This window comes from candidate division WOR-3 bacterium (genome assembly GCA_016926475.1).
Classification (GTDB): domain Bacteria; phylum SDB-A; class SDB-A; order SDB-A; family SDB-A; genus JAFGIG01.
In genome coordinates, this window is record JAFGON010000071.1 from 1 (window position 1) to 57671 (window position 57671).

Annotated in this window: 54 protein-coding genes and 3 tRNA genes (1 of these 57 running past the window's edge); 26 read left to right on the forward strand and 31 right to left on the reverse strand. The window is 42.4% G+C overall.

The window, feature by feature from the left end; translation table 11 throughout:
• Positions 1-106 precede the first annotated feature (106 nt).
• A complete protein-coding gene (locus tag JXA84_06840) occupies positions 107-502 on the forward strand; it encodes a hypothetical protein (protein MBN1150917.1) in 396 nt (131 codons plus the stop codon).
• On the opposite strand, the gene JXA84_06845 is transcribed toward JXA84_06840, so the two are convergent.
• The 13 genes from JXA84_06845 to JXA84_06905 form a co-directional block, all read right to left on the reverse strand.
• Positions 477-1418, reverse strand: a complete 942-nt coding sequence (locus JXA84_06845; protein ID MBN1150918.1) for a hypothetical protein — start codon at positions 1416-1418, stop codon at positions 477-479. The two genes, JXA84_06840 and JXA84_06845, sit on opposite strands and share 26 nt — an antisense overlap.
• A gap of 44 nt (positions 1419-1462) precedes the next feature.
• Positions 1463-3313: a TonB family protein gene (locus tag JXA84_06850; protein ID MBN1150919.1), complete on the reverse strand. Its 1851-nt coding sequence runs from the start codon at positions 3311-3313 to the stop codon at positions 1463-1465.
• A 19-nt stretch (positions 3314-3332) separates the two neighbouring features.
• Positions 3333-3944: a biopolymer transporter ExbD gene (locus tag JXA84_06855; GenBank protein ID MBN1150920.1), complete on the reverse strand. Its 612-nt coding sequence runs from the start codon at positions 3942-3944 to the stop codon at positions 3333-3335.
• Positions 3945-3957: 13 nt separating this feature from the next.
• Positions 3958-4635, reverse strand: coding sequence for a hypothetical protein (locus JXA84_06860; GenBank protein ID MBN1150921.1), 678 nt, complete (start codon positions 4633-4635; stop codon positions 3958-3960).
• A 3-nt stretch (positions 4636-4638) separates the two neighbouring features.
• Positions 4639-5259: a MotA/TolQ/ExbB proton channel family protein gene (locus JXA84_06865; GenBank protein ID MBN1150922.1), complete on the reverse strand. Its 621-nt coding sequence runs from the start codon at positions 5257-5259 to the stop codon at positions 4639-4641.
• A gap of 24 nt (positions 5260-5283) precedes the next feature.
• Positions 5284-5700 carry a hypothetical protein gene (locus JXA84_06870; GenBank protein MBN1150923.1) on the reverse strand — a complete coding sequence of 139 codons (417 nt, stop codon included), beginning with the start codon at positions 5698-5700 and terminating at the stop codon, positions 5284-5286.
• Positions 5701-5722: 22 nt separating this feature from the next.
• The gene (locus JXA84_06875) at positions 5723-8602 is read right to left on the reverse strand and encodes a tetratricopeptide repeat protein (GenBank protein ID MBN1150924.1); all 2880 of its coding nucleotides are present in this window, start codon (positions 8600-8602) and stop codon (positions 5723-5725) included.
• Between the two features lie 12 nt (positions 8603-8614).
• On the reverse strand, positions 8615-10147 hold the full coding sequence (locus tag JXA84_06880) for a hypothetical protein (protein ID MBN1150925.1): 1533 nt from the start codon (positions 10145-10147) through the stop codon (positions 8615-8617).
• A 12-nt stretch (positions 10148-10159) separates the two neighbouring features.
• Positions 10160-11089 carry a hypothetical protein gene (locus JXA84_06885; GenBank protein ID MBN1150926.1) on the reverse strand — a complete coding sequence of 310 codons (930 nt, stop codon included), beginning with the start codon at positions 11087-11089 and terminating at the stop codon, positions 10160-10162.
• 137 nt (positions 11090-11226) lie between these two features.
• A complete protein-coding gene (locus tag JXA84_06890) occupies positions 11227-12168 on the reverse strand; it encodes a LysM peptidoglycan-binding domain-containing protein (GenBank protein ID MBN1150927.1) in 942 nt (313 codons plus the stop codon).
• Complete coding sequence (locus JXA84_06895; GenBank protein MBN1150928.1) at positions 12152-13114, reverse strand: asparaginase; 963 nt, start codon at positions 13112-13114, stop codon at positions 12152-12154. Before JXA84_06895 ends, JXA84_06890 begins: the two co-directional genes overlap by 17 nt.
• The gene (locus JXA84_06900) at positions 13111-14448 is read right to left on the reverse strand and encodes a response regulator (GenBank protein ID MBN1150929.1); all 1338 of its coding nucleotides are present in this window, start codon (positions 14446-14448) and stop codon (positions 13111-13113) included. Before JXA84_06900 ends, JXA84_06895 begins: the two co-directional genes overlap by 4 nt.
• A 70-nt stretch (positions 14449-14518) precedes the next feature.
• Positions 14519-15424: a DUF58 domain-containing protein gene (locus tag JXA84_06905; GenBank protein MBN1150930.1), complete on the reverse strand. Its 906-nt coding sequence runs from the start codon at positions 15422-15424 to the stop codon at positions 14519-14521.
• Positions 15425-15476: 52 nt separating this feature from the next.
• Between JXA84_06905 and JXA84_06910 the strand changes: the two genes are divergently transcribed.
• From JXA84_06910 to JXA84_06920, 3 genes are read left to right on the forward strand one after another with little or no spacing between them, the layout of a single operon-like run.
• On the forward strand, positions 15477-16196 hold the full coding sequence (locus tag JXA84_06910) for an ABC transporter ATP-binding protein (GenBank protein MBN1150931.1): 720 nt from the start codon (positions 15477-15479) through the stop codon (positions 16194-16196).
• Positions 16193-17851, forward strand: coding sequence for a hypothetical protein (locus tag JXA84_06915; GenBank protein MBN1150932.1), 1659 nt, complete (start codon positions 16193-16195; stop codon positions 17849-17851). The genes JXA84_06910 and JXA84_06915 overlap by 4 nt, the downstream gene beginning before the upstream one ends.
• A complete protein-coding gene (locus JXA84_06920; GenBank protein ID MBN1150933.1) occupies positions 17848-18489 on the forward strand; it encodes a YigZ family protein in 642 nt (213 codons plus the stop codon). The genes JXA84_06915 and JXA84_06920 overlap by 4 nt, the downstream gene beginning before the upstream one ends.
• On the opposite strand, the gene JXA84_06925 is transcribed toward JXA84_06920, so the two are convergent.
• Complete coding sequence (locus tag JXA84_06925; GenBank protein ID MBN1150934.1) at positions 18482-18964, reverse strand: PaaI family thioesterase; 483 nt, start codon at positions 18962-18964, stop codon at positions 18482-18484. The genes JXA84_06920 and JXA84_06925 overlap by 8 nt on opposite strands.
• 23 nt (positions 18965-18987) lie before the next feature.
• On the opposite strand from JXA84_06925, the gene JXA84_06930 reads away from it, so the two are divergent.
• The 7 genes from JXA84_06930 (at position 18988) to JXA84_06960 (ending at position 25516) form a co-directional block, all read left to right on the forward strand.
• Positions 18988-19479 carry an LptE family protein gene (locus JXA84_06930; GenBank protein MBN1150935.1) on the forward strand — a complete coding sequence of 164 codons (492 nt, stop codon included), beginning with the start codon at positions 18988-18990 and terminating at the stop codon, positions 19477-19479.
• Positions 19480-19513: 34 nt separating this feature from the next.
• A complete protein-coding gene (locus JXA84_06935; GenBank protein MBN1150936.1) occupies positions 19514-19810 on the forward strand; it encodes an HU family DNA-binding protein in 297 nt (98 codons plus the stop codon).
• Between the two features lie 123 nt (positions 19811-19933).
• Positions 19934-20007, forward strand: a tRNA-Arg gene (locus JXA84_06940).
• Positions 20008-20014: 7 nt separating this feature from the next.
• Positions 20015-20845, forward strand: a complete 831-nt coding sequence (locus tag JXA84_06945; protein MBN1150937.1) for a polysaccharide deacetylase family protein — start codon at positions 20015-20017, stop codon at positions 20843-20845.
• Positions 20842-22209 (forward strand): B12-binding domain-containing radical SAM protein, encoded by a 1368-nt coding sequence (locus JXA84_06950; protein MBN1150938.1) that lies wholly within the window; start codon positions 20842-20844, stop codon positions 22207-22209. Before JXA84_06945 ends, JXA84_06950 begins: the two co-directional genes overlap by 4 nt.
• The gene (locus tag JXA84_06955) at positions 22210-24141 is read left to right on the forward strand and encodes a DUF2723 domain-containing protein (protein ID MBN1150939.1); all 1932 of its coding nucleotides are present in this window, start codon (positions 22210-22212) and stop codon (positions 24139-24141) included. It begins immediately after the preceding gene.
• A 67-nt stretch (positions 24142-24208) separates the two neighbouring features.
• A complete protein-coding gene (locus tag JXA84_06960; GenBank protein ID MBN1150940.1) occupies positions 24209-25516 on the forward strand; it encodes a HAMP domain-containing histidine kinase in 1308 nt (435 codons plus the stop codon).
• Here the strand turns inward: JXA84_06960 and JXA84_06965 are convergent.
• Complete coding sequence (locus JXA84_06965; GenBank protein MBN1150941.1) at positions 25511-27220, reverse strand: lamin tail domain-containing protein; 1710 nt, start codon at positions 27218-27220, stop codon at positions 25511-25513. The two genes, JXA84_06960 and JXA84_06965, sit on opposite strands and share 6 nt — an antisense overlap.
• Before the next feature lie 21 nt (positions 27221-27241).
• Between JXA84_06965 and JXA84_06970 the strand changes: the two genes are divergently transcribed.
• Positions 27242-27535 (forward strand): hypothetical protein, encoded by a 294-nt coding sequence (locus tag JXA84_06970; GenBank protein MBN1150942.1) that lies wholly within the window; start codon positions 27242-27244, stop codon positions 27533-27535.
• A gap of 13 nt (positions 27536-27548) precedes the next feature.
• Here JXA84_06970 and lpdA read toward each other — a convergent pair whose 3' ends face one another.
• The 3 genes from lpdA to JXA84_06985 all read right to left on the reverse strand — a co-directional run bounded on the left by lpdA (position 27549) and on the right by JXA84_06985 (position 31187).
• Positions 27549-28907 carry a dihydrolipoyl dehydrogenase gene (gene lpdA, locus JXA84_06975; GenBank protein ID MBN1150943.1) on the reverse strand — a complete coding sequence of 453 codons (1359 nt, stop codon included), beginning with the start codon at positions 28905-28907 and terminating at the stop codon, positions 27549-27551.
• Complete coding sequence (gene lnt, locus JXA84_06980; protein MBN1150944.1) at positions 28900-30360, reverse strand: apolipoprotein N-acyltransferase; 1461 nt, start codon at positions 30358-30360, stop codon at positions 28900-28902. Before lnt ends, lpdA begins: the two co-directional genes overlap by 8 nt.
• Before the next feature lie 92 nt (positions 30361-30452).
• Positions 30453-31187, reverse strand: a complete 735-nt coding sequence (locus tag JXA84_06985) for a L,D-transpeptidase (GenBank protein MBN1150945.1) — start codon at positions 31185-31187, stop codon at positions 30453-30455.
• Positions 31188-31368: 181 nt separating this feature from the next.
• Between JXA84_06985 and alr the strand changes: the two genes are divergently transcribed.
• From alr to JXA84_07000, 3 genes are read left to right on the forward strand one after another with little or no spacing between them, the layout of a single operon-like run.
• Positions 31369-32511, forward strand: coding sequence for an alanine racemase (gene alr / locus JXA84_06990; protein MBN1150946.1), 1143 nt, complete (start codon positions 31369-31371; stop codon positions 32509-32511).
• Positions 32508-33224 carry a hypothetical protein gene (locus JXA84_06995; GenBank protein MBN1150947.1) on the forward strand — a complete coding sequence of 239 codons (717 nt, stop codon included), beginning with the start codon at positions 32508-32510 and terminating at the stop codon, positions 33222-33224. Before alr ends, JXA84_06995 begins: the two co-directional genes overlap by 4 nt.
• Positions 33225-33228: 4 nt before the next feature.
• Positions 33229-35496, forward strand: coding sequence for a sodium-translocating pyrophosphatase (locus JXA84_07000; protein MBN1150948.1), 2268 nt, complete (start codon positions 33229-33231; stop codon positions 35494-35496).
• A gap of 46 nt (positions 35497-35542) precedes the next feature.
• Here JXA84_07000 and JXA84_07005 read toward each other — a convergent pair whose 3' ends face one another.
• Entirely contained in the window at positions 35543-36241 is a 699-nt protein-coding gene (locus tag JXA84_07005) for a hypothetical protein (protein ID MBN1150949.1), read from the reverse strand.
• Positions 36242-36375: 134 nt separating this feature from the next.
• Here JXA84_07005 and yajC point away from each other — a divergent pair, with 134 nt between their 5' ends.
• From yajC to purF, 3 genes are read left to right on the forward strand one after another with little or no spacing between them, the layout of a single operon-like run.
• The gene (yajC, locus tag JXA84_07010) at positions 36376-36741 is read left to right on the forward strand and encodes a preprotein translocase subunit YajC (protein ID MBN1150950.1); all 366 of its coding nucleotides are present in this window, start codon (positions 36376-36378) and stop codon (positions 36739-36741) included.
• Positions 36738-37655 (forward strand): methionyl-tRNA formyltransferase, encoded by a 918-nt coding sequence (gene fmt, locus JXA84_07015; GenBank protein MBN1150951.1) that lies wholly within the window; start codon positions 36738-36740, stop codon positions 37653-37655. Before yajC ends, fmt begins: the two co-directional genes overlap by 4 nt.
• Position 37656: 1 nt before the next feature.
• Complete coding sequence (gene purF, locus JXA84_07020; protein MBN1150952.1) at positions 37657-39141, forward strand: amidophosphoribosyltransferase; 1485 nt, start codon at positions 37657-37659, stop codon at positions 39139-39141.
• Here purF and JXA84_07025 read toward each other — a convergent pair.
• The 5 genes from JXA84_07025 to JXA84_07045 form a co-directional block, all read right to left on the reverse strand.
• Positions 39097-39909: a sugar phosphate isomerase/epimerase gene (locus JXA84_07025; protein ID MBN1150953.1), complete on the reverse strand. Its 813-nt coding sequence runs from the start codon at positions 39907-39909 to the stop codon at positions 39097-39099. The two genes, purF and JXA84_07025, sit on opposite strands and share 45 nt — an antisense overlap.
• Positions 39887-40744 carry a lipoyl synthase gene (lipA, locus tag JXA84_07030; protein ID MBN1150954.1) on the reverse strand — a complete coding sequence of 286 codons (858 nt, stop codon included), beginning with the start codon at positions 40742-40744 and terminating at the stop codon, positions 39887-39889. The genes JXA84_07025 and lipA overlap by 23 nt, the downstream gene beginning before the upstream one ends.
• Entirely contained in the window at positions 40744-42300 is a 1557-nt protein-coding gene (locus JXA84_07035) for a hypothetical protein (GenBank protein ID MBN1150955.1), read from the reverse strand. Before JXA84_07035 ends, lipA begins: the two co-directional genes overlap by 1 nt.
• 14 nt (positions 42301-42314) lie before the next feature.
• Positions 42315-42387, reverse strand: a tRNA-Thr gene (locus JXA84_07040).
• Positions 42388-42442: 55 nt separating this feature from the next.
• Positions 42443-43120, reverse strand: a complete 678-nt coding sequence (locus tag JXA84_07045; GenBank protein ID MBN1150956.1) for a DUF882 domain-containing protein — start codon at positions 43118-43120, stop codon at positions 42443-42445.
• Between the two features lie 88 nt (positions 43121-43208).
• Here JXA84_07045 and JXA84_07050 point away from each other — a divergent pair, with 88 nt between their 5' ends.
• From JXA84_07050 to JXA84_07065, 4 genes are read left to right on the forward strand one after another with little or no spacing between them, the layout of a single operon-like run.
• Positions 43209-44927, forward strand: coding sequence for a proline--tRNA ligase (locus JXA84_07050; GenBank protein ID MBN1150957.1), 1719 nt, complete (start codon positions 43209-43211; stop codon positions 44925-44927).
• Between the two features lie 11 nt (positions 44928-44938).
• A complete protein-coding gene (locus JXA84_07055; protein MBN1150958.1) occupies positions 44939-46465 on the forward strand; it encodes a phenylalanine--tRNA ligase subunit alpha in 1527 nt (508 codons plus the stop codon).
• Positions 46465-48156, forward strand: a complete 1692-nt coding sequence (gene pheT, locus JXA84_07060; GenBank protein MBN1150959.1) for a phenylalanine--tRNA ligase subunit beta — start codon at positions 46465-46467, stop codon at positions 48154-48156. Before JXA84_07055 ends, pheT begins: the two co-directional genes overlap by 1 nt.
• Positions 48157-48182: 26 nt before the next feature.
• A complete protein-coding gene (locus tag JXA84_07065; GenBank protein ID MBN1150960.1) occupies positions 48183-48566 on the forward strand; it encodes an OsmC family protein in 384 nt (127 codons plus the stop codon).
• Positions 48567-48599: 33 nt separating this feature from the next.
• On the opposite strand, the gene JXA84_07070 is transcribed toward JXA84_07065, so the two are convergent.
• Both JXA84_07070 and JXA84_07075 read right to left on the reverse strand, forming a co-directional pair.
• Positions 48600-49250 carry an MBL fold metallo-hydrolase gene (locus JXA84_07070; protein MBN1150961.1) on the reverse strand — a complete coding sequence of 217 codons (651 nt, stop codon included), beginning with the start codon at positions 49248-49250 and terminating at the stop codon, positions 48600-48602.
• Positions 49251-49268: 18 nt separating this feature from the next.
• Complete coding sequence (locus JXA84_07075) at positions 49269-49919, reverse strand: MBL fold metallo-hydrolase (GenBank protein MBN1150962.1); 651 nt, start codon at positions 49917-49919, stop codon at positions 49269-49271.
• Positions 49920-49943: 24 nt separating this feature from the next.
• On the opposite strand from JXA84_07075, the gene JXA84_07080 reads away from it, so the two are divergent.
• The 4 genes from JXA84_07080 to feoB all read left to right on the forward strand — a co-directional run bounded on the left by JXA84_07080 (position 49944) and on the right by feoB (position 54127).
• Positions 49944-51026, forward strand: coding sequence for an adenylate/guanylate cyclase domain-containing protein (locus tag JXA84_07080; protein MBN1150963.1), 1083 nt, complete (start codon positions 49944-49946; stop codon positions 51024-51026).
• A 75-nt stretch (positions 51027-51101) separates the two neighbouring features.
• Entirely contained in the window at positions 51102-51512 is a 411-nt protein-coding gene (locus JXA84_07085; protein ID MBN1150964.1) for a metal-dependent transcriptional regulator, read from the forward strand.
• 47 nt (positions 51513-51559) lie between these two features.
• On the forward strand, positions 51560-51805 hold the full coding sequence (locus JXA84_07090) for a ferrous iron transport protein A (GenBank protein MBN1150965.1): 246 nt from the start codon (positions 51560-51562) through the stop codon (positions 51803-51805).
• An 18-nt stretch (positions 51806-51823) separates the two neighbouring features.
• Positions 51824-54127, forward strand: a complete 2304-nt coding sequence (gene feoB / locus JXA84_07095) for a Fe(2+) transporter permease subunit FeoB (protein MBN1150966.1) — start codon at positions 51824-51826, stop codon at positions 54125-54127.
• Positions 54128-54324: 197 nt separating this feature from the next.
• Here feoB and JXA84_07100 read toward each other — a convergent pair.
• From JXA84_07100 to JXA84_07120, 5 genes are all read right to left on the reverse strand, one after another.
• Positions 54325-54398: transfer RNA gene (locus JXA84_07100), tRNA-Ala, on the reverse strand.
• Between the two features lie 54 nt (positions 54399-54452).
• Complete coding sequence (locus JXA84_07105; GenBank protein MBN1150967.1) at positions 54453-55235, reverse strand: ABC transporter permease subunit; 783 nt, start codon at positions 55233-55235, stop codon at positions 54453-54455.
• A complete protein-coding gene (locus JXA84_07110) occupies positions 55235-56152 on the reverse strand; it encodes an ABC transporter ATP-binding protein (protein ID MBN1150968.1) in 918 nt (305 codons plus the stop codon). The genes JXA84_07105 and JXA84_07110 overlap by 1 nt, the downstream gene beginning before the upstream one ends.
• On the reverse strand, positions 56153-57004 hold the full coding sequence (locus tag JXA84_07115) for a hypothetical protein (GenBank protein MBN1150969.1): 852 nt from the start codon (positions 57002-57004) through the stop codon (positions 56153-56155).
• Positions 57001-57671, reverse strand: partial view of an ABC transporter ATP-binding protein gene (locus JXA84_07120; protein MBN1150970.1) — the 3' portion only. It continues 226 nt past the right edge of the window; the window shows 671 of its 897 coding nt (coding positions 227-897); its start codon lies off the right edge, out of view — the gene reads right to left on this strand; its stop codon occupies positions 57001-57003. Before JXA84_07120 ends, JXA84_07115 begins: the two co-directional genes overlap by 4 nt.

Sequence of the window (57671 nt, forward strand, 5' to 3'; positions counted from 1 at the left end):
ATTCTCGGAGAACTCGCCAAATTTTTCAAGACAGTCAAAACTAAAAAAATAGTCAAAAAATCAAAATCTATCGAAGACTTCATAAATTTTGTGAATGATTATAAAAATGTCGATGAACGAACAACTTGACATACTTCTCGCCCTTGACAACGCGGACACTTACATCAGGGAGTTGTCAAACGAAAAGTGCATGGCAAAGCTCAAGGAAATCGGGATGAACCTCGACGTAAGAACCATAAGCAACTTCGAAAAAGTCAAAGACAAATTATTTAAAAAACTGCCCTCTGAACTGATGAGAGAATACCAAAGGCTGATGAAAAAATACAGAGATGATTTCATACCGAGGGCGATAGTTCCCGTAAGAGAGGAAAGAGGAGAAGGTTATTGCGTAGCTTGTTCGAGCAGAGTTCCCGCCGAAGTCTTCCAAAGACTTAAAAACCATGGTTCAATCGAACGATGCGAAAATTGCGCGAGGTTTATCTTCTGGCCCCCTCTTCCCTGAGTCGTTCCATACCAATTTTGATCATTTCTTTGTAACCCAGTATAGACAATATGTCTCTTGCATCGTCCAGAACTAAAAATTCCGCGCTTCCCCTCGCTTGTATAACATCGGAAAGATTCTTCGGAGTGTGGCCTTTTACGGTTATCCAATTAGAATCCGCGATTATCATGTCGAAGTTATGGAGTTGGGGTAAAGATTGGGAGAAGACTCCGTATTCTGATCTAAGAACCAGGTACCCTTGAAAATCCGCGGTAGCAGTTAACCTGACCAAAAACTTTTCCGCTTCGCTTTCGAGAAAAGAATTCCACTCTTCTTCCGCTTCATTTGGCAGTTGATCCTTCCGGGGATCCAGATAATACTCCCTGCAGAACTCTGTCAAAGTGTATGCGTCGTAGGACTTGACGCCGAAAGGGTAAGCGAAGCCTGATAATACGATACCAGAGTAATAGTAATTCGCCGAAACAACATTCATCAACATATACAAAAGGTCGTTGTATTCTTGAATTGAAGGCGAAACATAATAGGCATCTACGTTAAAATTTTCTATCAATTCTTCTTTCGAAAATTCAGGCATTGCTTGGCCACGACTGTTTGTCAAAAATAGGCCCGGCCTTGAATTTATCAAATGAGACGGCGAGGTCGGTTTGTCCGATTTTGTCCAAATCCTGAAAAGGTCGAAATTGAAAAACACTAAAAGGTTTTTGAGCTTAGCGCAATAAACAACCTCTTCGAGAACATCGTAAGAAAAAGGGAAATCGAAGTAATCCGAAGGAAACAGGGTCTGTCCGTCTTTTAAAACTTCAACCACGATCCCGTCAACACCGAGATCAGCTATTGAATCGACGAAAAATTGTACCGATTGGATTGGAATCTCTTCCTGACACACGAGCACAAAAACCGCACTTTGGGACGACACGCTGAAAAAAAAGAGCCCCGCGAGAAATAGTAAAGTGGAAATTCTCACTGACTGTAGAAATTGAAAGGTACTGTGAAAGTAAACGAACCTCCTCCAGGGTCGATCGCTCCAAAGCTCCATCCGCTTATAGCAGATATTATCTGCTGCTCAAGCGATGGCGAACCGAGGGTACTGCTGACCAGGGAAACGTTTGACACGAATCCTTCCTCGGAAATCGTTATTCTGACAACTATTTTCCCCTGAAGAGATGGATTTACCTCAAGTTCTTTTTCGTAAAAGTATTTTAACCTTCCCTGGTACCTCACGATAGTTCTTCTTACGTCGGCCGCATCCCTCGCGCCCGATGTAGCTGCTGATCCGGTTAAATCCGCGATCGAACCGCCTCTGACTCCCGCGACCCTTTGGTGCTGCAGGTCTCCTCCAGTCGCAGTTCCGGTTGAAATCTCAGTCCCTCCAGTGACGCCAACTGTTCCCGTCACCCCACCACCAAGACCTCCCGCGCCTCCGGCGGCTGAAGCGGCTCCACCAGAAACTCCGGAAAGAGAAGCTCCTCCTGCGAGAAGATCCTGTATGCTAGCGTCCCCTCCTCCCAGGCCCATGGGCCCCGTAGATGGTCCGGATCCTACTCCCAAAACCCTCAATCCTCTCGCCACTCTCGAGGTCTGCCCTCCTTGTCCGACAGATCCTCCCGCGCCGCTGCCGCTGCCCGAGCCGCTTCCTGACCCAGAGCCAGAACCTGAGCCGTCGCCCTCACCAGTGCCCTCCCCTCCGGTTGTAACTCCCAGAGTGCCCCTTCTGAGGCTCTCGATGTCTTCGGACATGGAGACGTCGAGCAAGTCGCTTTCTTCGAGCCTTTTTAGAGTCTCTTCGGCTGTGGCAATATCAATATTCATGGCTTGAACTTTGACAGTGTAGGCGTAAACCATCCATAGCAACCAAAATAAAACTACCGTGAAATCAAATATCACGAATTGCCGTCTGTCCTTTTCATCCTCTCCAACTGTAACCCTGTCATGCGGCCTGTTGTTAAACCTTCCCCACTTAGGTTTACCCGGCTCTTTTTCTATTTGTTGTTGTTTTTCTTCAGGCGGCGGAGGTGCCGCAAGTTCTTTTTGAACTTCTTTCGGGATTATTTCTTCTCTGACTCCGAGTCGGACAATGAAACTGTTTTTGTATTTAAGGTCCGCCCTGTCTCCCTGTGCGATGCTGAATTTTTTCTCTATTGTCCCGTCTTTGGCGAAAGTGTCTTCGTCGATTCTTATTCTTTCTCCGTTTTTATTTAAAACACCGATGAAACCCGGAGTTAAAGTTAGAAAGAATCCGCTCCCTGAATTTGAAAAAAGCCTTAATTCCCTTTCAAATGAAGCATCTTTTATCGCGGAGCGCGCTGTATTTCCGACGAGAAACACTTGATTTCTTTTGACTATATACTTTTTTAGACTCCCGCTCTTTATTACTTCTACCCAACCTAAGGAGGGAGCGGGGATATTCTCGGAAGTTTTTTTCTCGGAAGGTTTTGAGAAAGATTGAAATCCGTAACCTATTACCGTGGTTCCGACCTGAATTCTACCTCTGCTCGTCGGCTGCAGAGGAAGAATAACTTGATCGCCTTCTTTTCGGACTTTGGTTCTGAGAGCCAAATCTTTCACTGAAATTTCTTCTTCACCGATTTTCACCCAACCCCTGAAAACCTCCGGTTTGATGCACAACTCGTAAGAGTTGCTCAAACTGTTATAGGAAAAAAGAGTGTGCTTTTTTTCAAGGCCTTGTATGTCTTCTTGAAAAACTATCTCACAATCATCGCTCTTGCCTATGGTCACGAGATCTTTCTCGACGACGAAATGTCTCCGCTTGCCTTGCTGCTGAACAACTATTGCAAGTCTGATCTCTTCCATACCGCCCCCTTTTTAACCTTCAGAATTTAGGCGCTAAAACCATGACAGAAACTTTTTTGTAGCCTGCCATTGTGCACGTATTGACAATTTGAGTGATTAAATTATAACTGACAAGGCTGTCCGCCTGAATTATGACCCTAACGGAATCAGGGTCAATCTGGTTTATTTCAGCGGTCTGAATTGCTATTTCGTAAGTCTCTCTCAATTTGTCCAGTAGTAAAGGGATAAAAGTATCTGTTTTTACCGGCATCCCTTGGGCTGACTGTATTATTGAAGTCTGGTCTAGAGTTATCGAATAGCTGTTTGCCGTCACGACGTTGATTCCGACCATGGGTTTTTCGTCGAGCTCCTCTTCTGTGATAATGGACGGAAGGTTGACATCCATAGGCGGAGGGCTTTGATTCGGATCGGTGGAGAAATTCAGAAGAAGAAAGATCAGGATAATCGTGAACATATCTATAAGCGATGTCAATTGAAGAACAGGAGTTTCTCTTTGAGCTTTAGGTCCTTTTGAAGCGTTTGATGATTTCAAATTCGATATTGATTTTCTGAACATCATCTTTCTTTTTGTCGGGGGTTTCGGGAACCATTTAAAAGTTTTCTCTTTGTTGTCTTGACCGTCTTGATTCATGCTTTTCTCCATTTTAAGAACCCGAAGGCCACCAAGGCGGAGGTTGAAGGTAGTTGTTTTGAAATCCTCTTTTCTGGGATATCTTCATAAAACTCACCAAATCGTTTAAATTGACTCTTTCCCCGCTCACTGCGTCTCCTATGCTGTCAACCGAAATCAGGATAAAAAGATTCAGTCTGCTCACGACACTGTCCATGATCGCCTGATCTCCGGGGTTGTTTTTCAAAACAGTTTTAATCTCTCTCCAGTTAGGAGCTATGAACTGTTCCGGGGTAGTGTCGAGAAAAACTTTTACTTCCTTCTTTGCCTCGATGAAAAGGGAATCCAATTTCATACCTACAGCGCTTTCAGCTTGTGTCCACCCTTCAAAAAAATGGGTCTTTTCAATTAGAGTGTCAACGGCGATCGATTCTCCTCCGACGTATCTGTAACGGGACACTTCGCAAACAATTCTGTTGTCTTTGGTCCTCGCGAGAATGGTAGTCATAAAATAGGTTGGAGGAGGAAGATAGTTCTCGCCTGTGACGGCTCCAAGCCCAGCGAGTTCGAGATTGAGAATCGACGTTTGGACAATCTGAAAACTAGTCAGAAGAGCAGGTATGAGAATCATGAAAAGGTTTAAAATCGTCGTGACATCAACACCTCTTTGATGACGAGTTTTGCGGCTCGCCCTGGAAACTGCGAAAGACATCTATCAGTCCTTTTTTATATCCTGCAACATATTCATTATTCTCACGGAGTATTCATCAATGTCGTCGACTATTCCATCCGCTTTTGACTGTAAAAAAGAATGGATCAGCATCAATGGAATGGCGACTGTCAAGCCGAAAAACGTGGTGTTCAGAGCGACGGAAATACCTTGAATAAGTTCGAGAGTTCTCGTAGAAGCACTTGCCGTCAACAACGCGCCGAATGATTTTAAAAGTCCGGCTATCGTTCCCAAAAGCCCCAAAAGGGTCGCCACTTGAGCGAGAACAGGAAGGTAGTTCAGCCTTCTGTTGATCCTGGGGATTTCCGCGAGACCGACTTCATCGACCGCGTTTTGCATTTCTCTGATATCGCCTTTGTAATTTCTCAATCCGGCTCCGATAATTTTTGAAAGAGGTTTGCCCATTGAATCGCAGTACCTTATCGCTCCGTTGTAATCTCCGTCCCTGAGTTTCTTTGTCACGTTACGTAAAAAATTATCGGCGTTAATACTCGATTTGAAAAGAAATATTATTCTTTCGACTATCAGTCCGAGCGCGACTAATGCCACAAGAGAAATAAAGTGCATAGCCCATCCGCCATTCTTATAAAATTGGATGAAAGCCATTAAACCGACCTCCTTTAAATTAAATTACCTGCCAGACAAATAAAATATTCCGGAAGTTATAAGAAAAGTTCCTCCGGCGATTAAGAAATAGGTGCTCGATTGCTCTTTCGAACTAAGAAGATAAACACCTGCTGCTGTCCCAGCCCCTCCCAGCAAAAGAAATGTTTTTGAATATGGTCTCGACACTCGGTGCCTGCCAAGCATTCCGAGTTCTGTCCTCGCCAAGAACACCTGGTCAAGAATCTCTCGGGAAAAACTCTGAGATATAATGAAATTCGAAAAGTCAATTTTTGCCGTCGCGGCTATATTTATTACAAGAGGTTCCCTAGCCGTACCCTTTATCTCAATTTCTTCGATCTGAAGAATGCTCGATGGTAGCTCCTGAGAAAAAATTGTGGCTGAGAACAAAAAAACAAGAGAAATAAACGACATCGCTTTCATGCTTTAACTCTAAATTTCATCCTCATTGAGGTGTTGAATCCTGCAGAACATTCTCATGTTCGACTTCGTTAATATTATCATACAGTTCTTCGGGAAACAAATCCGGTCTGAAATTTTTCAGATTTTCCAGTGCTTCCAAAGTCTGCCTATACCAGACATTGTCTATCAGACCATTGCCCTCAGCCGTGACTTTAGCGGCATTGTAAAATTGAGCGGAAGCGTCTTCATAGGGCAGAGCCTGCTGTTCGAGTTGTTCTTGAAAATAAATCTGTTCTTCTTCTGTCCAAGCAGGATCGTACTCCGCCTCTCTGAATGCTCTCGCGTAGTCCTCGTTGCACTGACCGAGAAGGTATAGCGAAGCAATAGTTGATAGTCCGACTTTAAGGCTGGCTATCCTCGTCAGATAATCGGCGATTATTTTCATATCGGTATCGTATGGAGGAAAAGAGTTATCTATAGGCCAGTAAAGCTGGGTTCCTTTAACTTTTTCGAAATCGTATTGGACGACATCTACCATATCCATCTCTATCTCGTAAGGAGTAATTCCTGCGGCAGCTCCTCCTTCAAGATAATCCTTTAATACCCTTCTCCTCACATTGTCCGCGTCCGATTGGAGTCCGAGGCTGTCCAAAGACATCGCCTGCCTGTGTAGTGCTTGATAGTGGATCTCTTCGGAAAAAGAAGTTCCCTCGGCAATTCTTCCGAATGCGATTTGGGCATCAGCAAAATTTTTAGCTCCGAAAAATGCCTTGCCTGTCCAAAAAACTGCTTCTCTTGTCCCTTCCGAAGCCGGATACTTCGCGATAAATGATTCCAAAGCCATCGCCGCTTCATTCCAGAGGCTTCTGCTTTCGGTGCCCGAGCTGTCGGCTCTCTCCGCGCGGGATATCGCTATGTTCGATACATTCATGTAAGCAGAATACAGAAGGCTGTCTTCGAGATAATCATAATTTCTTATGTAGGAATTGAAAACCTGGACAGCTCTCGTTTCGTTTCCGGCGTTGAAAAATATAACGCCGGCGTTGAATAGAGCTTTTCTGCCTTCTTCACGGTCGGAGTATTTTGAGTGGACTTCTAAAAAAGACACGGCTTTCATAGTGTCTGTTTCGGTGGTGTTTGATGCCGATTGAAAAGCTATTATTGCCGCCTGCCTCATCAGAGTGGTATCGCTTGATTGGGAAGCGGCTTTCAAAAACCAGGTTTCAGATGAAGACAAATCTCCAAGGTTGTAATAGGTCTGAGCGACCATAGCCGAAGCTGAAGCCGAGGCTTCAGACGTCGGAAAATCTTCTACGACTTTTTTGTACCAATACATCGCTTCTTCGTATCTTTGGGCTTCGTATAAAATTTTCCCTATCGACATCGAAATGTTGACAGGGTCAGAAACTTCTGTCCCTGGCTTATTGTCCCATATTTCCATGTATCTTGTCGCGGCGGCGATCATGCTGTCCTGCCTCTCCGATGAAGCGCTGTCCTGCGAATACCACTGGTTAATAGAGGTCACCGCTTCGTAAGCCGCCGTCAAAGCCAAAGTGTCGTTTGTCTCATCCAGGGCTACCATAGAGTAACTTTTAGCAGCTTCGAGAAATTTTCCCATTTCATAATTTGCTTCGGCATAGGCAAATCGAAGCCCGTAAACCTCGGGATCTTCAGGATACTGTTCCATGAAATTAGCGTACCTCTGCGCCGCCGTAGCCCATTCTTCGTACGTACCCTCCTGAAGGGCTTTTCTGTGGTGTATACCCGCAGTGTACAACATAGCTTCTCTTATCAGGGAATCGGTTGAAGAGATTTGAGACGAGTCTCCGCTGCTGGACAGATTAGTCTGCCAATCAGCACCGTAGTTTTCAACGAGCCTGTCCATTGTTGCGTCCGCAAGAGTCATATCGCCGACTTCCGCGTAGAGAGAAGCGAGGTCCCTTAGAACAAATGGAGCTTTAGGGCTTCTCGGATACATGCTCAGATATGTGTTGTAAGCTTCTATCGCCTTGCTGTAATCAACCTTATCCTTAAAAGTTTCGGCAAGTTTCAGGACAATTTCGTCGCCTTTGGGCATCTCCGAAAGCTCTGTCAAAACCCGCTGCAACCTCACAATACCGTTGGGCAATTCCGAAAAATCAAAACCGAGATACATGACGGCTTCATCGGCGAGCTCTGTTTTGCCCTCTTCCTCGGACATCTCGAGCAAAAACAAAAAATGCGTAATGGAAGCTGGTATTGAATCCGGACTGACTACCCTGTTAAGCCAGCCGATCATGTAAATAGCTTTATCGTAGTTGGGGTCATTCGGGTATTCGAGAACTTTCCTGAAATAATCTATGGCCAAGTCAATTTTACCGAAACCTTCATGACGGAAATTGAAATAGTAAAGCCCCAGCCTGAAACAAGCCGCGGGTACTCTCGAGCTTCCGGGGTATCTCTCGACAAGCTTTCTGTACATTATACTGGCCGAATCCAAATTCCCCTCTTCTTCGAGGATAGAAGCGAGAGCGTAATAAGATTCTATCGCTGAAACTGTGTCTATTCCCTCGTATTTGTTTATGACCTGAAGGTACGCATTTTTCGCCTTATCGTAAACCGGAAAAGGTTCAGACCCTGTAAAACCCCTGTCAATCCATTCGTCAATTTTATTTTCATACTCGTTTTTGGCTCTGATCCTGTATATCTCAGCAAGTCTCAGCGCGGCATCAGCTCCAAAAGGATTGTTAGGATATAGACCGATTAAGTTTTCCAAATATAGAACCGTTGCGTCCATATACTCTTCTTGAAGGTCTTCAAGTTCAGCTCTCTCACTCTCCAGTCGCAACAATTCTGACTCTGGATCGAGCCTTCCCGGGCCGCATGAAAACAAGATCAAAACCGAAACAAAAATTAAGGGCGAAAAAATCTGTTTCGAATTCATCTTAAAACTTCCTCAAAGCGAATCCTGGAGTTGTGTCTGAAGGGTTTGAATTCTCGATTTGATCTCAGACAGACGGTATTCTACGTCTTTGTACATCATGAAAAAAGTTACACCCGCGCCATACTGTGCCTGAATAAGCCAGTTTGTCGTCTCTGTAATGCCTTTTAAGCCTATTTGATTTTCAATATCCGCAAGCGTCATTGAGATGCCCGTCAATTTGAACCTGATGCTGTCGAGCGCTCCGGAATATGTAACAGGGAGCTTGGTCTCGAGATAGTCAAGGTCCATAAGCAACAAGTCTGTTTTCGCTCTCTCCTCCTGAACCATCAGTGTTATATTTCTCTTGAGGGCTTCCAAATCGGCTTTTTCGGAGGGGTTTATCTGAAAACCGATTGAATGAAGGACATCCTGCTGAAATCTTAGATTTGATTTTATACGTTCCAAACTGTCGGCGATATCGTTTCTGCCCCTCACTCTCGAAAGAGCTATCAAATTCTCAAGACTGTTTTCCAGATTTCTGGTGGCCTGAACGTCTTCGATCACTTCAGATGAAAGAGCGTTTTCGTAGGCCGCGGCCAAAACGTTTTCATAGTCGTAATCGCTGGAGTAGCTTTTAAGAATGTCGGAATATATGTCGAAAGTTTTTTCGTAGGACTCCATCTGGATTAAAATTGCTGCTTTTGCGAGCTTAACGTCCGTCGTCATCCTTCCAATGTCTTCTCGTCTTTCAAGGTCCTCTATTATTTCCATCGCTTCTTCGAGCAGACCAACTTTTATGTATATCCATGCGATTCCGAAATCAGCAGCGTTAGGATCCGCCCCTTTTTTCTTTGCAAGTTCATAAAATTCAAAAGAGGTCTGCAGCTCGCCTATTTCATAGTGAAGCTGGGCAAGGCTCATCAGAGCTCTCGCCTTCCATCCATCGGGTATGTATCCTGAATAGATACCGAAAGCCATTTCGTTGAGTTTTTCTTTAGCCAGGGATATCCCTTCCTCGTTCTTGTTTTCTTGAAAATAGGAAATGGCGTTAATGTAAAGCGCGAAAGGAAACTGCGGTGATGAATAGGAAATCATCGAACAATATTCTCTGGTTTTTTGAAATTCAGCCCTGGAAAAATAGCAAAGGCCGAGTATCAGGTACACATTGTCGGAAAATTCGCTTCCGGGATAAATCTCAAGGAATTCGCTCGATTTTTCTATGCTCTCATCGTAGCTGGACTGTTGGTATGAAATTACACAATACATATACATGGCTCTTCTTTTCAGGCTGTCGGGGGACATAAAATGCTTGTATATGTTCTGGTAGGTGATCTTAGCCCAACCCAAGGCGCCCATGAGGTAAAGAGAATCGGCAGCTCTTATGGGAGGAGGTGTTTCAACAGCTTCCCTCAAGTTCTCTACCTCTTTGTAAAGTTCCTCGAGAACCTGCCTTTCGTATGATATTTCCCTTTTTACCGAATCAGTTACTTGATAGATTTCATCAGTAGAGAGTTCAGTCGTCGGTTCTTGCGACAACAGAATTATAACAAAAATAAGAGAGAGCATCCCGGCTCCTCGTCACTGACTTTCTTCGAGAATTCTGCGGAGTCTTTCTAGTTCCCTTTCAGCTTCTTCTCTTTGCCGTCTTATTTCTTCAAGTTCTCTCTGGTAATTGCTCATGATTTCGAGTTCCCTCTGTCTTCTCACTGAAAGAGCCCTGCTTCCAAAGAAAGGTCCGAAATTGAGCTGTACCCCCATGACGATTTTTTGTTGTTCTGTCGGACAATTCCTCGCCACATAATTCACCCCGAAAGTCTGTTCAATTTCAAGCCAGCCTATCAAAAATTCGATATTGTCGTTTGCTCTGTACATAGACGCGAAGTTCCAATCTTTACCGTCCATGTCGCTTATAAACTTGAAATTTTTAATAGGCCTGTACTCAATGCTGGCGAAAATTCCTCTCAACGGTTCAGATCTGGGTCTTTCCCCCAAAAATCTTCCGCTGCCCAAACCAAAAGAGAGTATGACAGGAATGCTTGGAAAATAGTAGGTCAAGTCCTTGGTGAAAACCCCATAAAAAGAAAAGTTCTGGTTGTGATCGTAATAGTCCAGCGAATGTCTCCCAAATTCCGACATTTTTTCATAAGGAGAAATATTCTGAATACCGAGGGCAAAAGCCGGATACCTTTCAGTCTCCCTTAAAACTCGGACTTTAGCGAAAGCTGACCAGACATCCGTACCGAGATATCCTCCACCGACTTCAACCCAGTCGTAAAGTCCCACTGAGAGGTTTGCGCCGAAAACATATTGGGAAAATGTTTCATAACTTGCTCCGTAACGTATGAAGTCCTGGCTGTAAACGGTAAAAACAGAAGTAATCTGAACGCTTGAATGCGGCATCAAATAAGCATTTGGGGCATCAATATAATTACCCTGCAAAAATGGAGTGCAGTACAAAGATAAGCTGTATGTAAAAAAAACTGTCGCCAAAAAAAGCGTTCTCTTCATAACATTCCTCCGAATCTTATGACTGAATTAGATCCCGATTCTCCAACATTCAAATAATACTACCGCAAGCCGTAAAAATCAAATAATACAATGCTTGACATCCCATAAAAACGAAATAAAAAAACGATGGTTGTGCCTTAAAAAACTATTCTTCTCGCTTTGACAAAACGCGTTGAATAACTCTCTCTCTCCAAAGAACTGATAATAACCCCTCTGTTCCTGTAAGAAGAAGAGTGAATGAAGCGGCCAGATCCGAGATATATTCCAGCGTGTTTCGGGTCTTCGAAAATTAAAATATCCCCAGGCATCAAAGAGTCTTTCGGTGCTTCTATACCTGCGCTCTCCATATCGGTGACGGTTCTTGGCAAATCGATTCCGTTGTCAGCGTAGACTCTGTATACGAGTCCGCTGCAGTCAAAACCTCCTTCGCCTGTGGCTCCGTAGACGTAGGGTGACCCAAGGTATGATATGGCGCTGTTTAAAATAGATTGTATTAATTCGGTTTTGGCGGTATTCAAGACATTGTACACGTTGCCAGTTTCTGTCGCAGTATCAATTTGCTCCACAGCCCCCATTGAAGGTGCAGGGAACACAATCGACATATCGATTACTATCGGTCGGGGCATCTTTTCCTCTGGAGGGACGATAATGTTCAAATTCACGGGTGGCCTGCTTTGTCCGGAATTGTTGTTCTGTGAAGGTGGCGGATACCTGCCGGGTATCGCCAAGCGCTGTCCTTCTCTTATTAAATCCGAAGAAAGGCCGTTAGCTCTTTTTATTGCCTCCACTGTCGTCTCGAATCTGCGAGCCAAACCAGAGAGAGTCTCGCCGCTTTTGACGACATATAAATCCCCAGTCCCCGAAGAGTTAGAAGGAATCGACAATCTCTGACCCTCGACTATCATGTCCGAACTCAAGTTGTTGGCATCCTTTATGCGCGAAACTGAAACTCCATACATTCTCGAAATAGAAGTCAAGGTTTCTCCAAGTTTGACAGTGTGGGTCAAACCAGTCAACACCTGGGTAATAACCGACGAAAAAAACGCAAACATTAATAGTGCTTTAAGTATGCTTTTCAAAATAACCCTCCATTTTTTTTTCTTCAGATCCGAGAGCAAGCATCAGTTTTATTCTCGCCTTGTTAGCCCTTAAATTTCCCGCGAAAAAACAACCTAATCCGGCAAGATGCTTGCCTCCTCCATCATACCCGTAAGTCGGCGCGACTCTGCCGTTTTGAACCTTTGTGGAAACTACCACCGGAATACCTTTAAAGATAGCTTGGGAGATGCCTTCGATCATGGACGGCGGGACATTCCCTCTTCCCAAAGCCTCCAAAACTATTCCCCTTGCCCCTGAATTCACGGACTCTTTAATGAATCTTCCGTCAGATCCCGAGTAAGTAGGTATGATATCCACGGGGATGACAGGCCCTTTTGTCGGGATATATTCTCTGTCAGTCGTCCGGGAAAAAAATATGACTTTTTCGTCTATAGTACCCATCAATCCATGTTCGGGGGAAGTAAAAGCAGCTAAATTTGACGTTGAAACTTTTACCACATCCCTTGGAGAAAAAATACTGTTGTTGATTACAACCATAACGCCTCTTTTACGAGAAGAATGGTTTAAAACAACTTTCACCGAATCAAATATGTTTCTCGGTCCATCTATTCCCAAATCCGGAGCCGCTCTCATGGCTGCTGTCAAAACGACTGGAACATCCCCTTCGTAGGTCAATGATAGAAAGAAAGCGGTTTCTTCCAGAGTGTCGGTTCCGTGAGTTATGATTATGCCATCACAATTGAGGGCGAGAGATTTTATTCTGTTGGATATTCTCATCATGTCTTCAGGAGTTATCCAGGGGCTTGGGACATTTGAAAATTCGTCGAATTCGAGTTTGAAATCATCTTGTGGCAGATCAAATCCTTTGAAAACATCTTCTCCGAAAAAAGAAGGGACAATTCCGCGGTCTGCTTCTTTTTTCATCTGAATAGTGCCGCCCGTCGCCACAATGAAAATTTTTTTCATCTTCTCATTTCAATTTCGTCGAGGAAGTGCTCCTGGGTAAAATCAAAAATGAATTGAAATATCTCTTCAAGGTTCACCAAGTTGTATTCGGGGACAGCGAACCATTTTGGATTTTCAAAAGGCAATCCGGCCGCTCTCTGCCCTACGGGAGAAACTATTGTGCAGGGAATTTGAGATCGATAACTGTTGAATCTTCTCGCAATTTCTATACCGTCATTTCTGGATTCCTCGTCTGTGGGATCTATAAAAACGACAAGGGCATTAGCCTGCTCGAGAAATACTTGCCAAAGCAGGTTAAATTTCCTTTTCCCGCTGCTGACCACGATATCTATTGAAAAATCCTTCATGACGTCCAACTTTGCAAAACTTGAAATCGCACTGTCCTTTTTGGAAACTGGGAGGTCCCTGCCAATGTATTTGAGAATGTTTTCGATAAAAAAATCGAGCATTTCTTTCCTGCCGTCTTTCCACAGGTCGATAACCAAAATCTCAAATATCCTTTTTTCTCCGAGAGCGATTTTTTTGGAAAGATCCTCCATCTTTTTCAGCACTTTGGATTCTTGGGTAGTCTCAACTTGCAAAAGAGCTTGCGTGAGTTCTTTGACAGCGGTGTTGTCTCTAGCTTCTTCGTCCATCAGCCTGATGCCTTCAAGGAGAAGGTGCGACAAATTTTCTCTTATTGTCTTTTCTGTCGGCAGCTTATCAGGAGAATAGACAAAAGTTCCTTCCTGCCATCCTATTATATGGTATATTGCGTTACTTCCCCTGAGTCTTCCGGATTCAGAATGAACAATTATTCCTTTTTCAAAAAATACCGATGCGTTCTTTTCAGAGCTTCTTAATTCTAAAGAACCGGTTTTGGCTCCCATTTCCATAAATTGTAAAAGATCTACAACCGGAAAACTCTCGATTTTCCCACCAAAACCATCAATGCTGTTGAGCATGAATTCGCTGTCGTATCTCTGAGAGCAAAGGTTTTCGACTATTGAGAGCAGTTCCTGTTCGTTTGTGGGTTTGGAAAGGCAAACATCGGCTCCTAATTTGTAACCTTCAATTCTCTCGGCGGGGTTAGTCGTCGCGGTCAGCAAAACAATGGGTATAGATCTTCTTTTCTGCTCCGCCCTCAACCTTTTACAAATATTTCTTCCTTTTGTTCCGGGCATTTGATCATCCAGGATGGCGGCGTGAAAATCCTCTTTGAGCAGTCTTGTTAAAGCCTCAGATCCGTTTTCTTCTCTTATTATTTCATATTTCCTGTTGTCGAATACATCACTCATAACTTTCATCAAATGAGGGTCGTCTTCGGCAATTATAATTCTGATTTTGCTTTGCATATTGTTTTCTATCATAATGACTATAAATAATCAATCCAGTTTGCTTGAACTTACCGCGAGAAAAACATCTCTACAGTATTTTACTCCTCTTTGCGACGAACCTTAAGAGCAAATCTCCGATATCCGTGTCAGTTCTCGCATCAATAAAGAAAATGCTGTTTTTCCTTGTCTCTTCAAACAAAAAGTCCTCAAAGCCCTTCATTCTGTCATCGTAACTTTTCTTGGTCTTTGAATGTTCAGTGTTTACTCTTTTTAGTTTATTTTCTGGGTCCAAAAAGGTTAGATCTTCTTTAAATCCATATCTTATCTCCTTTGGATCTCTCACCCAGAAAACTACTACTTCGTTTTTCTTGTATCTTAAACCCTTTAGGGGTTTCATGAATTCCCTGCTCTCGCCGAGAAGATCGGATACTATGATTATCATACTTCTTTTTTTTATCCTCTCCCCTAATTCAAAAAGTGTTTTGTGAACGCTTGTTTCACCCGAAAATTCCGTCCTTTCAATAATTCCGAAAAGCCTTCTCACATGGAGACCCGTCGCGCCAGGCAAAACAATTTTATCAATTTTGTCTGTAAACGAAACGAAACCCACCATGTCTCTCTGTCTTGTCAGAAGGTATATGATAGAAGCACACAAAATTTTTGCGTATTCCGATTTTTGAATCCAGTTGCTGCCATAATCCATCGATGCTGAAGCATCCAAAACAACATAAGCTTGCAGGTTTGTTCTATCTTCAAACTCTTTGATAACTGTTTTATCCCTTCTGCAAGTCGCTCTCCAGTCTATTCTTTTGGCATCGTCGCCCTGGCAATATTTTCTGTGCTGGGAAAATTCAACTGAAAATCCCTTGTAACTGCTTCTGTGCAATCCGCTGAAAAGGCCTTCTACGACCATTTTCGCGACGATATTCAAAGAAGTCTCCTTGAGAAGGTATTCAGGAATTCCCAGATGGTTGGTTGTTACTTTTTTTTCCATTGGATAATAACACAACAATTGAAAATATCCAGTATTATGATATTATTTCTGGATGCTTGCAATTAAAAATCTCAAAAAATTATACGGAAAAACTCTCGCTTTGGACGGAATAGATCTTGAAATTCCTGAAGGCAATATTTTCGCTTTTATAGGACCCAACGGAGCAGGCAAGACGACGACAATTAAAATTCTGGCGACTCTTTTACTGCCGAGCGCCGGTGAAATCCACGTAAAGGGTATCGACCTCTTGAGAGAACCCAACAAAATAAAAAAAATAATCGGTTACATCCCCGACACGCCGTTTCTCTACGATAAATTGTCGGGTAGAGAATTTTTGCAATTTGTAGCGTCTCTTTTCTCGGTCGAAAGAAAAACTTTTAATATAAAATTCTCCGAATTAGACGAATACCTTTCTTTTGGAGAATGGATTGACGATCTTGTTGAAAGCTATTCTCATGGAATGAAACAGCGCGTGGCGATAGCATCTTCTTTGATACACGACCCTTATCTTCTTCTGATAGACGAACCAATGGTCGGACTAGATCCTCTTTCTGCAAAAAAAGTCAAAGACCTTTTTAAAGAATACGCTTCAAGAGGGAACATAATATTTCTTTCGACCCATACTCTCTCTCTGGCCGAAGACATAGCCGATATCGTGGGAGTGATCAACAAAGGCAGACTGATTCGCAAAGGATTTACTGAAGATTTAAAATCCAAAAAAGAATCGAATCTAGAAGAAATATTTCTAAAAATGATTGCCGAACAGACATGAGAAAACTACTGCTGTTAAAGCTCAAAATACTCAAAAGAGATACTTTGAGCTTTTCACTGCAGAATGCAATCAAACTATCGTCTTTTTTACTGGTCACAACGATATTCTATTTCGGCATATATTCACTTCTAGTGAAAATTTTCAGTTTTCTGTACGTCGAAGAGTATATCGGACCTGTTATCATCACAAGGCTGATAGCAATGACTTTTTCTTCTTTTTTCTTTTTTCTCATCATAAGCAACATTATAACTTCAATACCCACTTTTTTCAGAAACCCAGAGGTTGAATACCTTTTCACTTTGCCACTGGATCAAAAAAAAATATTTTTTTCTCGACTGGTGGAAAACATTATCTACGCTTCCTGGGCGAGTTTGATCATAGACATACCCATGATAACGGCGTACGGAACAATATACCAGGGATCAGTTAAATACTACTTTACGTCAATCGCGTCCCTTTTGTTTTTCCTTTTGACGACTTCTTCGCTGGGAATATTCATTATATTCTCAGTTTTACCGGCTTTTTTAAGTTTTTCAAGACTGAGGATCACATTTTGGATTTTGGCAGTTTTTTCCTTTATGGTGATGGTATATCTGTCTTTCAAATTCAACGTCCTCTTCAAAGTTCCAAACATAACCACAATGCAGGAAGTTCTTGATTATATAAAATCATTGGAACTTCCCGCTTTCCGTTTTTTGCCGTCAGAGTTCTTTGCCGAAGCCATGAAAACCGCTGTGAAACCCGGCTTTTCTTTTCTGAAACCGCTTTTGGCAATGTTGGCTTACTGCGCGGGAGGATTTCTTTTGCTTGGGGCGTCCTCGTTACGATATAGAAAACTTTTTTTGACCACACCAGCGGTTTTGAACAATTCCCAAAAAAGAAAAAAAAACTTTCCAATCATAAAAGGAAAGTTCTTCCGCACCGCGAGGATTCTCACTTTGAAAGACATGATTGTTTTTTTAAGAGAACCCACTCAATGGGGGCAAAGCCTTATACTGTTTCTTCTTCTCGCCATATATCTTTTGGGAATCATCAACTCTTCCTTCAACGTCAGGCATCCTGTTTTTATGACTTTTATATCTTTCGCGAACATTGCCTTCGTCTCGTACCTCATGGTCACAATTTCGGTGAGATTCACCTACCCGGCGATCAGCCTCGAAGGAAATTCATTCTGGTTGATGAGGACATACACCGATTTAAAAACATTCATAGCTACCAAGTTCATGATAAATTTAATCCCTGTTTTGTTGGTAGGGCTTTTTCTTGTCTCAATCGGAAATTTTTTCCTCCACACGGGTTTTTTGATTGCCTATATAGGAATCATAAACATTTTTCTTTTTTCCTGGGGGATCACCGGCATAAACATAGGAATAGGAGGGTTGGTTCCTAATTTTAAAGAGAAGAATCCGTCCAGGCTTTCCGCCGGAGCCGGAGGAATTATCTCCGCGGTGATAAGTCTTTTTTATCTCGTTTTTTCTCTTCTGATTATGAACCAATGGGCTTACGATTATTTCCGAAAAACATTTTTTTTCGGAGGAGAAGTGAATTTCAAATTGCTCGCCCTTTGTCAATTGACTGTAGCTCTGCTGACCTTTCTATTCGCCTTTCCGTTCCCCGTGCTAGCCCTGAAATCTTTGAAAAAGACGAATTTGTGAAAAATATTTGTTATGTGCCTTCAGATGAATTTTGGGGCGAACTTGTAGAAAAAAAAAGCAGGTTCATTTCCTCTCTCGCGCCCGTAAAGTCTATTGAAGACTGTAAAAAAATAATAGCTTCACGCAGATCTCGCTTTAAAAACGCCAAACATCATCCGTGGGCTTATATTTTAGAAGGGCAGAAAAAGTATTCCGACGACGGTGAACCGACAGGGACTTCAGGAAGACCAATATTGGCATGCCTTGAAAGGGAGTCCATATGCGGCGCTATAATAGTCGTCAGCAGAATTTTCGGCGGCATAAAACTTGGGGCATCGGGTCTTACAAGAGCTTACATCAAAGCCGCGAAACTGTCTCTTGAAGCGGCGTTATTCAAAAAACTCGTTGAAATGGCAGACATTGAAGTGACATGCGAATACGGTACGTATGAAAGTTTTAAAACAGCCTTAAAATCTCTGAAAATTTTTTACCTTGATGAGAGTTTTACCGAAAAGGTTTTGATCCATTTCTCTATAGAAAAAAAAGACGAAGGATGCCTGGAGGAAATCATCCTGAAATTCGATTCTGTATTCTGTTTGAAAATCGGGGAGAGGAAAACCTATATCGATGATTTTAGTAGAATACCGTCATCTATTTGAAATACTCAGACAGAGGTCCTTTCTCAACGTCGATATCAGCGGATTTTGAAAATTTTTTCTTTTCCGGAATAAAATAGATACCGTTGGCAAAACAGTATACCTTTTCCTGTGTATCTTCAATCGAAGCTTCACAGAATATCGACCTCCTTTTCACCTCCAGAACTTTCCCCCGTGCCTTATATTCTCTGTCAAGCTTCAGAGGAAGCCTGTATTTGATTTCCAGGGACATCGTAACTGTCATGATTTGAGTTTTTGCAAAACAAGCCCAGAACATAATCTCGTCAAGAACTGTTCCAGCTATTCCTCCGTGTAGCATTCCGGGAAAACCCTCGAACTGTCGTTTGGTTTTGAATGATGTCGTCACTTCGTCTTTTCCTTCAAAGAATTCGAGTTGCAGACCATGCTCATTGTGAGGAGAACACGCGAAGCAATAATAATTGTTTAAGCTTAAAAATGGATTCTTTACTTTTCCCATATATCAAATAATAATAAATGATAATGAAAGTATTGTCAAAAAATGTCATAGTGTCAGTTTTAGTTCTTTCCGGTTGTGTGGCTTATTCTTTTCATGGAGGATCTTTCCCCCAGAAAGCCGAAACAATTTCTATTCCGGTCGCCGATAATTCTTCCGGAATGTACGGTCTGGAACAAGACTTCACCCAAAACGTCAGAAATACATTCATAAAAGACGCGAGGTTGCGCCTGTCTGATTCCAAGGATACCGATCTAACTCTTTTGTTGAGAGTGACTGCATATTCCAACGAAGTGTTTTCGTACACTTCGGACGAGCAAATTGAACAGTACCAAGTTTCCATATCGGTCATCGTGACATACATAAACAACATTGAGAATGACACGATATGGAAGGACAAAGTAATTATTGCTCAGGGCATTTATTCAGCTTATAATCAGACTGAAGATGACGGTAGGAATTTGGCTTACGATGATTTTTCGAAAAACCTTGTTTCTTTGATGACAGAAAACTGGTAAACTTCGCGGAATGTTTTGATGCAAAGGAGTCAAAATGAGAGAAACAACAAAGACTAAAATGGATCTAATCAACGAAGTGGCTGAATCCACTGGTTTTCCAAAAAAAGATACGAGCATTATTGTCAATGCCTTTATAGACGCACTTGTAGGAACGATTGCCAGACACGAAAGAGTTGAGATCAGAGGTTTTGGAGTATTCAAAGTTAAAAGCAGAAAAGGGAGAAGCGCGATCAATCCCAGAACAAAACAGATGATGAATATCCCCGACCACTCAGCCCCTACTTTCAAACCCGCGAGATTTATAAAGGAATCTGTTAAAAAAGATCAATAGGAGGAACCTTGCCCTGCGGAAGAAAAAGAAAATTGCAGAAAATCCGTACTCATAAACTCAAGAAAAAACGTAGACTGAACAGACACAAAAAGAAAATCAGATAAAAAATAGCTGAAAAGATTCGTGCCCGTGGCTCAATCGGATAGAGCAGCGGATTCCGGATCCGCAGGTTGAAGGTTCAAGTCCTTTCGGGCACGCATTGATATGCGCCAGAAAACTTGCGGTCTCAGAGTTGACATAGACACTAAAAGAGGAAACTGTTCGGGTGTTCCGGCAATACTTAGAATACTCGCACAAAGGGACGTAAAAGCTTCTTTTTTTATAACCACCGGACCGGATGATTTCATTTTCAGCTTAAATAGAATTTACAGAGAAAAAGGATTTCTATCGAAATTATTCTCCTTGAGGGAATCTTATTTCCATCTGGTTTCCACGGATTTGTTTTGCAACAGAAAAAAAACTATTGAGCTGATATTGTCCGAAGGACATGAAGTTGGGGTTCACGGATATTCACATTTTAAATGGATAGCTCTTTTCCGGCCCGAGCTTTCGGAATTATTTTTTGAATACTTAAAAAAAAGCATGCAGGAATTTTTCAAATTCGCAGATTATTATCCTTCATTTTCAGGAGCTCCTGGCTGGAAGACTTCCGAAGGTTTGCTGCTTTTGCAGGATTCAATCAATTTCGATTGGGCTAGCGACGTGAGGTCCAGATCACCTTTCACTCCGGTTTCTTACAGAGCAAACAGCATCAAGACAATTCAGATACCCGTCACCCTACCGACGCTCGATGAAATCCTGATCTCAAAAAATCCACTCAAAGAAGTTTTCGACAACGGAGATATTTATTGCGCCCACGCCGAACTCGAAGGCATAAAATACAAATATTTTTTGGAACGAATTCTAGACAAGAACAAAGAAAAGGGAGTAATTTTCAAGCCTTTGAGTTATTTCAAGAAAAGAGGATCAAAAGCATACAGGAAAGTCAAATACGGTTTTTTACCCGGCAGAACAAATCCGGTGGCTCTCGCGTGAAAAGAAAGATTCTTCTTCTCGCGCCGGCGCAAAAACAACTCTACTCTGGAAAAATTCCATATCCGCCTCTTGGACTTTTGTGCCTTTCTTCGGTTTTGGAGAGCAACGGCTTTGAAACAGAACTCGTTCAAGAAGATTTATTTTCAAAAAATAATTTACTGCAGAAACTCAATCAAAAAGACGTGCTGTCCGTATTCGCAACATCAACTACAGCTCTTTTTCCAAGAATACAAAAAATTGCCAGCGAGTTAAAAATAAATCAAGGTCCTCCTGTCATGCTCGGCGGACCTCACGCCACTTCATACGGCAAAGATTCTCTCACAGAAGGCATAGTAGCCGCGGTTCAAGGAGAAGGCGAGACGACTGCAGTAAACCTCGCGTTCAAACTCTATGAAAATTCAGACATATCAGGCTTGAAAGGCGTCGTTACAAGAGAAAAATCGAACCCTTTACCCGATTTCATAAATGATCTGGACACCTTGCCTTTTCCGAATTACGGAAAGGTAAAAGACTGGAAAGTATTCAAACCGCCAGAGTCTAAATCTTCTCCAGCTATCCCGGTCTCCTTCAGCAGAGGGTGCACAGGCAACTGTGTTTTCTGCTCGACCCCGAGCGTATGGGGGAAAAAAGTTAGAAGGATGACAACCGATAGAGCTCTCGAACTGATTGAATACGCCGTTTCAGAATACAAAGCTAAAGAAATTCACATCACCGACGATGATTTTTCGGGTGACAGAGACTGGACAGAAGATTTCCTGTTCATGTTGAGAAAAAAAAAACTTCCGGTTTCTTTTTTTTTCATGAACGGAATCAGACCTTCCAATATCGACAGAGATCTTCTCAGGCAGCTAAAGCACTCGAATTTTCTAAACGCCGGTTACGGAATAGAAACCTCTGACAAAGAAATTTTCAGTAAAATCGGCAAATCTGTCAGCATAAAAAAATACGAAGAGGCGATAAAATTATCCTCTGAAGAGGGTTTGACCACATGGGTTTTCTATATATTCGGACTACCCGGAGAGACGAGAGAGACCGTTGAAAAAGACGTCCTTCACGCGATTTCATCTAAAGCTCATTTCGCAAAATTTTTCATTCTCCAACCATACAAAGGCACAAGGATTCACAGGATTTATTCGAAAATGAAAATAATCGGGAGAGGACCCCAGAAAGGTCTTTACGAAAGCGCTGGTCTTCAACTGCCTGGATTTTCTCCGGGTGAAATGGAAAAAATGCTAAAAAAAGCCTATTTGAAATTTTACTCCAACCCCGCGACGATTTTTAGAATTCTCAAAGTCTCGAGAAATTTCAGCGCGGGTTCATTTTTTTCCGATTTCAAATTTGTCTTGAAAATGATGAGAGGCTAAATGAAGCATGCATTTTTCATCGTTCCTTTGATTGTTTTTGCCCTGTCGTTTTCAGCCTATTATTTTTTTTCATGCCCCGGTCTTTTTTGGGAGGACTCTTCATTGATGGACGCAGTAGCCAGGACGCTCTCAATAACACATTCTCCCGGGCATCCAGCTTATTCTTTGATGTCCAGATTCATTGTGATTCTATTAAACCCATTTGTATCTCAGTCCAGAGCGGTTGTGATCGCGAGCGCCTTCTACTCGTCTTTGTCTCTTTTCTTTTTTTCTTATGCTCTCATCCGCATGGGCAGATCTCTTATTATGAGCGTTATTTCTCCGCTTCTCTTCGGGTTTTCAGCGCCTGTGTTCCATTATTCGACTGTCTCCGAGACATACTGTCTTCTTGTTGCCGGTCTTTCGTTATTCCCTCTCGCCTTCTCGAAAAAAAGGGATTTCGCCCTTTATTCTTACTTCCTCGGTTTTTTGTCGGGTGGGAGCATACTTCTCGCGGTTGTTTACCCCGTTGCAGTGTTGTTCTTTTATTTAAAAGAAAAAAATTTACGTTTTGTATTTTCGACCGCACCGCTTTTCATTCTCGGTCTTTCGGTGTATTTCTTTCTTTTTTTCAGAGGACAAGCTTCTCCTCCAGTAAACTGGGGAGCCCCGGGTAAATTTGGAAATTTTTTGGACATGCTCGCCATGAAAGAATTCCGCGGAGATTTTTTTTCCGGTTTTTTGTCCCAGTCAAATCCGGTGCAATCTCTTTTTCAATTGTTCAAATCAATTGTGCTGAATTATTCGGTAATCGGATCTATTCTTTTCGTTCCCTCCTTCATAGCCCTCTACCGCAAACACGGTCCGTTATCTCTCTGTGTCCCAGTGATTTTTCTCTTTTATCTTGTCTTCTCTCTAAAAGCCGGAAGGGGACCCGATTTTGAAGCTTACACGATACCTCTGTATTTTTTTGCCGCTTTCACAGCGTCTTTTGCGCCCATAGAAGGAAAATATGGAAAACTCTCTCTCGCAATACTTATATCTTCGGTTTTTGTCTCCTTTTTTCTAAACCATCCACATATGCTCAGAAGGCATTCTGAGGGGGCGCGGTTATACGCAGATCATCTCGCTGAGGAGATCCCCCAAAACTCGGTAGTTTTCTGTGAAAACACAAACGAATATTTTCTTCTTTTAGACATGCAGGCTGCTGAGGGCAGAAGAACCGACCTCACTCTTGTGTATCCCGATTTGTTGGATGAACGCTGGTATCAAAGCTCTTTGGGAAAACTATTCTTCTTTCTCAAAAAACCGGAAGATCTTAAAAACTACTGTTTGCAAAATTCCATGCCGCTTGTCTTGATACCTTCTTCAAAAACCAAATCTTTTCCTGCGTATTTCACACCGAAAAATTCGTATTTTCTTTTCAACGGAAATGACACCTTTTCACAAACGGCACAAAGGATTATTTTCGATCCTGAGCCGTATTCCCAAAATCATCAAAGGGTTTTATGGGAAAACCAGATGCACTATTTTTATTCTAATGGAAAAATTTCAGACCTATTGACGGTTCTCGATTCACTGAACGAAAATTTCGATTTTTGGCAATACAGGTTTAACAGAGCACAGGTCAGACTGGACCTCTACAAAACGGAAGTATCCCCGCAACAGAGTCAATTGATTATGGAAGATCTCGAAAATGCCCTCAAGTTGGGAGCGGAAAAAAACATGGTATTTTTCAATTTTTCAAGGGTTTTCGCTTCGCAGGGAAAATTCTCAGAAGCTCTCTCATACGCTTCCAAAATGAATGAATCGCCTGAAAAATCTGAAATCACGGTTCTCATACACCTATCGGCGGGAGACCTCGAAAGCGCGAAAACTGAATTGAGAGAAGCTTTACTGAAATGGCCCGGGGATATAAAGCTGAGAGACCTGAAAATGCTCATCGGAGAATAGAAGACTTGATGATACATCCCGGTGGACTTTCGTTGTATAATCTTTTTGACTTAAAATTCGCTCGATAATGGAAAAAATCAAAAAAATATTGAAATCCTCCTTCAGGTCGCTGAGCAATTTCAATCTTTTCGACCTAAGGCATCCCTGGCTGAAATTCGTGCTTTTAATAACTCTGCTGACGATAACCGGAGTAGGCATTTTATCATATATCATGACTCAAAAACTGATCAGCGACATCAAAAAATCCGAAAAACTTGTAGCTCAAGGCTACGCGTCTTTGATGACTTTTTTCACCACCCAAGTAGCTCAGGATCCCACAAACGAGAAAATATTCCTCGAGGGAAAAAGAATCATCGCTTCAATACCCATCCCTGTCATAATAACTGAACCCAACGGAAAGCCGAGGGCGTGGAGAAACATAGGAATCGATCCCGACGCAGTCACCAGTGAAGAAATCGACACTACAGACTTAGAATCCATGGACAACGTCCATCTGCTGAAAATCGTTGAAGAATACAAAAAAATGGACGAAGTCAACGACCCCATACCTATCTATGTAGAAGTAGGAGAAGTTCGCCTGACAGCGGCTTATCTGCATTACGGCAACCTTCCTTTTTTAAAAACAATTAACCTCCTGCCTCTGGTTCAGACTGTGCTTTTAATCGCTCTTCTGTTCACCCTTCTCATCTCCTTGAGAATAGCCAGAAGTTGGGAGAGGGACAACATCTGGATGATAATGGCAAAAGAGACAGCTCATCAACTCGCCACACCTCTATCTTCGATAATGGGCTGGACTGAATTTTTTAAAACGGATCCCTCAACCGTAGAAGAAGGGCTCGACAGCATTGAGAGAGATTTGACCAGAATGAACAACATCATTAAAAGGTTCAGCCGTATAGGAACTTCACCGACTATGACATACATCGACTTAGATGAAATAGCCAGAAACGCGGTGGAGTATTTTTCGAGCAGACTCCCGACTTTGGGAAAAGGAATCAAATTAAAATACCAGTCAACCGGAAAATGCTCTGTCGTGGGCGATGCCGAACTTCTATCATGGGTTGTCGAAAACCTGATAAAAAACTCTCTCGACGCTATGAATAAAGATCAGGGACACATATCCATAAATCTCGAAAAAGACGAAAAGAAAAAAAAGGCACTTCTCCGGATCAAGGACAACGGCAAAGGGATGACTAAAAAACAATCGTCTAAAGTCTTCGACCTCGGATACACTTCAAAGAAATTCGGGTGGGGTATGGGTCTCACCCTTTCCAAGAGGATCATCGAAAATATTCACGAAGGGAGAATATACATCGAGAGTTCCAAAGTGGATCAAGGGACCGTCTTCGCCGTCGAACTCAAAACATCTTCATAGCTTCTCGGCGAGGACCACTGTCAGCTTTCTCGAAAATGAATTACCTTCTATCAAGTCGGATGAAATAAAAATCAAATAAATTCCGGGAGGCGATATTTGCCCGTTTTTGTCTCTACCATCCCATATAAAGTATTGTTCCAACCCGGGTTCAAAACTCTCGAATTCCCTCAGCACAAAACCTCTTATATCGTATATTTTGACTTTTATCCTCTCTGGATAAGTTCCGAGTGAAATCCCTATGACGCAAGTTTCGTCAAAACCGTCTCCGTCCGGTGAAAACGGATTAGGGCTGACTGATGCATTTCCTGTTATTTGCGGCAGTATGGATTGAACCGAATTGACCTCACCGGGCGTAGAGCGCTCTGGAGAGACGCATTTAAGCCAATTTGACTGTTGCGAAGAACTTACATCGTCACAGACCCTCTCAAGGCTGAAACCGTTTTCCCACGAGGAAAATGCATACAAAAGATTGTCGATGACTGTCCCGTAAAAGTCCTCTATACTGAGCGAATCCTCCGAGTTTCCGAGAGTAGGCCAATTATCAAGCTGTAGGAGTTCTCCGTCAAACGATCCGTGCTCGGATCTGAATGCGGCTGAATCTTCACAGAGGACAACAAAGGATTTAGCGGATGCTGATATCTGGGCTGACGTTGTCTCGGTGCCGCTGAAAATTCTGACTTCTAAAGAGCAATAATCGTATGACCTGTTTCTGATTTCAAACCATTCCCCTGACACATCCGGAGCGAACATCAACTCTGACAATACTATCTGACCCGGTAATTCGCCGAATCTAACCAGTCTCGAAGCAGAGGCTTCAAGGGCTTTAACCCAGAAATTATACAGTCCCGGGGGGGCAGGATTCCATACGCTTGAAAGGGAGTCATGTTCCCCGGGATGAAGAGACTCGACGTAAAAATATTCAAAAACAGGGTTCAAACTATCTTGTCCGCTTAAACGTTCAGTTGAAAGACCTCTCAGTAAAAAATTTCCCAAAGTCTCAGGACCAAAATTTTCAAAAACCACCGAAACAGTGCAGGCTTCTCCCGGTTTGGCTTCTGAAAATTTCATCTGAGAGGGATCGATTCCCAGATTTCCGCAAAGCACACTGTTGTCCATGCCAGGCGTGCATGAATCTTTGGATGGAAACCAGTTTTTTTCCAAATCTTCAAGGTAGGGATTCAAACGTTCAACGGAAATTCCGTCTCCCGGGTCAAAAGGAATTGAATCCATGGAATCCATCGGTGTGCCGTAGGAAGATATCGTATTTTGAAAACTGTCTAGAAGTATCAGAGGATCCGTCGTAGACAAGCCGTTTCCCAGTGTTGTGTTTCCGACAGTTACAATCAAAGAGCTGTCTCCAAATGTATAGGGCTGGTAAAAATCTCCTGAGTCCACGTATTCAGGGTCGAGCACCACTGCGTATTGTCCCGGTAAAAGAACGGTAGTACGCCATAGAACATTCTGGGCTAGCAGACGGTCGTCCGTCCAAGCGATTATGACGTCAGTCTGGTCTCCGTCTGTTACGAATAACCCCGACAGATCTACAGGAAATCTGGATAAGTTCAACAGTTCGAAAAATTCATTCCTGTCCCCGGGAGATCCCGCTCCCGACTCGCTTCCTTTTGGGTTAGCCCCAACTTCGTTGATGACAATATCTTCGGCATAAGAATAACCACTGCACAATATATTGACAAAAACCGCCAATATAAGTATAATTAAATTGTTATGAGTACTAAAACCGAAATCAACTCGAAGAAATGGATGAAAGCTCTTGAGGACCTTCATGAAATTGCAGTTAAACTCGGCGTTGAAGTTATATACGATAGGATAAGCGGTGAAGGCGGTTTCTGCAGAGTTCACGAAAAACCAGTCATAGTTCTCAACCGAATTTACAGCACCCAAGCTATTGTCCGTATCTTTATCCAAAACCTCAGCGCTCATTATTCTCTCGAGGAAGTCTACCTATCTCCATTTCTAAGAAACCTCGTGGAAAAAAGGCAAATTTCTCACGCCAGTTGACATAATCCTCTGTCTATTTATGTAGAGATTCTCCCAGTGCTGCTCTCGCAGCTTCTGGGATTATCTCGCACAGTGAAGGGTGAATGTGGACGGTATCGACTAAGTTTTCGAGTTTCAAACCCATTTTTACAGCCAACGAAACTTCCCCAAGCAACAAGTCCGCATTTGCACCGACGATTTGTCCTCCTATAATCACATGGTCGTTTTTCCTCGCGACTAGTCTCGCCCAGCCCTCTATCGTCCCGGATGCCACTGCTTTTCCGTTGGCTGAAAACGGAAATTCACCCCATACTGATTCAACGCCATTTTCAGCCGCTGTAGTCGGGTTAAAACCGATATTTGCAATTTCCGGTTCAGAGAAAACACAGGCGGGAATGTATTCGAGCTGCTTTTTCAACGTCCCACCTGTCAAATACGAAACAGCGACTTCAGCTTCGTGGGATGCTTTATGAGCCAAGTAAGGCTCACCGGCGACATCGCCAACCGCCAGAATTCCTTCAACAGAAGTTCTGCAATAATCGTCAGTTATCAAATGACCCCTCGAATCCTTTTTTAAAATATTTCCGTCAGCTATTGAAGAATTGGGTTTTCTGCCGGTTGATACAAGAATCTTTTCGGTCTCGAATTCCTCACCGCTTTTCAGACGGCTTAGAACATTTCCGTTTTTCTTCTCACAATTTTCAAAAATTTTTCCGGTCAAGACATTCACCTTCTTCTTTTTAAGAGATTCTGCTAAAACCATTGATGCTTTCTGATCTTTAAGCTGAGGTAAAAGAGTTTCAAACATTTCAACTATGACTACAGACACGCCTATCGAAGCCCAATAAGTCGCCAACTCAACTCCGATAACTCCCCCGCCTAGGACTAGCACGCTCGAAGGCGCTTTATGAGAAGTAACAGCATAGTCAGAACTGATAATATTCTCTCCGTCAAATCTTGCAACGGGTATGTCCGACGCAACCGAACCTGTTGCCATAATGATATTTTTCGATTCCAGGATGCCATCTTGAAATACGACCTTCCCTTTTTCTATGGAAAGAGCTTCTTTTTGAAATACTTCAACACCTCTTTGTTTCAAAAGGTTTTCCACTCCCTTTACAAGTTTGGCAACGCTCAACGACCTGTGCTTGTCAGCGGCGTTTTCATCGAAACCGAGTTTTTCGGCTAAAAGGCCGTATCTCTTTCCAGATTTAGAGAGGGTCAAAAGCGAAGAAGAAAACAGCATGGCTTTTGTCGGAATACATCCCATATTCAGGCAGACGCCTCCTACCTTATTTTTCTCTACCAGGGCGGTTTTCAACCCTTTTCGTACTCCTTCAAGGGCGGCGACATAACCTCCGGGGCCTCCGCCTATTACTGTCAGGTCAAACATCCTGTCTCCTTTTTTTCGCTTTTAATAGTATGACGGAAATAGAGGCAAACACGGACAAAACAGCCAATATTTCTTTCATGTAATGCGTGTAAAAACTTTTTGAAGGCATAGTTCCTATTGTACCATAAATATACCCGGGCATATCTGCGCCTGTGTTTTCGACAACTCTTCCAAAAGGGTCAACCAGATATGAGACTCCCGTATTTGCGCATCTTATTCCCCAGACATTGTTTTCTACAACTCTTAGGATAAAAATATCGGCATGCTGAACCGGACCTGCAGATCTGCCAAACCACTGATCGTCTGTTAAATTGACAACAACCCCGGCTCCGCTTTCGACAAGACCTCTGTAATATTGTGTAAAAGCGGACTCATAACAAATGCCTACTCCGATTTTCATTCCCTTGGTTTCAGGGAGCGATTCGTTTTTACCCGGAAGGTAGTCGCTTTGCCCCAAATCTACAGAAGTCAGAAACGGCATGACATCGTCAAAAGGCAAATGTTCCCCGAAAGGTACAAGGTATATTTTATCGTGCCTCGCCGCCAAAACGCCTTCATCATCTATCAAAAAAACCGAATTAGTGGGTCTGTAGGCATCTTTGAAAACAGTTATGTCCTGAGCCCCTACCAAAATCGAAGTATTATGAGCTCTGGCAAAATCCGAAAGGATTTCCGATCTGGGGTCGTAATCTTCAAAAAGTGATTTAACAGGCCAAGGCCAGCTAGTCTCAGGCAAGACCAACACGTCGATTCTCTGTTTTTCAACAGCTTTCGACAAAAAATCGAGGATGATTTCCGCTCTTCTCTCCCTTGAAATCTCATCTTCACTTCCTTTGAGATCCTGCGAAATATTGGGTTGAACCACCGCGATTCGGCGGAGATTTTGAAAGGAAGTCCTTCGAGAAAGTCGAATTGTTCCGAATAAAACGTTCGCGAGCAGAATAGCGAGCAGAACCAGAAAAGAATATTTCTTTTTCTTCAGAACCATTGCCAAAGACGAGTTGACGGCGGTTATCCAAATGCCCAGCAGGTATATACCCCCTATTGAGGTTATCTGTATGAGTAGAGGCAGCCCTGCGAGAGAATATCCGCTCATACCCCAGGGAAAACCTACTTGTGAACTTCTCGAACGTATGTATTCAAGAGCTGTCCAGAGCAACGATGAAAAGACAATAAAAAAAAGAGGATTCTTTATTTTAGAGATAAAATACGCGTAGATGCCAAAGTATAATGACAAATAAACGCACATCAGAATGTACCCAGCAAATAGAAGAAGTTTTAAATGACCGTTTATCGGCAGTCTGGTTATCCAAAATAGATGCAGAGAAAAGAAAACAAAACCTGCTGTCAAGCCTTTGGAAAAAGATTTTTTTTCACGACCATAAAGGGATAAAAGCAGAGGTACTTGGGCGGCGAGTATTAGAAGCCGAAGCGATGCCGGCGGAAAACTCAAAAACATCATGAAGCCCGAAAGAGCTGGAAAAACATAACCTCTCGCAGTCTTGAAAAAGGCTTTTATAGCTTTCTCCGATCGGTTAATTCAGGTCAAAATATGAAAACCGAAGCTCCCACAGGAATCAGACTGTCGACGATTTCGAGGTCTTCTTCCTTGAGCCTTATACAACCGTGAGAGTATACTCCTCTGCCTATTTGACCTTTGTGTATCAGTATTCCTTCTCCGAGATTCAACGCATAATTGCCAAGAGCTCCCGGTACTTCTCTCACCCGCAGTTTGTCTTCCTCAGGAAGGCTGTCGTAAAAGGCGATAGACTGATTGAAATCGAGGGAATCGGGAATCACTATCCATTCAGTATCGCTGGGGATTTCAAGACCTTGTTCCCGCCAGAACCAATTAGGCCTTATCCAGTATGGTTCTGTTTTTTTTGCCAGCACTCTTCTTTCACCTGTTGGAGTTTGAAAGTTGAACTGCTCCCCCGCTCTCAAGACTTCTCCTACACCAGTAGCGCAAGATCCTTCCCATATAGTTTTATCGCGCTTTTTTACCCAAAAATGCTGACGTCTGAGGCTGATCAACATGTAGTATTCGTCTGTTTTGAGCGTCTGGTTTTCAAAGGCGAATTTTTCGACGAGATATTCGAGGTTTGAAGACGAATTGACGAGATTGGATATCACTATGTTCAGACTATCCCTTTTGTTTTCAAAATAGGTCGCCTTTTCCCCTAAATGAGATGTTTTTCTGTACTGAAAATAAAAAAACACCCCTTCAACCAGGATCAACAGAGACAAAACCGCAATCACAATATTTTTTTTGTTTTTCATACGGTCTATTTTATTGAATAATCCATTAAAGTCAACTTGCTAAAAAACCTTTCAGATCATATAATTTGCATTTATTGAACAGGAGCTTTCAATGGTATCGAAAATTTTCAAAAAACACTGTGTTTTAAGGGCATGACAGGTCTTTTGACACCAACGCCAATTTTCAAAGAAGAGAAAAACAATGAGAGCTAGCTCCTTGAGCTTGGTCGAGATCAACGAAAACAATCTCTCCGAAAACATCAGGCTTTTCAAAAATCATTTAGGTAAAAATGTTGAATTCGCGCCTGTTATAAAATCAAACGCATACGGGCACGGTTTGAGGGAAGTGGTGGGTATCTGTCTAAAAAACGGCGTGAGTACTTTTTGCGTTGCTTCACTCGAAGAAGCCCTCCTCGTTAGAGAGCTGTCTTCTGAAGCGAGAATTATTTGTTTGGGTTATGTTTCAATCAAAGAAGTGAGAGAAGCAGTTGGTAAATCGATTGAGTTGACAGTTTTCAACGAAAAGACGATTGAGCAGGTTTCAAAACAGTCCGTTAAACAGAAGAAAAAATCTCAAATCCACCTTAAAGTCGAAACAGGGACCAACAGGCAGGGTTTTTTGCCTGAAAAGGCGATAAAAGCCGCACTGCTTGCCGCCTCATCGGAAGGAGTTATGTTGCGCGGAGTTTCAACTCACTTTGCAAACATCGAGGATACTACAGAACATGAATTTGCAATAGGTCAGATGAAAATTTTCGCTGAAATCACGAAAAATATAAAAAAAGTTACAAAGAGCCCCATACAAATTCACAATGCCTGCTCCGCCGCGACAATTCTTTTCCCGGAAACACATAACGATTTGGTAAGAGTTGGAATATCCCTTTACGGCATTTGGCCTTCAAAGGAGACTTTTCTCTCGTCTAAAATATCAGGAAAAAACTTTTCCTTGAAACCCGTCTTATCATGGAAAACAATAATATCTCAAGTGAAAACAGTCGAGAAAGGCAGCTTCGTTGGTTACGGATGCACCTACAAAACTTCAACAAAATCCAAACTCGCCTACATTCCAATAGGTTATTACGACGGTTACGACAGGTCTTTGTCTAATATCGGGTGGGTCCTGGTCAGAGGGAAAAGAGCTCCTGTGAGAGGCAGAGTCTGCATGAACGTCGTCATCATAGACGTGACTGATATTAAAGGCGCCAAACTTGAAGACGAAGTAGTCCTTCTCGGAAGACAGGGCGATGAAGTTATTACAGCTGAGATAATGGCGTCGCTCTGCGGGACAATAAATTACGAAATCCTCTCTAGGATCAACCCTCTTATCAAGAGGAATGTCATATGACGGGAATCTGCGTTTTTTCTCCTGAAAGGTCAGCCCAGCTCATCACAGAAGCGGTGGTAAACCTGCCCGAAACACAAAACGCCTTCCAAAACGGTTATCTCGTAATAGCGAATGGGACCATGAATTCAAACATCGCTAAAGCTTTGACCAAGGAGGATTATCCCCAGAAAGAATACACTGTCGGCATAATAGAAAATCATTGTCTTGGTGTCACGCCGCAGAAAGAGAGGATCAAACCTCTGTTATTATTCAAAGGAAGAGCCATCGAAAAAGATTATTTGGATATTCTCCCAGAGATGGGTCATGGAGACGTAATAATAAAAGGGGCAAACGCGGTTGACCCCCATGGAACAGCGGGGATTCTCGTAGCCGGAGAGATGGGCGGGACAATTGGAAGGATTTACGGTCAAGTCATAGCCAGATCCATTGAGCTGATAATTCCAGTAAGCTTGCGAAAGCTCATACCTTCAGTTAAAGCGGCATGCGATAGATTGAAAGGGATAGACATTGAATTCTCAGATGGTATAAAAGCGTCTCTTTTTCCTGTCATTTCCGCCGATATCATCACCGAAAAGCAAGCCGCGAAATTTCTATTTAATGTCGATCTAGAACTTATCGCTTCAGGCGGATTCGGCGATTCGATATCGGATCTAGTCTTTTTTGTCGAAGGATCTTCAAATAGCATAAAAGCCTTAGAATCATTCAGGAGGTGATTTAATGGAAGCAATTTTATTTTTGCAATCACTTGTCTCTTTTGAAAATACCGTTGACAATCTTTTCTGGCTAGCTCCCGCAGGGGCAGTTGTGGCGCTTTTATTTGCCTTCATTTTTTTCAGATCTATCCTCAAGGAAGAAGCGGGTGACAAGAAAATGCGCGAAATAGCCAACCACGTCAGAGTCGGCGCAATGGCTTACATGAAACAGCAATACAAAATCGTGTTCGTTTTCTTTTTGTTCGCCTTCATTTTTTTCGCTTTCCTCGCGTTCGTCCTCAAAGTTCAATCTCGATGGGTTCCATTCGCTTTTCTCACCGGAGGATTTTTCTCGGGTCTGGCTGGTTTTATAGGCATGAACACCGCCACACTGGCTAGCTCGAGAACCGCAAGCAAGGCTAGAGACAGTCTTGACGGCGCGCTGAAAGTGGCTTTTCGTTCCGGCGCCGTAATGGGTTTGACAGTAGTCGGACTCGGCTTGTTAGATATTTCTCTGTGGTTTATAGTATTGCGCCTTTTTGTCGGAATAAAGGATTTAAACGAAATCACGGTGACAATGCTCAGTTTCGGAATCGGCGCTTCATCACAAGCTCTTTTCGCGAGAGTAGGCGGCGGCATCTTCACCAAAGCCGCCGATGTTGGAGCTGACCTCGTCGGCAAAGTCGAACAGAACATCCCAGAAGACGACCCAAGAAACCCGGCTGTCATAGCGGACAATGTGGGCGACAACGTCGGAGACGTAGCCGGTATGGGAGCTGATCTATACGAGAGTTATTGCGGAAGCATTCTTGCTACAGCCGCCCTCGGAGCAGCAGCTGGCGCGAGTTTGGGCCATGGACAATTTCTACTTGTGGTCGCTCCGATGATAGTGGCGGGGATTGGATCTTTTCTTTCAGTTCTAGGAATTTACCTCGTCAAAACAAAAGAAGGCGCTACTCAAAAACAACTTCTTCATTCTCTCTCCGTGGGCATCAACACGAGTTCTGCATTCATAGCTCTTTTGTCTCTCGCCGTCATTTATTTAACTTTAAAAACCGTTCTTTCCGGTCCATCAATTGCTTCAGGTTTCATGGGTAGTATTGTCGGAAGGTGGCCCGGGATCTGGCTTTCTATGCTTTCAGGTCTTTTCGCTGGTATAACGATAGGAAAATCGACAGAATATTTCACCTCTTCGGACTTCAAACCAACACAGAAAATAGCAAAACAAGCCCTGACGGGCACTGCGACTTTAATAATCGAAGGAATCGGCTCCGGTATGCTTTCGACAGTAGTCCCTGTCCTGGCAGTCTCCTCGGCGACTTTGCTTTCTTATTGGCTATCGGGAGGTTTTCACAACGCCTCTTTCGGGCTTTACGGCATAGGTTTCGCCGCGGTTGGAATGCTTTCGACCTTAGGCATTACCCTCGCGACTGACGCTTATGGTCCTATAGCCGACAACGCTGGAGGAAACGCTCAAATGAGCGGTCTGCCTGAAGAAGTCAGGAAAAGGACTAATGCTTTGGACTCTCTTGGAAACACAACCGCCGCAACAGGTAAAGGATTCGCGATAGGCTCTGCTGCTCTGACAGCTCTGGCTCTAATAGCAGCCTACGTAGAAGAGATTAGGGTATCTCTTCTAAGAGCGGGACAGACTGTTCTTGAATTGGGCCATGGAACAATCGAGACGGCTTCCGCGACTTTTTCCGATTTTATGAATTTTTACAGCGTAAACCTGATGAACCCTGTCGTTTTGATAGGGGCTTTTTTGGGAGCCATGCTTCCTTTCGCATTTTCGGCTTTGACCATGAAAGCGGTCGGCAGAGCCGCACAGGCAATGGTCAACGAAGTAAGAAGACAATTTTCCGAAAAAAAGGGGATATTAGAAGGGACAGAAAAACCGGACTACGCTTCTTGCATCCAAATTTCCACTAAAGGGGCGCAGAGGGAAATGATTTTTCCTTCTCTTCTGGCTATAATTACGCCTGTAGTGACTGGTTTTCTTCTCGGCATAGCCGGGGTAATCGGTCTTCTCGTTGGAAGCCTTATCACCGGATTCACACTGGCGATTTTCATGGCAAACGCGGGGGGAGCTTGGGACAACGCGAAAAAATTCATCGAGGAAGGCAATTTCGGTGGAAAGGGATCCGATGCGCATAAAGCTGCGGTCGTGGGCGACACCATAGGAGACCCTTTCAAAGACACCTCCGGACCAAGCCTGAACATTCTTATAAAGCTCATGAGTATGGTCAGCGTTGTGGTTGCGGGTCTGATCATTTCTTTTCATCTTTTGTAAAAAAAGCCGCGAGATTTGCCTCGCGGCTAAAAAAATTTTTTAGCGTTTACTCCGCGTTCAATTCAACAGCAGTGACTTCTTTCAGCGACCAATCCCCAAAAAGCGACATTGAACCTGTCAAAGTGTCGCCTTGTGAAAACTCCAAAAACATCACGCCCCATGAATCAAGGGATTCGTCAAACAAACAAGCGGAAATATAATTTTCAGAACATATCCCGAATCCGGAGACAAAAGAGTTTTCGGCTTCCAAAAGAACATCAAATGTTCTGTCGCCAAATGGTTCAACCAGCATAAGAACCTCTTCTTTCCCATGATCTGAACCTACAAAGAGTCTGAAGACCGAGCTTTTAACAGATAAACCGCATTCAGGTATAACATATTCGTCTTCGGGTAAACCGGTTTTAGAAAGTCTTTCCGAAAATGTTTCCGGATTACCCGCGGTCCAGACTCCATCCAAAGTTTTTTCTTTTATTATGTATATTCCCGAGGCGAAACTGCTGTCGTCTCTTATAGCCAAAAAAAGCATTTCTCCTCGCCTTATACCCACTCCGTCAATGCTTTCGCCTTGTCTGATTTTGAAAACATTTTCATCCATTTCGGAGAAATACGTCTCTATTTCATAATCTTCCCCATAGGCGACATAGGATCCCGCAAGTTCTCCATTCTTTCTCAGGTCAATTTTGTCTGGCTTAAAAGTACATGAAACCATTGCCACAAGAGGCAAAATCAGAAAAATAGTTTTCACCAAAACTCCTCTCTAAAATAATTCAAAGTGTTCGTTGCTTGAGTTCGGTATAAATGATAACATTGCTTTTTTCAATTGATAATCAGATTATTTTTCAAACAGTTTTTTTCGGACAACAATTTTAGGAGGTTGGATTGTTTTTATTCAGATTATATCTTTCAGCCCAGAGCTGCGCTCAAGATACCGCCCAGTCAGGTCAAAGTCAGGGTTCTAACCCTTTGTCGACGCTATTTTCTTTTCTTCCTTTTATACTGATATTCGTGGTTTTTTATTTTCTTCTCATATTTCCGGAAAGTAAAAAAAGAAAACAGCATCAGAAAATGCTGGAAGCAATAAAAAAAGACGACAAAGTTCTCACCTCAGGCGGGATATACGGTATCGTCAAGAACATCAAAGGCAGCGTAGTTGTTGTTAAAATAGCCGACAAAACCGATGTCGATGTCGAAAGAGGTTCGATTATTAAAGTCGTCAATCAGACGGAGGAAGAAAAAAATCCTTGAAGGTTATGCTTTTTGGATCAGACGAATTCAGCCGTGCTTTCGCGGAAAAAACGGGGAATTTGATCGGTTCTATTTTCACCATAGGAAGAAGAAAAAAAGGGAGGGGTCTCAGAGACCGATCTTCTCTTCTCTGGGAATGGGCGGAATCTCGCGATTTGCCGAGATTTGAATCAGACTCCCTCAAAAGCCTCGAGTCGGTCGAATTCGTCAAAAAACAGGCACCGGACCTTTTTCTTGTCGCATCTTTCGGAAAAATGATACCCAAGGAACTGTATTCAACCCCCAAACACGGAGGGATCAACATCCATCCTTCTCTTCTGCCCCGATACCGAGGTATGGCACCGGTCGCAAGAGCGATAATGAACGGAGATCTCCATACAGGCGTGACTTTGCACAAACTCTCCCAAAAGATAGATTCCGGAGACATGATCGTCCAACTAAAAACGGACATAAAACCGTCGGATGACGATTTATCCCTTAAGCTTCGACTAGCCTGTCTTGCCTCAGATATGGTAAAGGAAGTTTTAAATTCACTTGAGTATTTTTTACAAAGAACCATACCTCAACAAGAATCCCAAGCCACATGGGCGAAAGCTATCACCGAGAGGGACAGAAGGATAACATGGAATATGACATCAGATCAAATCGTAAACAAATGCAGAGCGCTGAGGCCTAAACCCACGGCTTACTTTCCGTTCAAAAGTAAAATTATTCAACTTTTAGACGCAGAAAAAGCACCCGAACTCGACAAAGACGCATCGACTTCAACTGTTTTGGAGACAAAACCTTTTACCGTAAAAACTTTGGACGGAGCCGTCGTTTTGAAAAAGCTCAGGCCTTCTTCCAAAAGGGAGATGACCGGAGTGGATTTCGTCAACGGTTGCAGAATATCGAAGGGAGAGTTGTTAGAATAAAATGTGCGGAGTCGTTGGTATCCTATCGAACGAAATCTGCGTTTCGCAGATAATTGACGCTCTCGTGTCAATCCAACACAGAGGACAGGACGCCGCGGGGGCGGTCACCTACGACGGTAAAGTGTTTCACCTCAAAAAAGGCATTGGGCTTGTCAGAAATGTCTTCAAAGAAAAGAACATCAACAGACTGACGGGAAAAATTGGGCTGGGTCACGTCCGCTATCCGACAATTGGATCGGGATCTAACGAAGACGCTCAACCCCTTTACACCAATTCGCCTTATGGAATAGCTATGGTTCACAACGGCAACGTGGCAAATTACAACGAACTCAAAGAGAACCTTCACCTTTCAAGGATTCACGTCAACACATCTTCCGATGTCGAGATAATTTTAAGCGTATTTGCTCAGAGTCTCAAAAAAAAACCTAAATTCAGCAGCCAGGCTTTGTTCGATTCCATAAAAGAAGTCATGGAAAATGTCAAGGGAGGTTATTCGGTCGTAGGCTATATAGCAAATATCGGAATGTTTGCTTTTAAAGACCCTCACGGCATAAAACCACTTTTCTTTGCCAAGAAAAATGGCAATGTTCTTTTCGCTTCCGAAACGGTTGTGGCTGACGTTTTAGAATACGATTTTATTGACGAAGTCAAACCGGGAGAAGCTGTGTGGGTGCCGGAACTGACAAGAGAAATTTCTCGGAAAATCATCTATCAGAAAGAATACAGACCTTGCGTTTTTGAATGGGTTTATTTTGCGAGACCGGATTCTATTATTGAGGGCGTTTCTGTCTACGAAGCGAGATACAGAATGGGTAAAGAGCTCGGCAATCAAATGCTCGCGGAGAAAATTGAAGCTGATGCGGTGATCCCTGTTCCAGACACAGCAAGAACCGCCGCGTTGGCAATAGCCGAGAGGATGAACATACCTTTCAAAGAGGGCCTTATCAAAAACAGGTATATCCTCCGAACTTTCATTATGCCCGATTCCATGAAAAGAGATTATTCCCTTAGACACAAGCTAAACCCGATAAAATCGGAAATAAAAGGGAAGAGGATAATTCTAGTCGACGACAGCATAGTAAGGGGAGTGACTTCAAAAAAAATCATTTCTCTGGTAAGGGAGGCTCAGGCTTCAGAGATAATTTTCGCGTCGACTTCACCTCCCATAAGACATCCTTGTGTCTATGGAATAGACATGCAGACAAAAAGAGAATTAATAGCAAACGCCAGATCTATTGATGAAGTTAGGAAATTTATCGGCGCAGACCAATTGTTCTACCTGACAATCGAAGGTTTGAGAAAAAGTGTTTCAGGCGTGAATCCATCCCTGATTGGCGAAACCAATTTCTGCGACGCCTGCTTTTCGAACAACTATCCCGGAGGGATCACGGAAGAGGAATTGGACCTTGTCGAAAAAGAAAGGCTGAAAGACAGGTTCGTGCTAAGCAATAAGATCTCTCATTCTCTCTTCAGCAAAAAGAAGTAATTCACCGAGGTTCAGATCTTTCTTAACGCTCTTAGAAGCTTCTATCACGCATTCGAAACCTGACTTAAAAAAATCTTCGATTTCCCCTTTTGAATGTCCTGGCGCATCTCCCATACCCGGCAGAAAGTGTCTGTCCCTTAAACCGTCATTGTCGTTTAGATGAACAGATCTAACCCTAGATAAGAAATTATTGGGCAGTGAATCAAGTTTATTGCCCGATATTCTCAAATGTCCTAAATCGAGACAAGCCCCCATATTGTCGAAAGGCTTCAAATACTTTGCAATATCCTGCGGGTCCGTCGCCAGCCTCGGTTTCATAAGATTTTCCATAAGAAGCTCTACGTTCCACCTGAAAGAAAAATCAGACAATTCTTCGAGTGATTTTTGGAGAGCCCATTCTTTTTCCCCAATTTGATAATCGTTCTGTGTGTCAGCGTGAAACACGACATACCTCGCTGACAGTCTGTGGGCTATCACCACTGCTTTTTCGACTTCTCTAAGAGCCTTAATTCTTTCATATTCATCCGGACAGCATATCAGGGCATACATCGGAGCGTGAAGAGAGATGACTTTGATTGCATTTTTTCTGCATAAAAACCTTATCCTATCCGTGCTTTCAGGATCGTCATAATCCCAATGATCTGATTCAACCCTTATCTCAACTTTTTTGAAATCTGTGTGTGCAATCTCCTCGAGAAAATCAAAAAGACCGGATGGAATCGCTATAGAACTCGACAACACAAAATCAGATATTTCTAATTTTTTCATAATACTCCTTGGCTCTGTAGGAACTTCTTACGAGTGGTCCGGATAAGACAGCCTTCAAGCCTGCATCTAAAGCCATTTGTTCAATCAGCTCAAACTCTTCGGGTCTTAAATATCTCTGAACGGGTAAGTTGTTTTTCGAGGGCTTCATGTATTGTCCTACCGTTAAAATATCGGCGCCGGAAGACACTATGTCTTTGAACACTTCTTGCAGTTCCGCAAAACTCTCCCCCATTCCGACAATCAATCCCGTTTTGGTTATCAATCCCATCTTCTTTGAATATTGTATTACATCAAGAGATCTGATATAATTAGCCCCAGGTCTTATTTTTCTGTAGAGAGAAGGAACTGTTTCGATGTTGTGATTCAAAACGTTTGGTCGAGCGGACAGGACATTCAAAAGAGAATTTCTATCTCCTTTGAAATCCGGTATCAAGACTTCAACCCCAGGTTTTTTTTCGCTGTTTTTCACCTCATTGATAGCTTCAGAAAAAATTCCCGCCCCACCGTCCGGCAGATCATCTCTCGTCACTGAAGTTATCACTACATAATCGAGTCCCAATTCTTCTGCAGCTTTTGCCAGCCTTAAAGGTTCTTTGTCGTCAACAGGACCAGGAGTTCCGGACTCTACCCCGCAGAAAGCGCAATTCCGGGTGCAGACCCTTCCTAAAATCATGAAAGTAGCTGTTTTTTTGGAATAGCATTCTTCTCGGTTGGGGCATTTTGCCTCTCTGCAGACAGTGTTCAAATTTTTCAAACTGATTATTTTCGAAGTTTCAAGTGAAAGCTCTGAGAGAAAAGCCTTTCTCTTGAGCCATTGTGGAATTCTCTCTTCCATTAAAACAAAGTTATTTTCTGGGTAACCTGTATGGTAGCTTCACCTGAATTGAATACACCGTTGACAAAATAGAGACTTATTGGAAGAGCCATCCCGTTTCTGTCCCTTCCGTCCCATGAGAAACAATGCTGCCCTTCCTCCAGCCGGCCTTCGAAAACAGTCGCCATTTCCCTTCCTGTGATATCGTTAATGGTAATTCTTATGTTTCCCGGAACCAATGCCTCTATAAAAAATTTCGCTCCAGTCGCGCCTAGTGAACTTGGAAACACGCTCATAATTCGAACTGGGAGGGAATCAGTTGAATTCGTCACGGTCTGAGCGTCTGACCTTATGAATTCGATCAATTCGTCGACAATAACTGAATAGCGATTGGAACCAGAAAAGTTTTGAGGAAACAATACCATTAAATTGCCGGATCTTGCCAAAATCGGAATGCTGGAAATTCTCAAAAGTGTGTCTTCAAAGGGACAGGTAGAAAAATTGTTGACTGAAAAATAAAAATCCAATGGCAATTCCCCGTACAAAGTTCCACATATGTTATCGTATTCCATAACTTCCGAGGGATTCAGCGTAAAACCCGAATATTTCGTGAAGTTGGAAGAATACAAAGCTTTTAGGGCTGAAAAACCCAAGAGGACAACTGGTTTTTCTCTGTAAATTTCCGAAATGTACTTTGCCAAATCGTCGGAAACGACAAAGTTTTCACCTGTTCTGACAAAAACAATCGAAGCATTTTCGCAGAGGTCTCTGCATGTCTCTTCTGTTATGTATGAAATAGGAATAATGGCAGTTTTATGCAACCCTAAGCCATCATCTGGGTTCTTTAATTCTTTTGATTCATTTACAAGGTTCGATAATTCAGTAGCTATTCTCAATCCTGAAGGTCTTTCGTCGACATCGGTTAAAAAAACATACTCATAATCGGCATGGTCAGAGACATAAAAGAAATCCAAAGGACTCTTAACCGGTAAGGCGTTACCAAAATTATTGACGAGCACTTCAGCGGAATAAAATCCTGGTCCTATGTTTCCGAATCTGACTATCATTGAATTGGAATCGAAAAAGGAAGAAGAGATGGAAGTGTCCCACATGTCGGGAAATCTTCTGATCCTGACGATTCTTCCAAACCTCTGATTTACAAAAGGATTGTGAAATATCCTGACAGTAGCGTTTTTCTCAGAAACCTCGGTTTTTAAACTGTCTATCCTGAATACCACTGGAATCTTGAAAAGCAGGGATTCGCTTGTTTCGCCTTTGTAAGCGGACATCAAGACGTGTATCACTGTATCAGGCGCTAAATTTTGCCTAAACGTCAATTCAATATTGCCCCTCTGTCTTGAAGGATCAAACCGGGAGCAGTGAATTACGTAAAAATTTCCCTGAACTGCGACCACGCTGTCGAACTTTTTATTTTCTTCCTGAATTGAAAATAAAAGGGATACTCTTTCTCCGGGGGAAGCAAATCCGTCTGAATTAGCGGACTCTGATTCGTCTATAAGGCCAAACTCGACTTGGGTGACTGCGGCTTTCAAGGGGCAGAAAATTATCATCGCCACCAATAGGCACAAAAAGCCGATGGGCGGATTCGAACCGCCTACCCGCGCATTACGAATGCGCTGCTCTACCATCTGAGCTACACCGGCCTTCTTCATAATTCATAAATTATAAATCTAATTGACAATATTTCAACAGCAAAATTCATCTGACAGGTTCGCATCCGGTTTCGTCAAAGGGAATTCTTTTGTTTATGTGAAAATAAACACCTGAATACACTCTGCAGTCTAAATCTCTGCCTTCATTTTCAGCGTATGGGTGTATCCACCAAATATCGGTTTTATAAGAAGGATAAGCGTAATAACTGTAAACTGATCCAGAAGACCTCGGTCTCAGCCCCACCTTCGATACTACTGGATACGAGCTGTCTCCGTTTTCTTCTATAACCTTAAGCAAAGATTCCAAAACATTTTCCGGTCTGTCTTCGTAGCCTTCGACATAGAAATCCGCAGCAGCTCCCATTATGTGTTTAGATGTCATTGATACTTCATGCGGATTACCTGAATCTCCATTTTCGTTTACATATTTATACAAGTCTGCGGCAATATACCTGTTGTGCTTTATCGACCTGTACCCAGATATTATAAAGACTTGAGAGTTTATCTCGTTTTGAAGATCGTTGAGTAAATCCAGAAGATCCGGGTCTATTCCTCTTCTCGGAAGAGTTCCCGAATCGCCGTCGTAAAAAGTTTCTCCGTTCCAGACGATAGGTGGATTTTCTCCAGAATCCCCTTTACACCTGAAATCTTCGACGGTGATTTCCCTTAGTCGCAATGAACTGCCGGGGAGCAAAGCAAAAAAAACAATGAGTGCAATATACAATAAGATAACACCTCCTTTTTTTGGTAAGGTCGGTTTTTCTTGTCCTTGTAAGCTCAATATGTTATATCACATTTTCAAAGGAGGAGATATGTTTTGGTCTAAATATTACATACCAACAACCAAAGAGATGCCTTCAGACGCTCTTCTGGCTAGCCATAAGCTGTTGTTGAAAGCCGGATTCATAAGACAGGAGCTGTCCGGCGCCTACAATTACCTCCCCCTCGGTTTGAAGACCATAGCTAAAATAATGAGAATCGTGAGGGAAGAGATGAACGCCATTGAAGCAGTGGAGCTTCTTGCGCCTTCACTCGCCTCCAAAGAGACTTGGCAAGCCACCGGTCGGTGGGAAGATTTCGGAAGCGATATGTTTAAATTCAAAGACAGGAAAAACAGAGACATTTGTCTTGCTCCAACCCACGAAGAAATAATAACAGGACTCGCCAAGAGAGACTTCCGGTCATACAGGGACCTGCCCAAATACCTTTATCAAATTCAGACTAAGTTCAGGGATGAACCTAGGCCTAGGAGCGGCGTTCTAAGGATGAGGCAGTTTCTCATGAAAGATTCATACAGCTTCGACAAAGACGAAGAAGGTCTTGCGGTTTCATACGAATCGCATAAAAAAGCTTACCAGAGTATCTTCACAAAAAGCGGGCTCCATTTTAGAATCGTCTCCGCTTCAAGTGGCTTGATGGGAGGATCGGATTCAGAAGAATTCATGATACCTTCCGAATCCGGCGAAGATCGAATAGTTTACTGCGAAAAATGCGATTATTCCGCCAACCTTGAGGTTGCATCTTCAAAAGTAGAAAGCATCTCTTATCCTTCAAAGGCCATGGAAAAGGTCAACACTCCTGTGGGGGGGTCTGTTGATGAAGTCTCTGCTTTCTTGGGGTTTAAAAAAGACAGGATGATTAAAAGCTTGCTTTGGATGGTGGGAGAAAAACCTCATTTTCTCCTTCTATGCGGCGAAGACGAGTTGTCGGAGGCAAAACTCGCCAAGCACCTTGGCGCCGGAAGGCCTGCACATGCCGAAGAAATTCTGAAAATCACGGGAGCACCCGCTGGTTATGTGGGGCCGATAGGCGTAAAAAATGTAGCTGTTTACGCCGACGAAAGACTGCAGACAGCGACTGGGATGTGCACGGGGGCCAACGAATTTCACTACCACTTCACCAACATCGACATCGAAAGGGACATTCAAGTCAAAGGATATTTAGACCTGAGAGAGGTCAAAAAAGACGAAAAATGCTTGAAATGCGGAGGTATTCTCAACGTAGAAAACGCTGTCGAAGTCGGTCATATTTTCAAACTCGGCACAAAATATTCAAAGAGCATGAAAGCCAATTTTACCGACGAAAAAGGGGAAGAAAGACCATTTGTGATGGGAAGTTATGGAATTGGCATAGAGCGGATTATGGCTTCTGCAATAGAACAAAATCACGATGAAAACGGCATAATTTGGCCTGTGACCATATCGCCGTTTGAAGTTATTGTCATTCCATTGAATCTACACGACACAAAAGTTAAAAACACCGCTTTTTCATTGTGTGAGGAACTAAAATCTCATTCGATTGAATACATCATCGACGACAGGGAAGAAAGGGCTGGTATTAAATTCAAGGACGCCGACTTGATAGGTATTCCTCTGAGGATAACCATTGGAGAAAAAAACATCGCCAAAGGCTTGGTTGAAGTAAAAAGAAGGGATTCTTCCACCGTGGCGACTGTGCCGATTGAAAAGACTGTCGGAGAAGTCAAAAAACACTTGAAAGATCTCTACAATCTATGCTCAATTACTGAATGAAAGGCGTTTTAATGGAAAAAAATTCTCTCCATCCTCTCGAGATAAAGTTTTTAAAAAACCTTAAAAAGGGCAACAATTTCAGCGTATCCTGCTATCCTCAAAATTCCGGATTGACCCCGGAAAACGTCAGGGGAATCATCGGTTGGTTTAAAGCAAAAAATTGGCTCGAAGAAGTTGAGGAAAAGGTTTCTATAAGAGCGGAGATAACCGACGAGGGAAAAACATACGCCCAAAACGGTCATCCCATGAGACTCGTTTTAGACAAACTTGCAATTTCTCCGCTGACCATAAAAGAGATGATAGAAACCACCGGATACGGACAAGCCGAAATTGGAAAAGCTGTCGGTTTCTTGAAAAAAAATGAACTCGCCCTGGAAAATGACGGCTTTATAAGCCCAACCGGAAAAACTATCCCCGAATACCTTGAAATTTTGGAAAAACTTATGAATACATCTCTCAAAAAAGAACTCGACCTTGAATCCCTTTCAGATATGGAACTCAAGGTACTCGAAGAGAACGCAAAAAAAAGAGGTTCTGGTTCCATATTCAGGCTCAAAGAAATGAAAACGGTCGTTTACCGACTTAACGAAGAAGGTGAAAAAGCCAGAGCTTCAATTGAAGGAGCTGAAGACGCCGAAGAAATTGGAGCTCTTACTCCGGAAATGCTGAGAGAAAGATCATGGGACGGTAAACTTTTCAGAAAATACGGTTTTTCTATTAAACCGAGAACGAAACTTGCCGGCAGATTTCACCCTTACGGCAGATTCCTTGACACAGTCAGAAAAGAATTGACTTCGATGGGATTCACAGAGATGAGAGGTCCTATCGTAGAATCGGAATTTTTCAACAACGATGTTCTTTTCATGCCGCAGTATCATTCCGCCAGAGACATACACGATATCTACATAGTAAAGGAGCCTTCAAAAGCCAACGATATACCAGTCAACATTTTAAAAAAAATTGCTTCCGCTCACAGAGACGGAGGCAGGTCCGGTTCCCGGGGTTGGGGTTATGATTTTGACACTGAAAAAACCCAGCGACTTGTCCTCAGAAGCCAAGGAACCGCGATAAGCGCGAGGGAGATGACAAAAAAACCTCCCGTGCCCGGAAAATTTTTTGCTATAGCCAGATGCTTCAGGTACGACAGCGTCGATGCAACACACGCGCCGGATTTTTTCCAAATAGAGGGAATCGTTCTAGAGGAAAATATTAACTTCAGACACCTTCTTGGTCTCCTTTCGAATTTCGCGCAAAACCTCGCTCACGCAGAAGAGATCAAATTCGTCCCCGGATATTTCCCTTTCACAGAACCATCCGTCGAGGCCATGATTAAACATCCGCAATTAGGATGGATCGAATTGGGTGGAGCTGGTATTTTCAGACCCGAGATCACGGTTTCTCTTGAGATACCTTGCCCGGTGATTGCGTGGGGTCTCGGTCTTGACAGAATGGCAATGAACGCCCTAAAGATAAACGACATAAGAGAATTGTTCACGCAAGATTTCGAAAAAATACGTTCAGCAAAGGTGGTTTTATAATGCCAAAGGTCGTAACGGAAAAACAATCGCTTCTCTCTCTGGCAGAAAAACCCATAAGCTTGGAAAAAATTCAAGAATTGTCATGGCTGGCAAAAGCAGAGATGACCATTTCAGCTGACACGGAAGAAATAACACTTGAATTTGCAGACACAAACAGACCTGATCTATGGTCCCCAGAAGGCCTCATGAGACTCATCAACCAGTATCTTGAGGGAAAAGCCAGGGATTATTCTTACCTTTCGGATCCATACGACAACGAAAAATACGTTATCGTCGAGGAAAGTGTCCAGCGAGTCAGACCATACATAGGTATGTTTCTCTGCAAAATGCCTCCCGTCACAGAAAAGACGCTTAAGAGTTTAATTCAGACACAGGAAAAACTGGCGGAAAATTACGGAAAAAAAAGAAAAATAGTCAGCATTGGACTTTACCCCGCATCTATTGTCGATTTTCCGATAATATACAAAGGCGTAAAACCCAATGAAGAGTCTTTCACTCCTCTTGGATTCGAAGAAGAAATGACTCTGGCAGAAATTTTAGTGAAGCACCCAAAAGGAATCGAATACAGAGATATTCTCGAAGCAAGAAAATGCGTGCCTTTGATGGTAGATAAAAAGGGTGAAATTCTCTCTTTTCCGCCAATCATAAATTCAAGGAGAACCGGAGAGGTGAAAATCGGAGACACATACCTAGCGGTTGAAGCCACGGGAAACGATCTTTCGGCAGTTCGACTCGTTCTGAACATTTTCGCCATGAACCTCAGCGACAGAGGAGGACAAATCACAAGGATGAGGTCGCTGTACCCCGACAATCAAATTTATACTTTTCCCACGGACGAAACTGAAGAGTTCTACCTAAACATACCTCAAGTGAATAATCTTCTCGGAAGCGAATTCGGAATAGAAAAAATTTCGTCTAACCTGAGAAAGATGGGTCTAAAATCCAAAAAAGGTACTTTCGACAAAGAACTTATTGTGACAGTTCCTTTTTACAGAAGGGACATAATGCACGAAGTGGACATTATTGAAGACATCGCTATAGCTTCGGATTACAACGATTTCGAACCTCAGATGCCCGAAAGCTACACCAAAGGAGGCTTGAGTCCACAGCAGGAACGGGTGGACACTGTTCGTCAGATATCAATTGGTATGGGGTTTTTAGAATATATGGGTAATATACTGACTTCGAAGGAGACGATGAAGACTTGCGCCGGAAAGCACAGCGACCCAATCGAAATCGCAAACCCCATGACTTCAATGTTTTCATGTCTTCGGGATTTTCTTTTTCCAGGACTCCTCACCGCAGAATCAAAAAACAGCAAATCCTTGTATCCTCACCATATCTTTGAAACAGGAGAAATCGTGAGAAAGGTTTTCGGACAAGAAGCTCTTAAAACGGACACTGTGTTTTCAATAGCCTACTTGATAGCAGGACCCGAGACAAATTTTTCTGATATATATTCTGTTATTGACACCATTTGCGAAATGCTCTCCGTGAAATTATCTCTTTTGGAAAAAGATTTCGATTTTTTCATTCCAGGCAGAAGCGCTTGTGTCTATCTCAACGGAGTAAATTCGGGATTTTTGGGGGAAGTTTCTCCAAAATTGCTCGATGTTCTTGGAATCAGAATGCCGTTGGTTTTATGCGAAATAAATGACATAAGTTTTTTATTTGAAAGGAAAGCAAATTGAAGTGCACAACTAATTGGATAAGTGACATGAAATTCGAAACTCATCTCGGACACCATACAGTTAAGATGGACACCGTGGAAAATTTTGGAGGTCATGACGAGGCTCCCATGCCGAAAAGCCTTTTGTTGGCAAGCCTTTCAGGATGTACTGGCATGGATGTGGTCTCTATATTAAAAAAAATGCAAGTAAAAAATTACCAACTGCAAATCGAATGCAGCGCAAAACAATCGGATGAACATCCCAAGATTTTCACCGAAATAAACTTAAAATACGTTTTTAAGGGAAAAGACCTTCCTCTTGACAAAATAGAAAAAGCCGTGGACCTTTCCTTCACAAAATACTGCGGAGTGACCGCGATGCTTCAAAAAAGTTCAATTCTGACAAAAGAAATAGAAGTGCTGTCTTTTTAAAATACGAATAATCAAGATTTACGGCGCGACCTCTCATTTAAGAATTTCAACAATTTTTTCTAAAAATTCCGCTCTTTGCGGTCTGTTGTGCCCCGACAACACAATTTCTGGTTTAAAATCCAGGCACTTTTTCAAGTGCTCGATGAACTCAGCTCTATCAGTCTCCAATTCCGGTACTATGTTTTCAGCGTCATCTCCAATATTGTCGCCAACAAAAAGAATTCCTTCGTTTTTATAGAAAACGCTGATGCCGTCGACTGTGTGCCCTGGCGTTGAAAAGATTTGGATTGAATCATCTAAAAAGTTCAGTTCGCCATCGAACGTGACGTTAGGAAAGCATTTCCCGACTTCTCCTCTCGTATATTCCCTCTTGGATGACAACAATTCATCAAAACATTTTTTTTGCAACTCGGCGGATTTTCTGTGGGAAATTATTTCTTTTCCTTTGAAAAAACAATTACCCCAGACATGATCCCAGTGATAATGCGTGTTGACGACTTTGATGGGTTTTTTGGGGTCAATTCTGCTCATGATCAATTCCGAACTATCAGATCCGAATCCAGTGTCGATTATGTAATTGTTCTTTTTGGATCTGACTATATAGCAGTTAGTGGGGCAACCTGGTATTACATACTGGACAAGACAGGTTACATCAGATGAAATCTTTTCAAATTCATGTTCCACTTGGTATTCCGTCTCCTCTCAGAGTTTGTGTTTCAGAACCAAAACCTTTGTCTCCTCGGGCAAACCTCCGATTTCGACTTCACAAGAATCAATAATTTCGACATTGTTTTTATTTTTGAGAAATTCTCCAACTGAAGAAATGGGAAAATCGAGAACTTCGGTTTTATAATGCATAGGAATCACGATTTTGCATTCGAGTTTTTCCGCAATTTCATCCGCCTGATTGGCATCTATGGTGTAATGACCCCCGACGGGCGTCAAAAGAATATCTACTCTTCCAATTTCTTCCCTCTTTGCACCGTCCAAAACTTCTCCAAGATCACCGAGATGACACACCTTCAAACCATCGATCTCTATTACGAATACTATGTTTTCTCCCCTCTCGGATCCGCCTTTGTCGTCATGAAAAGTTTTTACCCCTTTTATCCTGATCCCTTTAACTTTTTTAATCCCTGTCTCTTTGACGACAATGAAATTTCCCGGTACCGATTCCACGCTGTTGTGGTCCGAATGCGAATGGCTTACAACGACTATATCGGCTTCTTCGTCAATCTTCCCATAGCCTACGGAACCACCGCAGCCGCCTGATTTATAAGGATCTGTAAGTATTCTCAAACCGCTTTTTGAAGTGATCATAAAGCATGAATGCCCAAGCCACTTAATATTCATTTTAACCTCCCGTGAGGCGCGACAATGCCGATTATCCTTTTGACTTCATTCTATACACTCAATATTATATTTGCAATGAGCGTTCTGCAAAAAGACAAAACCGTAAAAATCACACTGGGAACTTTTACATCCGGAATCATTTTCGGAATTTTCACTTTTCTTTTCTTGAACATAAGATGGCAGAGTTTTTTACTCGGTTTGATAATTGGCATTCAAGCTTACCTCTACACTTTTTTCATTTCGGATTTCCTCATGAAACGACTGCGTCAGGATCATATTTTGCTTTCTCTTCTTCTAAATTCAATAGCAAGAGTAACGATCATATTTTTATCAATTTTCCTGTCCTTTGAAGTCCTCAGTAGTTTCAGAATCGGGATAGTGAGTTTTTTCAATTTAATAGATTCTTCCTACGATAAAATATTAATAGGTCTGGTATTCGGCTTGGTCCTCAGTCTGATTATCGACGCTTACGAACTATTCGACACCCTTTTAGGCAAGAATATTTTCTTGAAAATCATCGCGGGTAGATTCAACCAGCCGTTTGAAGAAGAACTATTTTTCATGTTCCTCGATTTAACTTCTTCCACCTCGCTCGCAGAAAAGCTAGGCCATAAAAAATATCTTATGTTACTCAACGATTTTTTTCACGATTTAGCAACTCCTGTCAGTCTTACCGGCGGACAAATTTACAAGTATGTCGGAGATGAAGCTATAATAACTTGGAGTTTGAAAAAGGGCTGTATCCGTTCGGCTCCCTTGAGATGTTTTTTTATGATGAGAGAGGCTATAACCAAGAAAAGTAAAAAATACCTCTACAAATACGGGACTGTACCATCATTCAAAGCCGGCTTGCACGTTGGAAACGTAGTCACCGGTGAAATTGGACTGGTCAAAAAAGAAATATCCCACATAGGCGATGCGATCAATACTACTTCAAGGTTAACAGAACTCTGCAAAGAACTAGGTAAACCAATTCTGACTTCCAGGGACGTATTAGAAATAATGACTATGGAAAAAGAATACGTTTTTTATCCTGTGGACGAAAAGGTCCTGCGAGGGAAGACAAAATCCATAGAAATATTTTCGGTGGAACTCAGAAAACAATGATCTAAAGCATTATTTGATTCCCTTTTTAAAAAAACCTCTTGACAAAAACGTTTTTCTTTGTTAGATAAAACTAACATGAACAAAAAAACAAAGAAATATCTTTCTTCCCATATGGAAGACTATCTTGAAGCGATTCTCGATATCGCCAACAAACAAAAAAGAGTACGCGTCACCGACGTGAGTTTGTATCTAAACGTAAGAAAACCGTCTGTAAATTCAGCTGTAAAAAAGCTCAAAGCGATGAAATTGCTGAAGCATGAAAAATACGGAGATATACAACTGACGGAAAGAGGTGAAAAACTAGCTGAAAAAATACTGCAAAAGCACAATGTACTTTTCAATTTTTTAAGCGAATATTTGGATGTCCCGAAAGACATCGCCGCTGTAGAAGCTTGCAAGATAGAGCACAACATCAGCGCAGAAACACTCAAAAAACTCTCCGACTTCATTGATTGTATAAAAAATATGAATTTCCAAAAAAGTTAAGACATGATTTTGAAAAGATTTAACACCCTCACTTTTATGGAGACCTGATGAAAATCGAAAAAGGAAAATCCATACCCCTTTCGCTTGCAAAATCAGGAGAAAATTTAATAATATGCGAACTTAAGGGAGGCGGAGTCTTCAAAGAAAAGTGCATCAGCATGGGAATAATACCAGGCAAAGAAATAGTCATTTCACACAAAAGCAGAAACGGTCCATGCCTCATGAAAATAGGGGATTCAAGGATTATTATTGGCGGCGGAATGATGAATAAAATTTTCGTTGTAGAACCCTGAATCGCCCCTGGGGTAGATTTGAAATCTCGAAAAATAACAGTAGCTCTCATAGGCACTCCGAATTGCGGCAAGACCACTGTTTTTAATTCACTAACCGGCGGAAACGTGAAAACCGGAAATTGGCCGGGAGTGACAGTTGAAAAAAGGGAAGGCAAGTTAAAACCCGACTCTAAAATCGGGTCAGAAGACTATGATTTGTCTATAGTCGATTTACCTGGCACCTATTCACTTTCGGCTATATCAGAAGACGAAAAGGTCGCGAGAGATTTTATTTTAAGCGGCGAACCTTCGATTATACTAAACATTCTAGACGGATCCAACCTCGAGAGAAGCCTTTACCTCACCGTACAACTACTCGAAATGAACGCCCCTCTGATTCTCGCCGTAAACATGATCGATATAGCCGAACGCTCAAGAATTCAACTGGATTTAGAAGAGCTTTCACGGCAATTGTCAGTTCCGGTCGTTGGCATGAGTGCTCTGAGAAAAAACGACGTAAGCAATCTAAAAAAAATTCTCGTTGAAAACGCCGGAAAAAATATTTCCCCGAGGGCACACTTTGAATACGCCAACGAAATCGAAGCCGAAATACACGCTTGCCAGGAGAAAACTTCTTCATATGCGCTTGCCTCAGGTTTAGAAAGCAGATGGCTTTGCATAAAACTTCTCGAAGAAGACCGTTGGGTTTCGTCAAAACTCGTCGAAAATGGTGTCTTCACTGAAAGTGAAATCGGAAGTTCAAAAAAGAAAATTGAAAACATGCTAGGTGATTCAATTGAGATCATTTTTGCTGATCACAGATACGGATTTATTCACGGAATATGCCAGAGAATAATCACAAAACAAGCGGCCAGGGAATCCTATACAGAAAAAATCGACAAAGTAGTATTGAACAGATACCTCAAATTACCAATTTTCCTTATCGTAATGTATGCGATTTTTTGGGCAACGATAACTTTGGGCGGGACTTTCACGGATTTTTTTGAAATGATTTCGGGTGTGATTTTCATCGATGGCCTCGGATTTCTGCTTGAAAAATTGAACTCACCAACTTTCCTCAAGATAATTTTAGCCAATGGAGTAGGCGGGGGAATTCAGACAGTCATAACATTCACTCCTATACTTTTTTTTATGTATATCATGTTCGCAGTACTCGAAGACAGCGGATACATGGCGAGAGTCGCTTTCATCATGGATAAGTACATGAGCAAGATTGGCTTGCCGGGTAAAGCTTTCGTCCCTTTGCTTGTAGGCTTCGGATGCACGGTTCCTGCGATTCTCGCCACGAGAACACTTGAAAATAGAAGAGACCGATTGATGACTATTTTCATAGCCCCTCTGATGTCCTGCGGTGCTAAAATGCCTGTATACGCTCTCTTCACCGCAGCTTTTTTCCCGAAAAACAGTGCTTTAATTGTGATATCTCTTTATTCAGTAGGCGTATTTTTCGCCATCATCACAGGTCTTATGATGAAGTCAACTCTTTTCAGACATCATCATTCCTATTTTGTCATGGAACTCCCCATTTACCACGCTCCGCGCCCAAAACACATATTGTTCCACACATGGATGAGGCTAAAATCATTTTTACTAAAAGCTGGACAAGTCATAGTCATCGCGGTTGCGATACTGACGGTTATCAATTCATTTGGAACAGATGGATCTTTCGGTAACGAAAACAGTGACAAATCCTTACTGACTTTCATGGGTAAAACCATAACACCTCTTTTCCACCCAATAGGGATAGAAAAGGAAAATTGGCCTGCTACGGTCGGTCTTCTTATGGGGGTTTTCGCAAAAGAGTCAGTCATCGGAACTTTAAACTCTCTTTACGCCCAAATAAAAGCCGCTGAAAGTGAAGGTATTCAGGAAGAAGAAAGTTATTTGGAGAAAATTAAAGGAGCCTTTACCTCTATACCCGAAAATTTGTCCGAAGTTTTGCACCCCTTTTTAAAGTTATTCGGTTACCAAGAAGCAACAGAAACAGTCGCGAGTGAAAACAAGATATTCGGTCTTATGAGTTCTTTCTTCAGCAAAGGAGGCTTTCAGGCTTATGCCTATTTGCTTTTTATCCTTTTATATTTTCCCTGCCTTTCTTCATTTGGAGTCATGATCAGGGAGAGTGGCTGGATTTTAGCCGTAGCCAGCGCGGTTTACTTGACCTCAATAGCATGGTCTACTTCCACTCTTTTCTACCAAATGACAGTCGGGAAAAATCTCATTTATATTATGATCGCTGTTCTCGTTTTTGGTTTGAACCTGGGGTTGTTTTTCTTTTTGAAATATTCAGGTTTTTCAAAGGAAGAATACGACTCTGAATAAAATTTCCAAATTTTTCGGCGAAAGATGTTCATAAAAAAATCTTATACCTTAAAAACAGTTGGCTCTCGTTGCTAGATAAATGTTTTGGTGTTTCTGAATCCGGAATGAAATCTTTTTATATCCTGAGACCATCAGTTTACACCTTCAAGAGCCCATTCTTTCTGGTATAAGCATTTTTCAATTTAAGTAAAAAAATATGGAGGTGACCGGATTCGAACCGGAGACCTCCTGCGTGCAAGGCAGGCGCTCTAGCCAACTGAGCTACACCCCCGAATTGATTTTAAATGTAAATACAGATCATTGTCTTGTCAATGATTTTCAAAAATTACAGAACATATCTTTTTCTGCCCAAAATGATAATTGAAGACGCGATAGAAAAAAGGACGACAAGCGAAATCACAAAAAAGGCGGTGACGGGATTTTCCCTCGTAATGGGATTACTGAAAAGACCGCCTCCTCCCCCATTGCCGAGAGAAGGAAGAATTGACCTGACATGATAGATAATCGTAAGTTTCTGCGTCATACCTGGAATAAACTGAACGATCCCCTCCCAGCCGAAAATAAAAACAAGCCCAATCGCTGTCGACTTGGAAGCCAAAAGAGACAACAGAGAAAAAACGGCAAAATAAGCCAACAGAGCCAACGATATGCCCAAAGTGAAATTAAAAAAAATCAAAAGGACACCTGCGTTTAAAAGATGATTGAAAAACATGGTCAGAAAACACAGGATATAACCCGGTATGACAGAAAATAAAACAATCGTCAAAAGAGAAAAGAATTTTCCCATAAATATGTCTTTTTTCGGAACTGGCCTTGATGTGAGAAAGACGAGTGTCTTGTCTTCGATATCTTCCCTGATAAGTGAGCTTCCAAAGAAAACCGCAACGACCGGGCTGTAAAAGCTGACATAAAAAAGATAGGCAAAACCTTTGAAAAAAGACAATTCGTAGGTCAGCGCTTGTCCCTGAAAAAGAGAATATATTTTAACCGCGACGACTATCATAAGAGGGAAAACGTTAAGCAGGATGAACACTCTGGTCCTGGTCCGTCTAAAACCGGGGGCCAGAAACATTTTGTAAATCGCCTTGAAATAATAGAGTTTTTCCATCAAGCCACCAGATAATCGAAAACTGACTGCAAGTTGTCGTCGGCGGCTTCAATTTCATCTATATCAATATTGTTTTCGGTGATAATTCCCGAAAGAAGGGCTGTAAAAACTGCTCTTTTTCTGGTTTTAACAGTTAATTCTTCCTCCGCCAAATCGATTCCGAGAACTATATCCTGCTCGAGCAGGAAGCGTGCGAGTTTTTTAGGTTCTTTAAGCTTTATTCTCACGATGTGAGGTTTAGAATCTATTAATTCTCTGACATCGTGAATGTTGCCCTGGGCGAAAACTTTTCCCTGGTGAATTAGGATTATCTCGTCTGTCATCATCTGTATTTCCGGAAGCACATGCGATGAGACTACTACGGTTTTACCTCTTTGGGAGAATTCTTTTATTATCTTCATGACTTCAATTCTCCATATCGGATCCACTCCGTTTAACGGTTCATCGAGCAATAGCAGGTCTGGGTCATGGGCGAAACTTTGAACTATCCTGATCCTCTGCCTCATCCCCATGCTGTATGTCTTTATCATCCTTGATGATACTTCAAGCAGGCCAAGCCTCGAAAGCGCTTCTTCCGATTTTTTTCTTGAATCTTCAACTGAAAACCCGTGAAGCCTGAGAAGGTTGAAAACAAATTCAAATCCAGACATGTTCTTGAAATAAGAATCGTATTCAGGACAAAAACCTATTTTTCTGAATACTCTGTCATCTGAAAATACGTCAGAGCCAAAAATTTTAACCTCTCCGATGTTTGGCTTTATCTGGCCCGAAACAAGTTTCAAAAAAGTAGATTTGCCGGCACCGTTTGGACCCAAAAGGCCTATGACACCTTCTTCTATTTCAATAGATATGTCGCTGACACCTAAAACTTTACCATACCATTTTGACACTTCTTTCAACTCGATTATCTCTGACATCTACTTTTTTTCCATTTTTGATACCTGAGAATACAGGAGAAATATAAAGAAAAAAGACTGAAAGAGTATGTTGAAAAAAGCGAAAAGGTCGAAATAGCTGAACCCGTTTTCTCTACCGAACAGCAAGTTTCCGGTTCTCTTAACAAGCTCATAAATGGATAAAAAGCTAAATATTTCGCTTTTGAAAATACCGTTGAGCGCTCCGTAAACAGCAAGCCCCAGAAAATACAACACAAAAATTATCACTCCGACAAACCTGCCGTTGTCGGTTAAACTCGAGACGAGAAGGGTCAAAGAAGAAAAGAAAAGCGACACAATGATTGAGAACGCCACGCATGAAAAGAGAGATAACATGCTCATAGTGAAAGTCGGCGAGAACATCGCCTTCAACAGAATAAGAATCAGACCCGGCAGAAGCGTCACACAGAGCATGTAAAAACCTATTATGGACATTTTTCCGGCGATGTAATCCCATTTGCCGAGCGGTCTGGAAAAGTATAGCGCAACAGCGTTTGTTTTCAAATCACCAGCTATCAACTCCGATCCAGCGGCAAGGCTTAGCAAAAGAAGAGTGAAAATCAAATATCCGTTGACGTAAAAGGTTCTCAGTATGCTCGTTATTGAGGACAGAGCTTCTATGTTTTCTTCGATAAAACTAAGTTCGGGTTTGGAAGTAATATAGACGGCTATGACGAAAAAACCGAGTTGGAGCGCGGACATAATCAGCGTCGCTTTCAATAATTTTTTTGAAAAAGCATGGTAAATACCTTCTCTCCATATCGGAATCCAAGGCAGAGATGCCCTCTTTAGCTCTCCATTCCACCTGAAATATCCACGCCGCCTGATTATCATTGTTCCTGCTTGCCTACAGCTCTGATGAATCTGTCGCTAAGAGAGGATTTGATTCGGGAATATCTCACTATTCCGGTTTTTGCTTCAATCGCGTAACGGAAAAAGTTTTTTTTGTCAAAATCTGAAGGCACCATCACTTTAAGACATTTATTCTCAGTCCTTTCAAATTTCAAGCCCTTTTCTTCGAGAATCCGGCAATAGACTGTTTCGTCTCCATCGACTTTTATTTCGACCGCATCCCGGCTTTTTTCCGCCATGGCAATTGTAGGTTCAACCGAGATAATTTTGCCTTTGTCTATTATCACTGCCTTTCCGCATGTGTATTCAATGTCTGGAAGAATGTGGGTTGAAAGAATTATGCTCATGTCGTGATTCTTAGATATGTCATTGATGAGGTCTAGCATCTCTTTCCTGCCTCTTGGGTCCAGACCCGCTGTAGGTTCATCCAAGAAAAGAAGTTCCGGATCGTGTACAATGGCCTGGGCTAATTTGATTTTTTGTTTCATGCCTGTTGAATAAGTCTGTACTCTTCTGTATCTCTGTTCCTCAAGACCAGCGTAAAAAAGTACCTCATGCGCTCTTTTCATTGATTCGACCCTCGGCATCCCGCTCAGCTCTCCGAGGTATTCGACCAGAGTGATGCCGTCCACTTCTGGAAGAAGACATT

Bases quoted from the DNA above. Each gene is read 5' to 3' on its own strand.
- JXA84_06880 (MBN1150925.1), bottom strand. From the start codon at position 10,147: ATGCTCTCTCTTATTTTTGTTATAATTCTGTTGTCGCAAGAACCGACG.
- JXA84_06855 (MBN1150920.1), bottom strand. From the start codon at position 3,944: ATGAATCAAGACGGTCAAGACAACAAAGAGAAAACTTTTAAATGGTTC.
- JXA84_07055 (MBN1150958.1), top strand. From the start codon at position 44,939: ATGGAAAAAAATTCTCTCCATCCTCTCGAGATAAAGTTTTTAAAAAAC.
- JXA84_06960 (MBN1150940.1), top strand. From the start codon at position 24,209: ATGGAAAAAATCAAAAAAATATTGAAATCCTCCTTCAGGTCGCTGAGC.
- JXA84_07110 (MBN1150968.1), bottom strand. From the start codon at position 56,152: ATGTCAGAGATAATCGAGTTGAAAGAAGTGTCAAAATGGTATGGTAAA.
- JXA84_06860 (MBN1150921.1), bottom strand. From the start codon at position 4,635: ATGTCTTTCGCAGTTTCCAGGGCGAGCCGCAAAACTCGTCATCAAAGA.
- JXA84_06885 (MBN1150926.1), bottom strand. From the start codon at position 11,089: ATGAAGAGAACGCTTTTTTTGGCGACAGTTTTTTTTACATACAGCTTA.
- JXA84_07065 (MBN1150960.1), top strand. From the start codon at position 48,183: ATGAAATTCGAAACTCATCTCGGACACCATACAGTTAAGATGGACACC.
- JXA84_06935 (MBN1150936.1), top strand. From the start codon at position 19,514: ATGAGAGAAACAACAAAGACTAAAATGGATCTAATCAACGAAGTGGCT.
- alr (MBN1150946.1), top strand. From the start codon at position 31,369: ATGAGAGCTAGCTCCTTGAGCTTGGTCGAGATCAACGAAAACAATCTC.
- JXA84_07105 (MBN1150967.1), bottom strand. From the start codon at position 55,235: ATGGAAAAACTCTATTATTTCAAGGCGATTTACAAAATGTTTCTGGCC.
- JXA84_06925 (MBN1150934.1), bottom strand. From the start codon at position 18,964: ATGGGAAAAGTAAAGAATCCATTTTTAAGCTTAAACAATTATTATTGC.
- JXA84_07085 (MBN1150964.1), top strand. From the start codon at position 51,102: ATGAACAAAAAAACAAAGAAATATCTTTCTTCCCATATGGAAGACTAT.
- JXA84_06945 (MBN1150937.1), top strand. From the start codon at position 20,015: ATGCGCCAGAAAACTTGCGGTCTCAGAGTTGACATAGACACTAAAAGA.
- JXA84_06910 (MBN1150931.1), top strand. From the start codon at position 15,477: ATGCTTGCAATTAAAAATCTCAAAAAATTATACGGAAAAACTCTCGCT.
- JXA84_06875 (MBN1150924.1), bottom strand. From the start codon at position 8,602: ATGAATTCGAAACAGATTTTTTCGCCCTTAATTTTTGTTTCGGTTTTG.
- JXA84_07115 (MBN1150969.1), bottom strand. From the start codon at position 57,004: ATGATAATCAGGCGGCGTGGATATTTCAGGTGGAATGGAGAGCTAAAG.
- JXA84_07080 (MBN1150963.1), top strand. From the start codon at position 49,944: ATGCCGATTATCCTTTTGACTTCATTCTATACACTCAATATTATATTT.
- lipA (MBN1150954.1), bottom strand. From the start codon at position 40,744: ATGGAAGAGAGAATTCCACAATGGCTCAAGAGAAAGGCTTTTCTCTCA.
- JXA84_06985 (MBN1150945.1), bottom strand. From the start codon at position 31,187: ATGAAAAACAAAAAAAATATTGTGATTGCGGTTTTGTCTCTGTTGATC.
- JXA84_06840 (MBN1150917.1), top strand. From the start codon at position 107: ATGTCGATGAACGAACAACTTGACATACTTCTCGCCCTTGACAACGCG.
- JXA84_07025 (MBN1150953.1), bottom strand. From the start codon at position 39,909: ATGAAAAAATTAGAAATATCTGATTTTGTGTTGTCGAGTTCTATAGCG.
- JXA84_07050 (MBN1150957.1), top strand. From the start codon at position 43,209: ATGTTTTGGTCTAAATATTACATACCAACAACCAAAGAGATGCCTTCA.
- lpdA (MBN1150943.1), bottom strand. From the start codon at position 28,907: ATGTTTGACCTGACAGTAATAGGCGGAGGCCCCGGAGGTTATGTCGCC.
- pheT (MBN1150959.1), top strand. From the start codon at position 46,465: ATGCCAAAGGTCGTAACGGAAAAACAATCGCTTCTCTCTCTGGCAGAA.
- purF (MBN1150952.1), top strand. From the start codon at position 37,657: ATGTGCGGAGTCGTTGGTATCCTATCGAACGAAATCTGCGTTTCGCAG.
- JXA84_06970 (MBN1150942.1), top strand. From the start codon at position 27,242: ATGAGTACTAAAACCGAAATCAACTCGAAGAAATGGATGAAAGCTCTT.
- JXA84_06930 (MBN1150935.1), top strand. From the start codon at position 18,988: ATGAAAGTATTGTCAAAAAATGTCATAGTGTCAGTTTTAGTTCTTTCC.
- JXA84_06995 (MBN1150947.1), top strand. From the start codon at position 32,508: ATGACGGGAATCTGCGTTTTTTCTCCTGAAAGGTCAGCCCAGCTCATC.
- JXA84_07000 (MBN1150948.1), top strand. From the start codon at position 33,229: ATGGAAGCAATTTTATTTTTGCAATCACTTGTCTCTTTTGAAAATACC.
- JXA84_06850 (MBN1150919.1), bottom strand. From the start codon at position 3,313: ATGGAAGAGATCAGACTTGCAATAGTTGTTCAGCAGCAAGGCAAGCGG.
- JXA84_06905 (MBN1150930.1), bottom strand. From the start codon at position 15,424: ATGGAAAAAAAAGTAACAACCAACCATCTGGGAATTCCTGAATACCTT.
- JXA84_07090 (MBN1150965.1), top strand. From the start codon at position 51,560: ATGAAAATCGAAAAAGGAAAATCCATACCCCTTTCGCTTGCAAAATCA.
- JXA84_06900 (MBN1150929.1), bottom strand. From the start codon at position 14,448: ATGCAAAGCAAAATCAGAATTATAATTGCCGAAGACGACCCTCATTTG.
- JXA84_06865 (MBN1150922.1), bottom strand. From the start codon at position 5,259: ATGGCTTTCATCCAATTTTATAAGAATGGCGGATGGGCTATGCACTTT.
- JXA84_06915 (MBN1150932.1), top strand. From the start codon at position 16,193: ATGAGAAAACTACTGCTGTTAAAGCTCAAAATACTCAAAAGAGATACT.
- JXA84_06870 (MBN1150923.1), bottom strand. From the start codon at position 5,700: ATGAAAGCGATGTCGTTTATTTCTCTTGTTTTTTTGTTCTCAGCCACA.
- JXA84_06955 (MBN1150939.1), top strand. From the start codon at position 22,210: ATGAAGCATGCATTTTTCATCGTTCCTTTGATTGTTTTTGCCCTGTCG.
- JXA84_06895 (MBN1150928.1), bottom strand. From the start codon at position 13,114: ATGAAAAAAATTTTCATTGTGGCGACGGGCGGCACTATTCAGATGAAA.
- JXA84_07075 (MBN1150962.1), bottom strand. From the start codon at position 49,919: ATGAATATTAAGTGGCTTGGGCATTCATGCTTTATGATCACTTCAAAA.